This window comes from Paraglaciecola sp. L1A13, assembly GCF_009796745.1.
Lineage (GTDB): Bacteria > Pseudomonadota > Gammaproteobacteria > Enterobacterales > Alteromonadaceae > Paraglaciecola.
Genome location: NZ_CP047024.1, coordinates 3,344,038 through 3,401,708, shown reverse-complemented (window position 1 = coordinate 3,401,708; position 57,671 = coordinate 3,344,038). Strand labels below are relative to the sequence as shown.

Here is a 57,671-nt window from a genome sequence, read left to right as displayed (position 1 = left end):
ACATATTAATGAAAAAAAAGTGAATGAGTAAGTCATGAGCATAAATCAGCCGTTCGATTGAGCTTCATATTAGGAATACCCTAGTGCTTGGTAACGTAACCACATCAAAATTATCAGTAAATCACGGGCAAAAAAAAGCCCAGCTAAAGAGCTGGGCTAAAAGTCTTTTTGGAACACACATAAATTAAAACACACGCTAGATATGACCGGGTCATATGCCATTAAGTTCACACATAAATTAAAAAAAGTGAATTAGTTAATTATGGCTATGAAATAAGTAGTTGAGTGATCCGCATGACATGCAGACCACACTGATTGGTGATGAAAATACCTCGTTGTTCTTAGCCAATTACGGGCAAAAAAAAGCCCAGCTAAAGAGCTGGGCTAAACTAAACGTTTATTCGGAAACACACAAAAATTAAAACACACATTAAATATGACTCAGCACTTAATTATTAGTTCCGTTTAATAAACAGATTTGTAAAATTAGCCGTGAATGACGTTACTCGCCGATTAAATTCGGCAAATTTTTTTGGGTGAATTTATACACAAACTTACCATATTCCAGTCGAACAGGTTAGTATTGCTCATCCAGATCGCGAGGTAAGACATCGCGAAACCATTTATTCGAACCATAGACGAGAGTGACGTATGTCTCGCAATTTATCTACATATCCATTCGTTGGTCGTATTTCACTGATACTTTTATTGGTAACGTGGCTTGGTGGGTGCACGACAACGCCCCCTAAAAATATCAGTAATATTTGTGAAATCTTTCTCGAGAAGCGCCATTGGTTTGATACGGCCGATGAAATGAGCGACAAGTGGGGCGTACCTATGCATGTGCCTATGGCAATGATGTATCAAGAAAGCTCATTTAGAGCTGATGCGCTACCGCCAAAAGATTATGTGTTTTTTGGTTTGATACCCTGGGGGCGCGTAAGCAGTGCTTACGGTTATTCGCAAGCAAAAACGCCAACTTGGGCGGATTACAAGCGAGAAACGGGAAATAGTTGGGCTGATCGAGAAGACTTTGACGACGCTATGGATTTTATGGGGTGGTTTATTAGTAAGACTCATAAAATTAACCGTGTATCGAAATGGGATGCAGAAGCGCAATATCTAAATTACCACGAAGGCTGGGGCGGTTATAAACGTAAGAGCCACCACAAGAAACGTTGGCTGCAAAGAGTCGCTAAAACGGTAAAAGCCCGTTCTTTACGTTACGCGACACAGCTTAAAGGTTGCAGAGATGAATTAGAAAAAGGCTGGTTTATGCGCCTGTTTACGTAGACAGCATCATCTTGATGCGGCGCGTGATTTTGCTTTCAGGGGCAACAACTAAAATGCCCTCTGCTTTGGGGTTTCAACGATCTAGCTATAAATCAACAGAGCTGTATGCAATTAATCTAGCCTATTCAAAATCGTTCCCTCCATTTTACAGCTAAAACCCAAGAGTATATGGCACCTCCTCTTTATGTGTAGCTCTCTCTTTAGCTTTAATCGGTAATATGCGTCAGTTTTTACTTTGTAAACTACCTATATGTCCTAGGAATGGTGAAGCACTTATTGAAGCATAAAATTCGCAAGTTCTGAGTTAAATACATCGAAAAGGCAGGCTCGCACTTACTGCACTAACATGGTTTGCTATTCGTATAGAAATCTTCCAGGGCGGGTAGGGTATGGCAGGTTACTGGTATCCACAGTGATATATTTTCTAAATCAGATCCATGTCTTATTCAAAACACTTTAGTCATTCCTGTCTTCCTATAGTCGCTACTCAGGTAACGTCTAAGGCATTATTCATAATAGAAATAACAGTGCATATATAATTCTGATGCATGACTGACTCTTGCTTGAGTTATTCTCAAACGCAAAGTGGTGTTTTATCGAGCATGTTCAATCGAACATACTTCACTAAAAAACGAAGCTAAGGAGTAGGTACATGTCAGGACATTTCTATTTGAGCGGCGCACAAACTAAGCGTGACGATATGATGGATAGAGCGAAGAAATTAGCTCATATATTTCGAAGCAAAGGCGTAGCTACCGGGGATGTGGTTGCCATACTCCTTAGAAATGACACCACATTGTACGAGGTTGTTGAAGCATGCCGTTACGTAGGGGCATATTACGTTACTCTAAACTGGCACAACACACAGGCGGAGTTGATGCCTATCATTGTCGACAGTGGGGCGAAGATGCTGATAGGACACAGTGATTTACTCGCACGATTTGTTGAACCATTGCCCGAAAGCCTAGCAACCATCGTTATCAACACACCTGACATCATTAAAGAACGATATTCTGTGCAGGATAACGCAGACACTCCAATGTCATCAAGTTGGGAGGACCTGCAGCAACTACTAGCAGATAAAGATGCTATCGATACGCCACCTCAGCGATTTAGAGGCATGTTCTTATATACATCCGGTAGTACCGGAAAACCAAAGGGAATTAAACGAGAATATAATGAACAGAGGCCCGATCCGTACACTGTGTTTGCGGGGCTGGCAAAAGCGTTAATGCAGCTCGACAATGGCGATCGCTTCTATATTTCGGCGCCGCTTTATCACAGCGCACCCCATGCTTTGACGTTAAGTTGCTTAGCGGCAGAAAATATAGAAGTGTTTATTGAACCAAAATTTGATCCTGAGCGTTTCTTAGCTGATGTGCAAAAGCATCAAATTACCCATACTTATATAGTACCGACTATGATGATCCGCTTATTGAAGTTACCTCAGAGTGTGCGTGATAAATACGACATATCAAGTTTACGGTACGCTTTGTCAACGGGCTCATCTTGGCCCGTAGACGTTAAACAAGGAATGATCGAATGGTTTGGGCCTATCTTCTATGAATCCTATGGAGCGAGTGAATTAGGTTTTATGACCTTAATATCCTCTACGGAGGCAGCACAGAAGCCTGGTTCTGTGGGTAAAGCGATATCAGGCGGTACTATTATTATACTCGACGATGATATGCAGCCTCTGCCTACTGGCGAATCAGGCTCTATATATGTGCATCTTCCTATGTTTGGCCCATTCGAATATACCAATACCGAAGGGACGATTGAGGGTCTGCATTATCAAAACCACACTACCTTAGGTGATGTGGGGTATTTAGATGATGACGGATACCTATTTATTAATGATCGCAAGAAAGACATGATCATTTCGGGGGGAGCAAATATTTTCCCTGCAGAAATCGAAGCTGTGCTTATCGAAATGCCACAAATAGTTGATTGTGCCATTTTCGGTGTACCCCATCCCGAGTTTGGCGAAAAGATTGTTGCTGCCGTTCAATGCGCTGAAGGTGAAACCGTGTCTATCGAAGACGTGGCAATCTTTTTAGAGGGAAAACTAGCCCGCTTTAAGTGGCCTAAAAAGCTAGACATACACCCGGCATTGCCTAGAGAAGACAGCGGAAAAATATTTAAGCAGCGTTTGAAAGCGGCTTATGTTTGATGGAGGTCAGTAGCCCGACGGAGTTTACTCTCTGGTAAAAAGGTTTACGGCGCAAGCGCACATTTCATCAATATGATTGCGGTCTGCATATATTCCGTCAATTAATAAACGGGCAATGCCGTGCATGGTGCCCCAAGTGACCTGAGCAAGACGAAGGGTGTCCTCTTCGGCGGGCATTAAGCCTTGTTCCTGCCATTTCTTGGTCATCTCCACTTGACGTTGAAAACTCGGATAGGCGATATCACGTAAATCGTTGGTGGCACTGTTTTGTTTCCATATAGTGCGACCAAACATTAGGTCGTACATCTCAGGGTTCTCTGCTGCATAACCAATGTAGCCTTGAAAAAACTGATGGTATTTTTGTTTTGTTGTCAGGCCCGCTTGAGAAAAAATGCGCTCTGCGTTGTTATGCCAATGTTCAAAACCTTCTTCGGCAATGGCGCAAAGCAATTCATTTTTATCTTTGAAATGATGATAGGGGGCCGTGCGAGATACCCCAACACGATCCGCTAGCTTACGCAGTGATAAGCCCTCGATTCCGCCGTCGCTAAGCATGGCCTTGGCTGCTTCTAATAAGCTTGAACGCAGATCACCATGATGATAGCTGCTCTTCGTAGTGGCTGATTTTTTAATGATTTTTTTAGATGATTTTTTTTGCATGTGCTGGAATTTAGCACATATCTTGACAGCGTCAAAATAAGACTTTATCTTGACGTTGTCTAGTTTGAGTGCTGATGGGCGTGTAGTCGGTTTGTATTAGTAGGAGACACGTTAATTAGCGTCCTGAAATCCGTAATAAATGGAGAATAAAATGTCTGATTTAGATTTTTCAAAATTGGAAACCTTGAGTGTCAGTATTGACCAACATATCGCTCATATTCAATTGTCTCGTCCTGAAGCATTGAACAGCATGATCCCAATTTTTTGGCATGAGCTGCCTGCTACAGTTCGTAAAATTGATGAGCAGTCTGCTGCTCGTGTCATTGTTATTTCCTCACAAGGAAAGCACTTCAGTGCAGGCATGGATTTGTCAGTTTTTACTCAAATGGGTAAGGACTTTACGGGGGAACCTGCTCGTCGGGGTGAGCGCATGCGTCGCATGGTCCTCGAGCTTCAAGACAGTTTTAATGCTTTAGAATCAGTACGTATGCCAGTGCTTGTCGCTATGCAAGGTGGCGTGATTGGTGGTGCTGTAGACATGGTGTGTGCAGCAGACAGTCGTTACTGTACTGAGGATACGTTTTTTACGATTAAAGAAACTGAAATCGGTATGACGGCAGATGTTGGTACATTACAACGTTTACCTCATCTTATACCACAAGGCTTGGTCCGCGAGTTGGCTTATACCGGTCGTAATATGGGGGCGGTAGAAGCAAAAGAATGTGGATTGGTTAATCAAGTGTTCGCTGATCAGGCAAGTTTGCTCGAAGGCGTAATGCAAATAGCCGCTCAAATCGCTGGCCATTCGCCTCTTGCCGTCGCAGGTTGTAAAGAAATGATTAACTATACTCGAGACCACACGGTCGCTGACGCGCTGAACTATATGGCTACTTGGCAAACCGGCATGTTTCAAATGCCTGATATTCAAGAAGCGATGACGGCAGCCAAAGAGCGTCGTAAACCCGTCTATGAAGAATTACTTAAAAAAATAAGTGGTATGCAGCGTAAATAAGCGCACATAAAAGAACAATACAGGACCTGTAATATGACAACAGCAACAGCAACAGCAACAACAAACGCGGCAGGCGCTAGCGTTTATCCGAATTTACTGAAACCTCTAGACTTAGGCTTTACTACTTTAAAAAACCGTGTGTTGATGGGCTCGATGCACACAGGCCTTGAAGAGGCAGCCAATGGCCATGAGCGTATGGCAGCATATTTTGCAGAGCGTGCCCGAGGTGGTGTAGGCCTTATCGTAACGGGCGGTATAGGACCCAATGATGAAGGCGCGACACATCAGAATACTAAGCGTTTAAGTAACGATGCTGAAGTGGCTAATCATAAGATGATCACGGATGCCGTGCATAAAGAAGGCGCTAAAATATGTATGCAAATCCTGCATACTGGCCGCTATGCCTACAACCCTAATTTAGTTGCACCTTCTGCTGTCCAAGCACCAATTAATCCATTTAAGCCTAAAGCCTTGGATAATGATGGTATTGAAAAACAAATAGAAGATTTTATATTTACCTCAACTCAGGCGCAAAAGGCAGGGTATGACGGCGTCGAAATCATGGGCTCTGAAGGTTACTTCTTGAATCAGTTTATTGCCGCGCGTACCAATCAACGTGATGACCAATGGGGTGGCAGTTACGAAAATCGCATCAAATTGCCATTAGAAGTTGTGCGTAGAGTACGCGAGGCTGTGGGTGAAAAGTTCATTATCATCTATCGTTTATCAATGCTAGATTTGGTTGAAGGCGGCTCAACTTACGATGAAGTCGTAGAGTTAGGTCAAGCCATTGAAAAAGCGGGTGCAACGATTATAAACACAGGTATTGGTTGGCATGAAGCACGCATTCCAACTATTGCTACTAAGGTACCTCGGGCAGCATTTACTTGGGTAACGGCGAAATTCCGTCAGTCTTTGTCGATTCCGGTGATCACCTCTAATCGTATCAATACTCCTGAAGTGGCTGAGCAAGTTTTGGCCCGTGGCGATGCCGATATGATATCAATGGCAAGACCTTTCTTGGCTGATCCTGATTTTGTGATTAAAGCTATTGAAAACCGCTCTGACGAAATTAATACCTGTATCGGTTGTAACCAAGCCTGCCTTGATCACGTATTTGAAGGAAAGATGACCAGTTGTTTAGTTAATCCTCGTGCTTGCCATGAAACTGAGTTGAGCATTTTACCAACACAGGATCCTAAGCGAATTGCTGTTATTGGTGCGGGTCCTGCTGGTCTTTCTGCGGCTAAAACAGCAGCTGAGCGTGGCCATATAGTGACTTTATTTGATTCAACTGATGAGCTTGGCGGACAATTTAATATTGCTAAGCAAGTACCCGGTAAAGAAGAATTTTTCGAAACCATCCGTTACTTTAAACGTCAGTTAGAGTTACACAATGTCACGGTTAAATTAAATACGCGCGTTAGCGCCAGTGATTTAAATGATAGTGATTTTGATGAAGTGATTGTGGCCACAGGCATTGAACCTCGTACTCCGCCTATTGAAGGTATTGATCATCCTAAAGTGATGAACTATATCGATGTTATTAAATCTCATAAACCTGTTGGCAAGAAGGTGGCTGTTATTGGCGCGGGAGGTATCGGATTTGATGTTTCTGAGTTCTTATCGCATTCAGGCGAATCAACAAGCCTGAATATTCCCGCCTTTATGAAAGAGTGGGGCATAGATATGACCTTCTCATCTCGAGGTGGTATTGAAGGCATGAAAGCTCAACCAACTAAATCACCAAGAGAAATTTTCTTGTTGCAACGTAAAACCACTAAGGTCGGAGCTGGCCTAGGTAAAACGACAGGCTGGGCACATCGCGTTGGCTTGTTAAGCAAAGGCGTGAGCATGATTGCGGGCTGTGAATACCTTAAAATTGATGATCAGGGCATTCATATTAAAGTTAATGACGAGGTTCAGGTACTGGACGTTGACAACGTCATCATTTGTGCGGGACAAGAGCCCTTACGCGAATTAATAGAAGGGCTTACCAAGCCTTATCATTTAATTGGTGGCGCGGATGTCGCAGCTGAACTTGATGCTAAACGTGCCATTGACCAAGGTATGCGCTTAGCTGCACAGTTGTAGTACAAAAATAGAGTACATAATGAAAGCACCCCATTGCTGTTTACAGTAGTGGGGGGCTTTGTTAAGGGCGAAAAAAATTATCGAGACTCGGTATCTTCTAATGCGTTATTTTTAAAATACTGTTGAGTAAATCCGATAAAGGCCTTTAATCGAGCTGATTGGTGAATTAACTGAGGGTGAATTAAATAAATGGTGAAATCAGGCTGTATTTCGCCGGCAAAGAGGGAGGTTAGCTGACCTGCTGCTATTTCTTTATCGACTAAATACTCAGGTACCAAAATTATCCCTTTTCCATGTAGCGCATGATTTTTCAACATCAGGTTATCGTTAACTGCTATCGGGCCATTCACTTCGACCTTCTGTTCTGACATTGTCCATACGGCCGTTAACGTGCGGCTTAAACAGCTATATTTAGAAAGCTCCGAAAACTGCTTTGGAGTGCCTTTTTCAGTAAGATACTCTGGGCTTGCACAGCACACGTGTCGGTAGTCAAACAACTTTTTGGCGACCATATTTTGTGGGGGTGACTGGGTTGCTCTAAAGGCTAAATCAAAATCATTTTTTGCTAAGTCATAGGGGGTATAGCTGCAATCTACGCTAAACGTGATACTCGGATACACTTTTTGGAAATCACTGCACAAATCTAGCACGTACCGTTGTGCAAATTGACTCGGTGCGGTTAACCGTAAAATGCCTTCGAGTATATCATTATCATGACGGACCTCTCGTTCGAGCTCTAACAACGCGCTTTTTATTTGATTCATGCCAACGAGTAGCTGGGTGCCTTCTTCGGTCAAAGATACGCTGCGGGTGGAGCGAATAAACAAGTGCTTGCCCAAATCTTGCTCGAGTTTGCGGATCTGTTCAGACAAATAACCTCTAGAGATGGCCAACACTTGCGCCGCCCGGGTAAAACTTAATTGTTTGGCGACTTCGCTAAATAAAATTAGACGTTCAAACTTTTTATGCTCACGACTCATGGTTGCAACCTTGAGTGACGAATTAGCGCAATAGTGTAGCGCCGTATTGTTCGTTATATCAAACAATGTTTTCAGTAACTCGCACTATTGCTTTGCATTTAACCCGCTACACTAGGTGCAAATGAACGGAGTATTTTTTTAAGGACGACACATGTCGCAGTTACCTTTAGCTAACTACTTACCCAGTGTGAGCGCACTCGCTTATGGATGCATGGGGTTAGGGGGCGGTTGGGATGATAAACCCATTTCCGGTGCACAAATTGACCAAGCCAATGAATGTGTGAACACTGCTTTGGAAGCAGGTATTAATTTTTTCGATCACGCTGATATCTATACCTTAGGTAAAGCCGAACAAGTATTCGGTGAAGTGCTTGCACAGTGCCCAGAATTGCGTAAGCGCATCTATATTCAAACAAAATGTGGCATTCGGTTCGCCGATTCTCATGGGCCAAAACGATACGACTTATCAGCCGATTGGATCCGCCGCTCTGTAGAAGGAAGCTTGCGCCGTTTAAAGACGGATTATCTTGACGTTCTGATGCTGCATCGCCCGGATCCGCTTATGCAACCAGAGGAAATTGCCGAGGTATTTGAAGAATTACGCAGTGCAGGCATGGTGCATTACTTCGGTGTATCTAACATGCATCATCATCAAATTGCCTTATTGCAACAAGCCCTCGATATGCCGCTGGTGGCTAACCAAATTGAAGCGAGTTTACTTAAGCAAGACTGGGTTGATGAAGGGGTCTACGCTGGTAATTGTGACGGGCGTGATATTAACTTCAATGCTGGAACCTTAGCCTATTGCCGCCGTGAACGTATGCAGCTGCAAAGCTGGGGCAGTCTAGCCCAAGGTCTTTTTTCTGGACGGGACGTAATGGATAAAACTGATGCAGTAAAACGTACAAGTGTGTTGGTCGCTAAGCTTGCTAATGAGTACGATGTAAGTGCTGAAGCTATCGTACTCGCCTGGTTAAGGCGCCATCCTGACAATATTCAACCTGTAATTGGTACCACGGATTGTAGCCGCATCGCGGGGGCATGTCAGGCTATGGGCATCACGTTAAATCGTGAGCATTGGTACGCATTGTATGAAAGTGCAAAAGGCTACGAACTGCCATAACCTTATCTTATACCTCTAATCACATCCTGATAAACTGTATGATGGCCTAGGAAAGCGCACTGCAAATAAGGTCGATTACTCAGCGATAGATGCGATGTATTCGTTTGTCAGCTTATCGGCCTGATAGTCATATAACTACCCGATAACGTTCAGTGTTTAACGGGGGTTTGCTTTGCATTCCAAATCAGATTGAGTATGGTCACAGCGGCTAAGATAAAACAGTAGAAAGAGTAGGGGATAACTTCTACTGGCGACAATGAAAACGTCGCGCCTATAATCAATAACTGACCGCCATAAGGTATCAAGCCTTGTATTACACAGGCAAAAATATCTAATAAACTTGCGCTACGCTTAGGCTCTATTCCGCCTTGTTCCGCAAGGGCTTTGGCGGTGCTTCCGGCCACTATGATAGATACAGTGTTATTGGCGATACAAATGTTTAACGCACTGATAAGTACGGCGATACCTAATGAATTACCTATTTTGAGGGGCAATGCTAGCGCCCGAATGACCTTACTGATAGTCGATAGCAAAAAGTCGATCCCGCCTTGTTGGCGCATTAGCTCGGATAAGCCTCCGAGCATTAGAGATAAAATCATAATTTCCTGCATTTGACCAAAGCCGGTATAGATGTCCTGTCCCACAGTAATGACTTGATAGTCAGACACACTGATACCTATGATGGCACTGGATAATATGCCTATGACCAACACTGCAAATACATTTAAACCAGCCACAGCCAATACTAAAATCAGCAGGTAAGGAAGAGCCAGTAGCCAATTCGTACCCTGAGGCGCTGTGACTTCACCGGATTCTCCTAACACAACGAGTAACACTATGACGATAAACGCGGCTGGTAAAGCTAAGTGTAAGTTGGCTTTAAATTTATCGCGCATTTCACATCCCTGAGTTCGGGTTGCGGCAATCGTGGTATCAGAGATAATAGACAGATTATCACCAAATATAGCACCGCTGACTAATACTCCAGCCACTAATGCCGGCTCAATACCAGTAGCCTGAGCCACACCTAACCCTACAGGACCAAGCGCAGCAAGTGTGCCCATTGATGTACCCATTGCCGTAGCAATAAAACCTGCTATTAAGAATAACCCCGGCAATATAAACTGTGCGGGAATAATGCTCAGACCTAGGTTAACCGTTGCATCCACACCGCCTGTGGCTTTTGCTACGGCAGAAAAGGCGCCAGCAAGTAGGTAAATAAAACACATAGTAATGATATTGCTATGCCCAGCGCCTTCTATATAACGGGCAATGGTTGCGGTCAGCGACTCTCGAGACAGTAAAACCGCTAAAATAACAGCTGGTAGCAAGGCCGAAGGGGAGGGCAACTGATAAAACGCGTATTCAATTCCTTGTGCTTGATAATAAAAGCCGACACCTAAAAACAGAATCAAAAAGGTCAATAATGGCAGAAGTGCCAGTTTTGCTGATGTCGAAGATGAGCTCGACGAAGGTATCGGTGCTTGCATAAATTTACCATGGACGTTTAGACGTCCAAAATACTAAACGTCTGAACAGAAATAGCAAGTTAAGTTGGTATAAACCCAGTATTTTCTCCCATTATTAAATAGTTGCCCAAGTCTTTGTTGTCGAAAATGGCGTTAGATGAAAGTGAAATATGATGTGAAGTGCTTCGGCTCTATATAGGAATGCTAATCTAATTCCCCTAAGCAACGTTTATGCAATAGCATCTTTAAACTCATTTGATAGCAATTTTAATGGTTTGCTTGTGAAGATGAGCATTGTATTTGAATCAACACAGAGCTAACTTTTTAACGTCTACACAAAATCAACACGCTCTTATCATCGATGGCATCACTCAAAATTAGTGCGAACTCATTGAATTGACTGGTAGGTTAACTTACCCTATAAGGGCAGTTTTTTATTTCTAAAGCTGTATTGGAAAACAAAAGGCACTGAATTCTGTAGTAACCACTTACTTAAATGTAGAGGGATTTAAAATGACGTTTAATCAAATGATATGTATTAGTTTATTGTTTTCCACATTTCTTTTCGGTTGCGCCTCTAAACCGAGAGGACAGGCATTTAACGCCAATGAAGCTGTTACCGAGGCTGACAAAGCGCGTATAATTATTTATAAGGATGATACTTTTTATGGTAGTGGTTATTCTTGGTTAATTACTGAGGACATGAATGCATTAGCAATTTTATCAACTAATACATATCTAGTTTACGATTCAGAACCCAAAACTGTTACGTTAAAGTCTGATCTAAGAATATCTCCTCATTACTTACCTATATCCACTTTTTCAGCGTTTATGGATACTATCCAAGCTGTTAAAGCGCAAAAAATAAATTCTACTATCAAATTGGAAGAACTCCACTCTTTTCAAGTATCCCCAGGAAACATCTATTATTTTAGATTGGAGGTAGATATTGATGTGGTGAATCCACCCAAACCCTTTCTAGTCGCCGTTAAAGAAAAAGAAGCGTTGCAAGAAATGGAAGGATCTCATCTGGCTCTCTTAGCTAAATAGTGAAGAGGAAGAAGTCATATCACATACGTATCTAAACAAGGTCATTACTTCGCTTTTAATATTAGGCTATTTAAACTTCAATGTTATTTAAGGAGTAAATCAGGCTTTTTTAACATTTTTAAAGTCAGGGGCTGTCTTCTTTCCCAAGAACAATGATTTCTTAAAGCTCAAAGCAACAGGTAGTTTGTCGACTCACCGTTAAAATTGCATCGGTCAAAATAAATAGGCCGCATACCAGTTGCTCTGAGATACGGCGTTAGGTCAGTTAGGGCCTAGATTATCTTCTTGCTTTTATCGTCTATATTAAAATGATAATCATAAAACTGCTACCAATTAACCCGTCAGACTTTTTCTTGTGGCACCATTAACAAATGATGATGAGAGTTACATTCGATAACACTTTATGCAGAGGAATTAACAGGCGAATTTACGATCATTTATAGACTTTAGGTTAAGATAGCCGCCATCGAGTTTTGACACTCAACACCACTCTCACACTAGCAAAATTCACTAATAGGAACGTCCATGGATGCTTGGTATCTTATTTGTTTCTTAGGGGCATTAGCTGTCCTTATCGCATTTACTAATCAATTCGTACTTAAATTGCAGACTACTATTGCCATCACTACAGGCTCAGTAGTGATTTCCTTGTTGTTGATCTTAGCTGTAAAATTACTGGGGGATGAATCTGCATTAACACTGATTAAGGTCGTTGGTGGTTTAGATTTTAATCAGCTTTTACTGAATGGCATGTTGGGTTTCTTACTCTTTGCTGGCGCAATGGAAATAGACCTCCGTGCATTACGCCGTCAACGCTGGGAAATTACCATTCTAGTCCTGTTTTCCACGGTGGTTTCGACGATTATTGTGGGTTACCTGAGCCAGTGGATTCTAGCCGAGTTCGGCTGGGAAGTCCCTATCGTTTATTGCCTATTATTTGGCGCTCTGATTAGTCCAACGGATCCCATCGCGGTTCTCGCTATCATCAAGCAGATGAATGCACCTAAGAATATTTCTATTCAAGTTGAAGGCGAGTCTTTATTTAATGATGGTGTGGGCTTAGTCATCTTTTCAACATTATTTGCCGTGGCATTTAGTAATGTTGATCCAACATTTGGTAGCGTTGCTGAATTATTTTTAGTGGAGGCTATTGGGGGGATCTTATTTGGCTTGGTGTTGGCTGTGGTGGCGCATTTTCTCATTATTTATAGTACGGATGCCAATATTCGTTTACTCGTCACCTTAACTATCCCCTCAGCGGGATACGCATTAGCCAACCTTATGCATATCTCTGGTCCACTGGCCATGGTGATGTGTGGTATTTTCATTGGTAATGTTACTCGCTCAAAGTCGGCGTCTATGTCGCGTATATCCAGCATTCGTTACGTGAAAAATTTTTGGCATGCAACCGACAGTTTTCTCAATGCGTTACTGTTTCTGTTGATTGGTATGCTAATTGTTAGTATGACATTAACTTTCGAAGAAATAGCCATCGGTTTGTGCATGATACCTGCGGTACTCATTGCTCGCTTTATCAGTGTTGGTGCGCCATATTTGGTTTTTCGTCGATTTAGACGCTACGATTTGAACTCGGTCCGTATTCTTACGTGGGGTGGCTTGCGAGGGGGCTTAGCGCTTGCTATGGCGGCCTCTATTCCTACTGATACGGTACTCGCTAACGGACACAACCTGCACAATTTGATGGTTATCGTGACTTATATTGTGGTCATTTTTTCGATTGTCGTTCAGGGTCTAACGATTTCTCCTTTGATTAAGAAAAGTATCGCAGCGGCTGAAGCTGACGAGTAATATTATCAACGTGATTGTGATTTGGCTGTTCTTGCAACGTTCCATTAGACTATCGTATAGCATACTAATTTGCAGGTTTGCTTTAGTTTAATTGATTCACATCCGTGATGTAGTCGAGGATAAAAACAAGATATGTACCAGTTGATTTATGTTAGTGATTTTGCAAAAACATTGGATGAGCAAGATATGCAAAATATTCTTTCTAACGCTCGCCAATGCAATGAAGCGAGTGGAATTAGCGGTAAGTTGGTGGCAGTGACTGGACATTTCTATCAAATTATCGAAGGTGAGAAAGAGCATGTGTGTGCCGTATTTGAAAAAATTCAGCGAGACTGGCGTCACACTAATGTTCGTATCGTTACGACTAAAGATACGAGCGTCCGTGAATTTGGTGATTGGTCGATGGGTTTTTCGCTTTTATTAGAAGCCCAGCAGAAAGGGGATGCCGCAACTATCTTAACCAATTTTGCACAGCGAGATATTTTCGCACGAGAGCATCAGCAGGGGATACATATGTTACTGAAGCAAGTTTGTTGAGCATACTCCTTAGAAATAAAAACGCCTCAACAGAAAATAATTCAGAGGCGTTTTGTATAATTCATTAGCTGAGTTCTGGAATTATTCTTCTGTAACTTGGTAAATGGTCACCGTACCACTGACCTCATTACCGACTATCAACAGTGCATTGCCGTTGGGGCTATCGTCCGCAGCAACGAACTTGATGCTCTCGGGACCTAAATCACCAGACTGAGCGACTTCGCTACAATCCATCCCTTCGGCCTCATCACAAGGGTTGTCTAAGTCATCGTCTAACTCAAAGCTGGTGGAGAAATCACGATTGTTATAGTGATCCACAAACGCCACATTAAACGGGTCCGTTACATCGTAGGTAAATAAGTCACCAGAGCGCTCTTGACCGATAAAGGCATACATTCTGCCTTCGATTTCACCCACCGCGATGGCTTCTGGTTCGCCACCTTTATCATCAGAGCGATTATCACCTTTGTTTTCGGTGTGGGCACTGTTGAAATTATTGCCTAAAACAGCAGCTGAAATTTTGCCAAAATCATCGCCTGAGTCATAAACCAGGTTAATGTTCTGGTCCCAGATTGAAAACGAACGCGCTCCGTAGGCATACAGGGCTTCAAATTCACCATTATTATCTGCATCGCCTAATGCAGTCGTGACTTTCAAGCGCCCTAAGCCATCCTTGCCACCACTTAAGTTATAAGCAGCTTGAAGAGTAGGAGATAGGGTCATGTTTAATTCGTCTTCATCAATAATATCGGCGACCCGGATTTCTTCTGAATAAGCGTCGTAATCACGAGAGTCGCCCTCATTAGCGGATAATATAAAAGTGGCGTCATTCCACTGATATGAAGCGATGGTATCTGGTTGATACATGCCATAGAGGCCATCGACACTGCTAAATTTCGGAATTTCGTCTTTGTTGGTGAAATCTAACTGGTATTTGCTCCAGTCTTTGAAGCCAAGCGCTTTGACCTCAATGGTCAAGTCTTCCAAGTTTAAAATACCAATTGCGTTACTTTCTTGCAGCGACACATAAGCAGTTTTGCCATCAGCAACGTAAGTAATATATTCAGGTTCTAACGCTTGTGCCACCGTCATACCCGCAGGGCCAGCGAATTTAACACCCGCAGCTTTAAGCAATGCCATGCGCTTCTCGTCACTATCGAAATCCTCTTCATTAAGCGCGTCGCTAGAAAATGTCATATCAGAGGTAAAATTGATGATTTGCGCGATATCATTCGGTACGCCAACTGTAAGCGTAATCATAGATACGCTGCCTTCGGGGTCGACGACATACTCGGTATCTGGCTCACCTTCATTGGCCACCAGCACATTAGAACCATCTGGGCTAAAAGCGACCATGTCGGGCAATGCGCCTACACCGACAGCTTTAATGAAACTGCCTTGGCCGGTTGCATCTAGGCGATAGAATAATACTGCTCCGTGGCTTGTTTTTACACTGGCTTCAACCGCTATTGCCAGCAGATCATTATGGATAGCAATGGAATTCGCTGCGCCTAAAGTCATAATTTGTTCTGATCCGTCAACACTTTTTACCGTCACGGTATCAGCAAAGTTAAAAGTACTGGACTGTAGGCTAGCATCAGAGAATGGATTAGCAACAGGCGCTTTTGTAAGGCCTGTTAGATCAATTACTTCTATTTGATTCAGCGCCGAATTAATGGCAAATGCACTGTCTGACGTTTTATGAAATTGCACAATCTCGGCGGCACTTTTACCGAAAATTTCTATACCACCTGCAGCAAAACGACCCACTACTTCAATATTTAATGCTCGAGGAAAGCTTTGGCCATTGGTGCCATCAATGCCCGCATTACCCGTAGCGCCAGCCTCGCCATCGTCTCCGTCTAGAGCACAGCCAGATAAGCTACAAACGACCGCCATGCTAATTAAGCTAAGTTGTAAGGTGTGTTTAAGTGGTTTCACAAATGTTCCTTTTTAATTTTTAAAAGCAGCTGAGCAACATAAAGTTGCTGTGTGACTTTTTAACGACAGAAAAATGAACAAATCATGACAGTGGACATAATAGGTAGGTAATCAAAGCACAAAACAGTAAAATGTGTGGGGCAAAGCAATGACTAAGCAAAAAAGAAGTGTAGGGGCTTAACTGTGTTTAAAGTCTAGGTTAAGCGCTTCCGATAAAATTGGACCAAGATAACAACACACTTTTGAAATCTTCCAGACCACAGCCGCTAATAGACTCTTGGTCGTACAATTCGGTGTCTTGAGGAATATCTATCTCTCCCTCTTCGCGAGTAATAGTTGCATAAACCTCGACCTCATCGCGGTTTAACTCCATATTGAATTCTCGTCCGCATAATTCATAATGCTCAATATCTTTGTTTTCTAGTTGTTTGATCACATTTAAAAGGTGTGCGATTTTATGATGATCACGACCTAATTCTTCACTAAACCATAAGCCAAGTGTTTCCGCACCCATATCAAATATCGCCATGGGTTCGGCCCGGTCGTTTCTAATAAATTGATAGTCCATAGGGTAGGGTATCCAAAGTAAAAGGTTAAAAAATGTCGCCTCGTTCTTCGATTTGCGTGAGGTAAACCCGCAAATCAAACTCTAACTGATGATAATTAGGCAGCATGTGCAAACACAGTTGATAGAAGGCCTTATTGTGGTCTTTCTCTTTTAAATGCGCTAACTCATGTACCACGATCATATTTAGAAAAGGTTCTGGTACACGCTTAAACAGTGTACTGACACGAAGCTCGTTCTTACTTTTCAGTCTCCCGCCTTGCACTCTAGAAACATAGGTGTGCATACCTAAGGCATGATTTACCACATGAATTTTGGGATCAAATGCAACTTTGCTCAGAGGTGACGACTTGCGCATGAATCGATTTTTTAACGCCATTACGTACTCCCGCAAGGCATTATCGTTACTTACTTCATGCACACTTGGATAGTTCGCATAAATATACTCTTTGAGTTTGTTTTCCACTAATAGTCGTTCAATTTTTTCCTGTAAGTGTTCAGGATATGCTGCTAAGTACTTCATCCTCATGGAATTATTTGTCGCTCGGTTTTTTGGGCTCAGGCCAAACAAAATCTGTCGAGGGTGAGGCAGTTGGTGTGTTTTGTGGTTCTGGCGATCTAGTCTGACTTGTCGACTGAGATTTAGGTACCGAACGGCGCATCGTATATAGGTAAAGCTCTTCAACTTTGCTGCGTGCCCACGGGGTTTTACGTAAAAACTTTAGACTTGATTTAACACTTGGATCACTGCCGAAACAATTGATTTTAACTTGCTCGTGCATTTGCGCCCAACCCAGTTTTTCAACTAATGTTTCGACGATTTGTTGCAAAGTTAGCCCATGCAAAGGGTTATTTTTCTGAACTGTCATACTGATCACATCTGAAATAAATTGATATTGCGTAAAGTATTTTACGCCTGAAAGCACATTAGATAACAATGCCTTGTGGGGTTGCGACTGAACCCGATGGTTGTTCAGGATAGGTTGCAAGCAAACGTCGTGAGCCCTGTTCATCCACTTGTTCTAATTTAACAGAAAATCCCCACAAATGATGTAAATGCTGAAGGACTTTATGATAGCTGTCAGCCAAAGGAATACCGTGTTGAGGTAGATAGGAAAGAGTGATAGAGCGATCGCCACTGGCATCAATCTCGTACACCTGAATATTTGGCTCTAAGTTACTCAAGTTATACTGAGCTGACAGCTTTTCTCTGATGGTATGGTAGCCCACTTCGTCATGAATGGCAGATACATCTATAAACGTTTTTTGTTCATCATCTTCGATGGCAAAAAACTTAAAATCACGCATCAACTTTGGTGATAAAAACTGGCTGATAAAGCTCTCATCTTTGAAGTTTTGCATGGCGAAATGTACGGTTTCGACCCAATCTTTACCAGCAATATCTGGGAACCAAGACTTATCTTCATCAGTTGGCGATTGGCATATGCGTTTGATATCCATAAACATATTAAAACCTAATGCATAAGGGTTTATACCTGAATAATTGGGGTGATTATAGGCTGGTTGAACTACAACATTGGTGTGACTATGTAAGAACTCCAGCATAAATTTGTCGCTGACTTTCCCTTCATCATAAAGATGATTAAGAATATGATAATGCCAAAAGCATGCCCAACCCTCGTTCATCACCTGTGTTTGTTTTTGCGGGTAAAAGTATTGTGAAATCTTGCGTACAATACGGACTAACTCACGTTGCCAAGGTTCAAGCAGGGGCGCATTTTTCTCAATGAAATATAGCAAATTCTCTTGCGGTTCAGAGGGAAAACGTTGTGCTTGCTGGGTATCTTTTGCCTCTGATTTAGGTAGTGTTCGCCATAAATCATTAACCTGAGACTGGATATGTTGTTCTCGATTTTGCTGACGTTCTCGTTCAATTTGCAAAGAAATTTTTTGCGGACGTTTATAGCGGTCAACGCCAAAACTCATCAGCGCATGGCAGGAGTCCAATACATTTTCGACCTCGCTTACACCGTATTTTTGTTCGCACTGAGTGACGTAGTTTTTAGCGAACAATAGATAATTAATAATAGAGCTGGCATCCGTCCACGCCTTAAACAGGTAATTACCTTTGAAGAAAGAATTGTGCCCGTAGCACGCATGGGCGATCACTAGCGCCTGCATGGTAATAGTATTCTCCTCCATTAAGTAAGCGATGCAGGGATTTGAATTAATAACGATTTCATATGCTAGGCCCATTTGTCCGCGACGATAATTTTGTTCTGACTGAATGAATTTTTTTCCATAAGACCAGTGGGCATAATTAACGGGCATGCCAATACTCGCATAGGCATCCATCATATGTTCAGCGGTAATGATTTCAATTTGATTAGGATAAATGTCCAGACCATAATGTTTCGCGACTCGGTCTATTTCTTGTTCGTATTGGGTCAATAATTCGAATGTCCAATCTGGTCCATCATTTAATGTATTTTCTTTGGGCTTTCTTCTCACCTTATGACACTCCTTTTGGTTTCTCGACACTTTGGTCGAATAACTCTCGGAATACTGGATAGATATCAGCGACATTTGTGATGTGTTTAATCGCAAAATTAAGGTGTGTTTCGCAGAGTTTTTGGTATTCGTGCCATAGTTTCTGATGTTGACGATCGGTTATTTCGATATAGGCGAAATACCTCAGCATGGGTAACAAGCTTTGTTCTAATAGACGTGTACAAATTTGACAGTCTTCTGTCCAATTGTCACCATCAGATGCTTGGGCTGCATATATATTCCACTCATGGCTGTCGAAACGCTCGGCGATAATATCTTGCATAAGTTTTAATGCACTGGATACAATCGTGCCGCCTGTTTCTGTGGAATAAAAGAATTCTTGTTCATCTACCTCTTTGGCTTGAGTATGGTGGTGAATGTACACCACCTCTACGTTCTTATAAGTTCGGGTTAAAAAAAGGTACAGTAATATATAAAAGCGTTTAGCCATGTCTTTGGTGGCTTGATCCATTGAGCCGGAAACGTCCATCAAGCAAAACATAACCGCTTTACTCGACGGGATGGGACGTTTTTGGTAGTTACGAAATCGTAAATCAAAGGTATCGATAAAGGGCACCCGTGCAATGGACTTTTTTAATGCCTCAATATCTTTTTCGAGCTGCATAATTCGAAGTTGGTCAGGTACTTTCTCAGCGCTTAGCTCAGTTAATTGAAGCTCAAGCACACGCAATTCTCTTTTTTTACCTGCGGTTAACGCTATGCGTCTGGCAACCGATCCTTTTAGTGAGCGCACCACATCTAAATTACTTGGTACACCGTCTGATACGAAACCCGCTCGATGACTTTCGTATTGAACAAAATGCGCTTGTTGATTTTTCTGCAAGTTGGGTAAAACAAGATCTTCAAACAGCAAATCTAAATATTCATCTTTGGATATTTGGAAAATAAAGTCATCTTGGCCTTCCCCTGAATTACTAGCATCGCTGCCATTTCCTTGTCCATTTTCGCCTTGAGGGCGCTTAATCTGGTCGCCCGCATTAAATTGATCATTACCAGGGTGCACTATACCGCGAGTACCCCCTTTACCTGTATGAAATATGGGCTCTGAAATATCGCGACTCGAAATACCAATTTTCTCACCACTATTAATGTCAGTCACACTGCGCTTATTGATAGAGTCAGCCACGGCCTTTTTGATCTGCTCCTTGTAGCGGCGCAGGAATCGTTGTCGGTTAACTGTGCTCTTCCCTTTGCCGTTGAGTCGTCGATCAATAAAATGGGCCATACTGCTTTACCTCAATGGATGCCATTGGATGTGTTGTAATATGGATTAAGAGGATTTCCTAACCCGCAAGTACCATTCACATAGTAGTCTTACCTGTTTCTGGGTATAACCTTTCTCTGCCATCCGCTGTACAAAGTCATCGTGTTTTTTCTCGTCTTCTGTTGAGCCTTTTTTGTTGAACGAGATCACCGGTAGTAAATCCTCGGTGTTCGAGAACATTTTTTTCTCAATAACGGTACGGAGTTTTTCATAACTGGTCCAACTCGGATTTTTGCCTTCATTGTTAGCTCTGGCACGCAAGACGAAATTAACAATTTCATTGCGAAAATCTTTGGGATTACTGATACCAGCAGTCTTCTCTATTTTCTCAAGTTCAGTATTCAATGCTTCTCTGTCGAATAATTGCCCTGTTTCTGGGTCGCGATACTCTTGATCTTGGATCCAAAAATCAGCATATACGACGTAGCGATCAAATAAGTTTTGGCCGTACTCTGAATATGATTCTAGATACGAGGTTTGAATTTCCTTACCAATGAATTCTACGTATTTAGGGATCAGGTAGCCTTTCAAATGCTCTTTATATTTCTCTGCCAGCTCGGTGGGGAATTGCTCCCGTTCAATCTGACGTTCAAGCACGTAAAATAAATGCACTGGGTTGGCCGCTAATTCTTGTTGATCAAAGTTAAATACCCTAGACAAAATCTTAAATGCAAAACGAGTAGACAGACCTTGCATGCCCTCATCAACTCCTGCGTAATCTCGGTATTCCTGATACGATTTCGCTTTTGGGTCGGTGTCTTTCAGACTTTCCCCATCATAGACCCGCATTTTTGAATAAATGCTCGAGTTTTCTGGCTCTTTGAGTCGAGACAATACGCTAAACTGAGCCAACGATTCCAACGTGTCAGGTGCACAAGTAGCACCAACCAATTCACTGTTATCGATCAATTTTTGGTAAATTTGAATTTCTTCTGATACCCGCAAACAATAAGGAACATTAACAATAAATACCCGGTCTAAAAACGCTTCGTTATTCTTATTGTTGCGGAAGGTTTGCCACTCTGATTCGTTAGAATGGGCCAATATAACCCCCTCAAAAGGTAACGCGGATAAACCTTCAGTCGAGTTGTAGTTGCCTTCCTGAGTTGCTGTTAACAAAGGGTGTAGCACCTTAATTGGGGCTTTGAACATTTCTACAAATTCCATTAATCCCTGATTTGCTCGACAAAGCGAACCAGAGTAACTATAAGCATCGGGATCATTTTGTGCGTAATGTTCAAGGCGTCTAATATCGACTTTTCCTACTAAAGCTGAGATATCTTGGTTATTTTCGTCTCCAGGCTCTGTTTTAGCGATTGCAATTTGATCCAAAATCGACGGATGTAACTTGATGACTTTGAATTGACGAATATCACCATTGTATTCATGTAGGCGTTTGCGTGCCCATGGGGACATAACAGTTTTAAGATAACGAGGGGCAATACCATATTCATCAAGAAGTAAGCGGCCGTCTTCATTTACATCAAATAAACTTAAAGGATGGTCGTTTACAGGAGAATTTTTTAGCACGTATATGGGCTGTTGCTGCATTAATTCTTTAAGTTTTTCAGCTAATGATGACTTTCCGCCTCCCACAGGACCAAGCAAATAAAGTACTTGTTTTTTCTCTTCAAGTCCTTGGGACGCATGACGCAGGTAAGAAACAATTTGTTCGATTGATTCCTCCATGCCATAGAAACCGTCAAAAGCTGGGTAGCGGGGGATAATACGGTTGGAAAATATTCTGCTCAACGCCGTATCTTTTGACGTATCTAACATTTCTGGCTCACCTATTGCCTTAAGTAAGCGTTCAGCAGCATTAGCATAAGCAGCGTTGTCTGATTTACAGATTTCTAAAAACTCGTCAATGCTAAGTTCCTCTTCCTTGCGGGCCTCATACCTTGACTGATATTGCTCTAAAATTCCCATAACTAAACCTCTCATATAGAAAAATTCCAGCTTGCACCCTTAAGATTAGACCCTTATTTGCATTTGTATGTTTCAGATTTAGAACAATATTTACTAGCAGAAGGAAAATAATGAGATTTAAGCACTAATGAAATAAGTGTCATTCTAAGGAAAGAAGATAGCAGTGGGGTGAAAGGACGAATATTTGTAATGAAAAATGCAGTGCGGTAATTTTAACACCCGATATAAAATACATATTTATTAGCAAGGCGAATAATACTTACTCAACAAATGTGAGGTCTCATTGCTGAAAAATTATATTTCGACCATAAAAAAGCCCCGATATTATCGAGGCTCCTTTGGTATTCTGTTCGCCTTGTCTTTAATGATCAGGCCAATCAGAATTGGAATTGCTTATGCAAAGTTGCTTGCAGCGAAATCCCAGTTTGCTAATGCCCAAAAACCTTCAAGGTATTTAGGACGAGCATTTCGGTAATCAATGTAATACGCGTGTTCCCACAAATCTACAGTTAGTAGAGGAGTTAGGCTCGCATCAGTTAGCGGCGTCGCTGCATTACTGGTATTTACTATGTCTAGGCTGCCGTCAGCCGTTTTTACTAGCCACGTCCAGCTTGAACCAAAGTTGTTAACAGCTTTATCGTTTAACGCTGCTTTGAAGTCAGCAAAAGAACCCCATTTTGCATTAATTGCATCAGCTAGTGCACCCGTTGGTTCACCGCCACCATTTGGGCTTAGGCTGTTCCAGTAAAATGTATGATTCCAGATTTGCGCGGCGTTATTGAAAACTCCACCTTCAGACGATTTAACGATCGCTTCAAGATCTTTGTTCGCCATATCAGTACCTTCAACTAGGCCATTTAGCTTAGCGACGTAAGTAGCGTGATGCTTACCATAGTGATACTCCAGCGTTTCAGCTGAGATATGTGGTTCTAATGCATTTTTTTCATACGGAAGAGCTGGTAATTCGAAAGCCATGATATTTCTCCATTTAAAGTTAACAATAATCGTGTGTCTGACCTTGTAAAAATGCTAGCTTTCTATACACGAATATAAAAAGACTTGCCCAAGGTTATTCTGAAACCCAGTCACCGATCTTTGGGCGCTTAGGTTACATTACAAGGGTATAAGTAGATAATAATTTGAAAGCAATAAAGATCACAAGTCGGCATTGGTATAATGCCGTTGAAAACGGTAAACTTGGCCGCATTGTTAGTGTTATTCAAATATTTAGTGAGAGTGTTCATGGAAACGGTTGAAAAAATTCAGCAGCAAATCAGCGAAAACCCAATTCTTTTATATATGAAAGGGTCACCTAAATTACCGAACTGTGGTTTTTCGGCACAAGCTTCACAAGCTTTGATGACATGTGGAGAAGAATTCGCTTATGTAGATATTCTTCAAAACCCTGACATTAGAGCTGAATTACCAAAGTATGCTGATTGGCCGACCTTCCCACAATTGTGGATCGACGGTGAATTAGTGGGTGGTTGTGACATCATTATGGAAATGGTCCAGCAAGGTGAGTTGCAGACACTTGTTAAAGAAAGTGCAGCAAAACGCGCAAAGTAGTCTACAGCCTATGCGGAGTCGTGTTTTCCGTAGTTGATGTGTTATTTACAGATATAAAAAAAGAGTCGATTAAGACTCTTTTTTTGTTTTCGCTTCTCTTTATTCGAGAATGATGACCGGAAAGCTAAAGTTTGGTCTCTGTGTCCCTAATAAATCGATATGTTTGTGTAGGTTGGGTTAACACACTTCTTTAAACAGGGATTCATCAATAATAGTATTGTCAACGATGCTTTGCGCCATTCGTACACATTTGCCGCACTGATCACCAACGCCCAGCGCTTCACGCAGCTGACGCATATTGCCCACACCGTCTTCGCGAACGGCCTGTTTAATTGCTTTATCGGTGATACCATGACACAAACAAACGTACATAATTAACCTTACTGAATCTTGATGTAAATGATAATAATTGTTGTTTGCACTAATTTCAAGCCTTTATTGCAAATTTTGCATAATTAATAGCCTATCTATTGCTACTAGTAGGGTGAGAAATAATAGCTGTTTAAATTATCTATCGACCCCTTGGTTTTTACTATTCAATGCTTACTATATCTTGATGCTAAAAGAGTGTGATAACCGATTAATTGTCGTTACACTATGTGCCAGTTATTTTTAAACCCAAAAAGAATGGAGATCAAAATGAGTGTTTTAGTTAGTCGCCCAGCCCCAGATTTTACCGCCGCAGCTGTATTAGGAAATGGCGATATAGTCGAAAACTTTACCTTGAGTGAAGCGATCAAAGGCAAAAAAGCAGTATTGTTTTTTTATCCTCTTGATTTCACTTTCGTTTGCCCTTCTGAATTGATCGCATTTGACAAACGTTATGAAGAGTTCAAAAAACGTGGTGTTGAAGTAATTGCTGTATCTATTGATTCTCAATTTACCCATAACGCATGGCGTAACACTGCTATCAATGATGGCGGTATCGGCAAAGTAAAATACGCAATGGTTGCCGATGTTAAGCACGAAATTTGTCAAGCATATGATGTTGAGCATCCAGATGCTGGTGTTGCTTTTCGTGGTTCGTTCTTGATTGATGCAGAAGGTGTTGTTCGTCACCAAGTCGTTAACGATCTTCCTTTAGGTCGTAACATTGATGATATGTTGCGTATGGTTGATGCACTTAACTTCCATGAAGAGCATGGTGAAGTTTGTCCTGCAGGTTGGCAAGTTGGCCAAAAAGGTATGGTAGACAGCCCTGAAGGTGTTGCTAGTTATCTTTCACAGAACGCTGATTCACTTTAATATTAGTAAAGTGAACAACGAATAAATAAACCGCTGATTTCAGCGGTTTTTTTTGTCTCTAATACCGTCATTTCCGATGCGCTAATCTTTTTCAGGCGTTGGCCATCCGCAGGCGCTTTGCCATTTATTCACAATGTAACAGTATAGTTCAGCTGTTTTTTGGGTGTCGTATAAAGCAGAATGGGCTTCGTTTTGGTCAAAGCTAATATTCGCTGCTTGGCAGGCTTTTACTAAAACCGTTTGACCAAGGGCCAGACCCGACAGGGTTGTGGTATCAAAAGATACAAATGGGTGAAACGGCGTGCGTTTAATTTTACTGCGTTCAATCGCAGCGTTAATAAACCCTAGGTCGAATGCTGCATTATGGGCGACCATGACTGAGCGCTGACAATCTGCTTCTTTTTGCTCCTTTCTGATCTGCTTACATAAATCTTTAATGACTTCAGTCTCATCTAATGCCCCGCGCAGCGCGCACCAAGGATCTATACCATTAAAGTCTAGTGCGGCTTTTTCCAAATTTGCGCCTTCAAATGGTACAACATGGTAGTGAAAGGTCTTATCGGGTGTTAAAAAACCTTTGTTATCCATTTTTGTAGTGATCGCTGCCACTTCAAGTAACGCATCCGTTTTGGCATTAAAGCCAGCCGTTTCGACATCAACAATAACTGGGAAGTAGCCTCTGAATCTGTCTTTAAGAAGAAATTGGGGATCTGACATAGCGGCCTAGTAGGAGAAAAATATGGCGTGATTATGTCAATTATCCTTAGTCCCTGCCACCCTTGAAAGGCAATTATCTGCGGAAGTTTATTCTTAAGCAGGCTGGGCAATAGGTGTATTTAGGGTTAAGATTTTACTTGGTGAGTCGATAAACAATCTAGACGCATGGGGATATTCCCTGTCCTGAACTTACTATTACGAAAAAAGACTTATGAAAATAATTTTATTTGTAGTGTCACTGACGTTTGCGGGGTCTCTATCCGCAGGTTTACGTCAATATGCAGCTAAGATAGAGACCTCTGATTGGCAATTAAGCCAACATAATCGGTTGCAATGTACGCTGGCTCATCAAATACCTGGTTACGGGCAGGCATTATTTACCAGCATGGCATCTAAGCAATTGAATATGGAGTTTGAGCTGGATATGCTGCGACTGCCGAAAAGTTTTGGTATGGCCGCCGTATACTCAGTGCCACCTAAATGGATGCCTGGCCAAATGCAGCACGCAATTGCTGATATGACCATTCGTAAACAATATAACGGAGATCTACCTGAGCAGGCCGCTTGGACCATGTTGTCTGAACTCGAGAAAGGCTTCTGGCCGACTATCTATTATCAGGATTGGTATAACCAGAACGACAAGATAGCTGTTGGGCTAAATGCCAGTAATTTCGCCATACCCTATGAAAGCTTCGCCCAATGCGTTGCCGATCTATTGCCTTATAGTTTTGATGATATTGCCTATACGATCTTGGATTACAAAAAAAACAGCACGGAACTAACCAAATATTCTCAACGTCGATTGGATATGATCGGTCAGTATTTGAAAGAAGACAACGAAATGGATTTAGTATTACTTGATGGTTATAGCGATAGTTATGGTGGTCGAGATATGAACCACACGTTATCCGTCAGCCGAGCTGTGGAAATTAAAAATTACTTCAGTGAGATGGGAGTTGAGCCTCAACGCATCGATGTTACCGGACATGGTGAGCGTAGGCATGTCGCCCCAAATAGTAATGAAATGTCTCGAGCAAAGAACCGTCGTGTGGTCATTCGGATGGCCAAGCCGTAACGTAGTTACATTTCCAATGCTATAAACTCTATATCAACAAAGCCGATTAACATTCAATGCTAATCGGCTTTTTAATGCCGCGTAATTTTGCTCAAATCTGTTTAATCATGCAAATAGTCCACTACGGTATCGGTAAAATCTGTAAACAACCCATCCACTTTTAGGTCTTTGAATAGCAGATCTAATACTTGTTGCTTCGTTACACCTTCTGGTAATGCATCTTGTCGAAAGGTGTAAGGGTGAATATCAAGCCCTACTGCATGGGCATTTTTGACCAGGCCAGTGGGTTGCATCGTTTGCATATCTACCAATTGTGGTATCCAGGGACCAATTCCTTGCACGACGGTAGCTAACTCCTTAAGTTTTGCGGGGGTACGTAATACGTCGTAATCCGTTGCAGACTCACCCCAATCATTTTCACCGAGCAATTGAATCAGTTTTACTTTTGCGCCCAAATCATTGCGTACACGCTTTAATTCGGCGTAATCAAAACACTGTACATAGATCGCTTTGTTGGCGTCATCTAAATCATGCTTGCGTAAAGTAGCCAAAACAATTTTACTAATATCTACACCTTGCTCAAGATGCCAAGCAGGGGATTTTATTTCAGAATAAAAACCGATATTTTTATCAAATTGACGATTGAGTTGCGTGATTAATTCAATTTGTTCTTCAAAAGTCGCAATGGTGAACTGAGCAGTACCTTGATAGCGTTGCTGAAAAATTTGTTTACCATCAAGATCACTACGCTCATGTACGGTCAAAGACTTTAACTCAGCTAGCGTGAAATCAAGTGCGTAGTAACGTCCATCTTCTCGTTTTCGCAGTGGAAATTTGTCGGCGACATTGGTGACGGTATCTAAATGAATATCGTGCAATACCACAGGGACGCCGTCCTTGCTTATCACTACATCTTGTTCGATGAAGTCAGCACCCATAGCAAACGCTAAGGTAGTTGATTCCATTGTGTGTTCAGGTAAGTACCCTGATGCGCCACGATGAGCGATAACGAGAGGTATTGCCCAGCTGACTTGGCTCAGCAGCAACGTGCCAAGGGATAACGACAAAATAGATTTTTTCATGCTGACTCCAATGTCATAGTTTCCATTAGTGAGGGAGTTAATGGTTTTGAATAAGCTCTATAGCGTAACCATCTGGATCGCGGACAAAGGCTATAATAGTACTGCCACCTTTCACTGGGCCTGCGTCACGGTATACATCGGCGCCTTGTTTTTTTAACTGCTCACAGACTTTATAAATATCGTCCACGCCGATAGCTATATGCCCATATGCGGTGCCCATTTCGTAACTGGCTTGGTCCCAGTTGTGCGTGAGTTCTAACACAGTTTGGCTATCTTCTTCGCCGTAGCCAACAAAAGCTAAGGTATAGCGATACTCTTCGTTTTCACTTCGACGCAACAACTTCATGCCGAGGACTTCAGTATAAAAAGCAAGAGAACGATTTAAATCTCCAACCCGTAACATGGTGTGTAATAGGCGCATAAAGATCCTTATTAATTAACAAAAAAAGTAGCCAAGCCACTGATTATAGCGGGTTAAACATCACAACTATATGACAAAGAGTAACAAAGCATTGAGCATTAGCGATGTAATAAATAGGTAGGGATGTGCTGCTACCGAACAACGAGGTAACAGCAGTTATTGAATGGACGCAACTAACTACTTAATTTTAAGCCAATCACACCTAACGTAATGGTCAATAGGCTTAATATCCGTAGTACCGTTACTGGCTCATTGAACAAAATCATACCTAGGATAGCCGTGCCGATGAGCCCAACTACAACCCAGACAGCATAAGCAGTACCAGCGGGAAGTGTTTTCATGGCGACACTCAACAGACCAAAACTAATAGCCATGGCAATTAAGGTAAATAAAGACGGCCAAAACCTACTGAAACCATCGCTGTATTTAAGACCAATCGCCCACACAACTTCAAATAAGCCCGCGATTAAAAGAATAACCCAGTTCATTTTACACCTACCAATTTTAAGTTGGGTCGTCCCAGATAAAAGGCGAGGGATGAGGTCGTCCTCATTTCATTGAATTAGTTGAAAATTGATTGTCGAAATGACCTCAGCATTTTAGCATATTGAGCATGCACATAGTCAAACGTCTAATACAAGTGCATCAAACCACCATCAATACTGCAGCGACTCCTGTTACCGCTAATACCAACCAGCGGTATTGCTTGTCAGGAATTCGTTTGACGATTTTCACACCAGCGTAAGCACCGAGAGCAATAAAAGGCAGACTTATCAGGTTTAACATAAACGAATTGAGTGAGATGGTATGCCAACTAAAAATATGAAATGGCACTTTAAATAGATTAATCGCTAGAAAAAACCACGCGCCTGTGCCGATATATTCATTTTTTGGAAGTCGCATACTGAGTAAGTAAAGTGCCATTACCGCTCCTGCAAGGTTACCTATCATGGTGGTAAAACCACCGAGTAACCCCATCAATATGGCGAACCACAAGTAATCTGGAACATTTTCTTTATTGGCCGTTTCCATCCACAACATGATCCCCAAACTGATAAAAATGATGATCCCCATGATCAATCTAAACAGTTGATCGTCGATATAATTTCCGACCACAGTTGCGATAACCACTCCGACTGCTGCCGATGGAAATAGTTTTAATAAATATGACCAATTTGCATGGCGATGGTAATACTTTACGGCGAATAAATCCGCCATGATCAGCAAAGGCAACATCAGCCCTGAAGATTCTTTCCCACCAAAAATAATCGCCATCACTGGAACCGTAAACATGGATACGCCACTGACCCCAGTTTTAGCCATACCAATCAAAAATGCCGTTAAAAAAAGTAGACTGAGAGTGGTGTAATTGAGTGAATACGAGAACAACTCCAACATATTTTTAGCTAGTCCTTGTAAAGATCAGTCTGGTCCTTGGCATTTGTGCCGACAGCATTCACGTTTGATATAATTTATTGAAATGAGGTTTAAGGATGAATTACTTTTACGCGGCCTACTTGACCATCTTCGAGCCGTACTTTGATGCCATGGGGATGATTTGGCGAATTGGTCAGAAGTTTTTCAACCACCCCTTGAGTTAAGGTGTTGGTGCGTTGATGCTCCTTTAATACAACAGAAACTTCTGCTCCAATTTTCACGTTTGCACGTTTAGTCCCGTCCATTTTTTTGCTCCTAAGCTATGTCTGATTAACTGTTTATTCGTCTACTTTATCTTTGAATTCGCATAAGTCTTCTACTATGCATGAGCCACAACGAGGTTTGCGGGCAATACAGGTATAGCGTCCATGTAAAATAAGCCAGTGGTGTACGTCTACTTTAAACTCGGCAGGGACCACCTTAAGCAGTTTTTTCTCGACCAAATCAACATTTTTACCTACCGCAAATTTGGTCCGGTTACTCACCCGATCAATGTGGGTGTCGACGGCAATCGTCGGCCAGCCAAATGCAGTGTTAAGCACAACGTTAGCTGTTTTTCGCCCCACGCCCGGCAAGGCTTCTAGGGCCGCGCGGTTCTCTGGTATTTCTGAATTATGTTGATCTATCAGTATTTTACATGTTTTTATAACATTGACGGCTTTGGTATTGAACAAACCAATGGTTTTGATAAATTCTTTCACACCATCGACGCCTAGGGCGTAAACACTTTCAGGTGTATTAGCAACGGGAAACATTTTTGCCATGGCCTTATTCACACTTACATCGGTGGCTTGGGCAGATAACAACACGGCAATCAATAATTCAAATGGACTGGTAAAGTTTAACTCTGTGGTCGGGTGTGGGTTAGCATCACGCCAACGCGTTAACATCTCAATGCGTTTTTGTTGATTCATCGAAGTGTCTTCCTATTAGATATGAACGCTATGTTTCAGCTGTGACGCGAGCGCGTTGTACGACTTTTGCCTCTTGTTTGGCCGCAAACATGTTTGCAAAACGTTTATCCAGCACGTTTTTTACCGCAATAATTAAGCCCATTCCTAAAAATGCCCCTGGTGGTAAAATAGCTAGCAAGAAGGGAGAGTCGGTTGTGAATACGGTGATTTTCAGACTACTGGCCCAGTCGCCTAATAATAAGTTAGCACCAGCAAACAAAGTGCCGTAGCCGAGAAGTTCGCGCATTGCGCCGAGTAAAACCAGTACTGCTGTAAAGCCTAAGCCCATCATTAATCCGTCGAAGGCAGCATATACTACCGGGTTTTTCGATGCATAGGCCTCCGCTCGACCGATTATCGCGCAATTCGTTACGATCAATGGAATAAATATCCCTAGTGCCTGATACAACTCGAAGGTATAGGCATTCATTAGTAATTGTACGACCGTTACGAACGCCGCAATTATCATAACAAAAATAGGAATACGGATTTCATTGGGTACAACATTGCGAATAATTGATACCGTCGCATTGGAGCCAATTAATACCAATGTCGTTGCTAACCCTAAGCCGAGCCCATTAGTGATGGTGGCGGTAACGGCTAATAGTGGACATAACCCGAGCAATTGCACCAAAGCAGGATTATTTTTCCATAGACCTTGCCAGCTTAGTTGTTTAAATTCATTCATACGGGATCACCCTTGTATCGCTGATTGACTGCGACATTCGTTACTCGCAGAAAAAATTGCGTCATAATTCAATTGATAATACTCGACGGCTCGCTTTACAGCACCAACAACTGCTCTTGGTGTGATTGTCGCCCCAGTAAATTGATCAAATTGACCACCGTCTTTTTTTACCGACCAATTTTTTGCATTTTCAGTGGTCAGTGTCTGATCGGTAAAACCCAGAACCCAATCACTTATCCGCAGATCAATTTTATCACCTAGGCCGGGTGTTTCTTTATGATTTAGCACGCGTACACCTGTCACGGTCGACTGGTCTTTTATACCCACAACTAACTCAATGCGCCCACTGTATCCATTGGGCGCAGTGGTTTCGATAACAGCTGCTACCGGCAGATCGTCTTTAGTGGCGCGGTAAATATGATGCGCAGTTTTCGAGCCCAAATAATCAACTGACGTTACCAACACACAATCTCGCTGCATTTCATTGGTATAACTATTTCTAGGAACAAGTTCATCTAGGATCTTAAGTAAGGTTAGTTGATGCTGGTGTTCAATTTTTTCTTGTGTACCGAAATAGGTAAGCGCGATAAGGCCACTGGTGATTACCGCGAATAAACTTAATATCAGACCATTTTTAGCGATAACGAATTTCATCTGCGCTCTCCTTTAGCATCTTTTTGATGTCCGTAAGTACGCGGTCGGGTGTAATAATCGATTAGGGGTACCGCCATGTTCATAATTAAAACAGCGAACGCTATGGCGTCAGGGTAGCCGCCCCACGTGCGAATAACGTATACCCAAAAACCAATAGCAGCACCGAAAATAATACGGCCTTTATTGGTTGTTGATGCAGATACTGGGTCGGTTGCAATGAAAAATGCGCCAAGTATTAGACTACCGTTGAATAGATGAAATAGGGGAGACGCATAGCGATCACCATCGACTAAAAACATCACACCTGCACAGATAACCATCGCAGCCAGCATGCCTCCTGGAATGTGCCAGTTAATAATTCGCGCGCGTATAAGATACAAGCCGCCAACCAAGTAACCCATGCTAACCCAAGACCAGCCTATACCTAAACTGCCGTCGAAAATACTCGACTGCAAACCCTCTTCATAGGTTAATCCTTGGGCAAGACCTGTTTTGATGGCATCTAATGGCGTGGCCATAGTATGACCGTCAACGGCATTTTGTAATTGGGCGAGGCTAAATCCATCAGCAGTAAAACCTGTCACTACGGCGTAAATAGCATCGACGATACTAGATTGATGCATGGTTAAACTCTGCACCGGTAACCATTGAGTCATTTGTACTGGAAAAGACACCAGTAACATAACGTAAGCGGCCATAGCAGGATTAAATACGTTAAAGCCCAAACCACCGTATAGTTGTTTGACCATGGCAATGGCGAAGAAGGTACCGATTACAACTACCCACCATGGGGCAAAGGGGGGGATACTAATTGCCAATAAAATGGCTGTTAATATAGCGCTGTAATCCTTAATAGCACGTTCGAAGTCTCGTTTACGCAATTCTAAAATACTGGCTTCTGTGATCAAAGCGGTGACAACAGCCAAGGCTATTTGCACGAGCACACCAAAGCCGAAAAACCAGGTTTGTAATAATATTCCTGGGATCAAGGCATAGATAACCATACGCATGACTTGACCAGTGTTACGTTTAACATGCTGATGGGGAGAGCTCGCGAGTTTATAATTCATATACAGGTTTTAATCTTCTGATGATTTCAATTGAGCCGCTTTCTTGGCTTTTGCTTTGGCAACCGCAACGGCGATACGACGCTTCTTCTCGTCTAAAGCTTCTTCAGCTTCCGATAGTTGCGTCTCTTGATTGATAGTTGACGTTACAGACTGATTAGGTAATGGCGCGGGTACTTCATTGGTATTTTGCACTTCACCCTTGTTAGGTAATACGTCGCTGGCTGCCTCTTTGGTTAATTTTTTAGCTTTTGCCTTTGCTACAGCAGCAGCGATACGGGCTTTTTTCTGATCCGCAGGATCAAGTTGTTCGGTTAACGTTTCATCATCGGGTACTGGGGTTTTAGATACGCTTTTTGCAGGCTCTTCAATTTTGCTTTCTGTTAACGTCAATGTGTCAGGGAAATCGTATGAAGACACCTCAGCTTGGACTTTATTTTGCTCTACTTGTTGTGCTTTTTTGGCTTTTGCTTTAGCCACAATAGCAGCAATGCGCTGATTTTTCGCTGAGGCCTCACTTTGCAAACTGTCATTAGCTTGGCTTTGAGAAGTCGAATTCATTTCAGGGTTGAGTTGGGACGCTACCAAGATTTGTTGTTCCGCAACGGGTTTTTCGTCCATTGTAATCTGTGGTTCCACAGGATTTTCCGTGACTAATTTTTCGGCCTTTTTTGCCTTTGCTCGAGCGATAGCAGCAGCAACGCGTTCATCTTTAGATTTACCCGGGGCAGATGATTCTTTGGGAGGATCAGAGGGCGTAATTTGGTCCTGATCGAGTTTCGGCTCAAGGGGAACCAATTCTGCCTGCGCTAATCTTTGTGCTTTTTTCTCTTTGGCTCTCGCTATGGCTGCAGCAACACGGGAATCTTTTGAGTTACCGGCTGTTTCAGAGGGTTCAGCTTGTGTTTCGACTAGCGCTTCGTTTGCCGAAGCTGAAATCGGGGTATCAGTAATGGCAACTGAATCTGTGTTGGCCTCAATATTATTTATTTTCTGGGCTTTCTTTGCTTTTGCGCGCGCAATGGCCGCAGCTACTCGATCATCTTTGGATGTACCTGAAGATTGGATTGGCGTGTCTTGATTTGTTTGAACTGACGGCGCTATAGATGTTGGCTCGTTGGCATTATACTCGGCTTGCTGAGCTTTTTTGGCTTTCGCTCTGGCTAATGCAGCAGCGATTTTATCTCCAGCGTCATTGCCTTTGTTTTGCATCGCTGATTGACGCGCTTCTGCCGCTTTACGGTGTTTTTCGTCTCTTGCTTCTTGTTCTCTTACTAAGCGAGCGGCGCGACTTTCAAAACGTTCTCTGGCTTTATCTGATTTTTGTTTTTCTTCTTGTTCAAGCCTGATTTCAGCTTTGGTCACACGGTAATAGTGCACAAGTGGTATATCGCTTGGACATACGTACGCACAGGCACCGCATTCAATACAATCAAATAAATTATAATCTTGGGCTTTATCTAACTCTTTTGCCTTACTATGCCAAAAAAGTTGCTGGGGCAATAAAGATACTGGACACGCATCAGCGCAAGCACTGCATCGAATGCATGGTTGCTCCGCTTCTGGCTCTGCTATTTCATCTTTGGTAGGTAATAACAGACAATTGGTTATTTTAACTACGGGTACTTGATCACTTGCTAAGGTAAAGCCCATCATAGGACCGCCCATGATTATCTGCTTTTGTGATTGCTTATCTACTAAATAACCGGCTGACGCCAATAAATGTGCAACGGGCGCGCCTATCAATGCCCATACATTTTTTGGTGTACTTACCGCTTTGCCAGTGACAGTAACCACGCGCTGTATCAAAGGTTTGCCTGAAAATACTGCGTCTGCAATGGCGTAACACGTTCCGACGTTGTGCATTATCACGCCCACATCAATTGGCAAACCTTGCTTGGGCACTTCTCGATTAGTTAATACTTGAATAAGCTGTTTTTCACCGCCAGCGGGATATTTAGTGGCAATGGGCACTACCTTATACTGCTCACTCTGTTGACAAGCCACTCGCATGGCTTCTATCGCCTCTGGCTTGTTGTCTTCTATGGCAATATATACTTGTTTAGGAGACAGCAGATGACATAACACGTCTATGCCTTGGCGAATTTGCCATGCATGCTCTCGCATCAAACGATCATCGGCTGTGATATAAGGCTCGCACTCAACACCGTTTATAATAATAAATTCGACGTCTTTTTTCGGTGATGCTTTTATATGCGTAGGAAACCCTGCGCCGCCCATACCAGACACGCCAGCATTGCAAATCGCTTCAAGCACTGCAACCTTCGGCAATGATTGATAGTCTTTTAATGGGGTAAGAGCTATCCATTTATCGAGAGTATCGGGTTCGATAACTAACGTTTGCTCAGGCAACGCAGAAGGATGTGCAGATACATGAGGCCCAACACTTATCACCGTGCCTGATGTTGACGCATGAACCGGAACCGCAAACGGGTTTGCGCTGCGAGTAAGTGGTTGACCTTTTAAAACGTATTCTCCTGGGCCGACGAGCAATTGGCCTTCAACACCAATATGCTGCTTCAGCGGAATATACAAACGCTCGGGAAGCGTCATGCTTTCTATTGGTTGATGATTCGATAGTTCTTTTTGTTGGGCTGGGAATATGCCACCGGGGAAGTCCCACAGTTTATTACGCTCAACGTGCTTTACAATTTCATCGAAAGAAGGAATTAACACTCGATTCATTAGCTCACCTGCTTAACGGGGATACTGTCAATGTTCCAGCGCCACGAAGAAGCCGTGGTTTGTGTAGGGATCATATCAATACAGTCAACAGGGCAGGGGTCGACACACAAATCACAACCGGTACACTCATCGCTCAATACCGTGTGCATTTGTTTAGCTGCGCCTAAAATCGCATCTACTGGGCAGGCTTGAATGCACTTAGTACAGCCAATACATTCATCTTCGCGTATAAAGGCAACTTTCTTTATGTCTTCAGTACCGTGAGCGGCATCTAAAGAGGTTGCTTCAACTCCCATTAAATCCGCAAGGCGTTTTATAGTTGCGTCACCACCCGGTGGACACTTATTGATATCGTCGCCATCGGCTATCGCTTGTGCGTATGGCTTGCAACCCGGATAGCCACATTGACCGCATTGTGTTTGCGGGAGCAACTCATCGATCTGGTCGACCAGAGGATCGCTTTCTACTTTGAAACGAACCGACGCGAACCCCAATATTGAGCCAAAGACTAGGGCAAGCAGGCCAATAGCTATAAGTGCAGTAAGAATAGTCCAAAACAACGTCATTAAAACTTCACCAAGCCAGTAAAGCCTAAAAACGCCAAGGACATCAAGCCAGCAGTAATCATACTAATTGATGCACCTTTGAATGGGGCAGGCACATCGGCAACGGCTAAACGCTCGCGCATAGCGGCAAACAAAATTAACACGAGTGAAAAACCAACTGCTGCACCGAATCCATAGATAACTGACTCAATAAAGTTATGGTCATGATTTATGTTTAATAAGGCGACACCGAGTACGGCACAGTTTGTCGTGATTAGAGGTAAGAAAATACCCAGTAATCGATACAGTGTTGGACTCGTTTTATGAACGACCATTTCGGTAAACTGAACCACTACAGCTATTACCAGAATAAAACTTAATGTGCGAAGGTATTCAATTCCCAATGGCAATAATATGTAGTGTTCAACGAGATAACTGGAAAGAGAAGCTAATGTGAGAACAAAGGTCGTGGCCATCGACATACCGATAGCTGTTTCAAGCTTCCCTGATACACCCATAAATGGACAAAGGCCGAGGAACTGAACCAATACAAAGTTATTGACAAGCACCGTGCCGACTAATAGCAGTAAAAACTCAGTCATATTGTTTGCAACCTAGTACAAAAATCAAAATCTTAAAACCTGTTCGTTGTTATGCAAAGTGAATGCGAGAGCTGATGATTACCGAAAATGCCTTAAGCCTTACATATATAAGGCAAAATACACCCTAACCACCCCGTAAACAAATTACTCCCGTTGATGAATATGGATAAAATAACGGCAATCATTTCGCCAAAATTGAGTATGAACGAAGTGTGACAGATACATCTTCGATAAACTGCGCGGTATTATCTAAGTAATCGAACTGATTAACAACTTGATATGCAAAAGTTTTGAGGATTTTATAACGAAGAGAAATATGAGAATTGAGCCTGATTGGCTCCCCCTCCCCGATTCGAACGGGGGACCTGCGGATTAACAGTCCGTCGCTCTAACCAACTGAGCTAAGGGGGAATCAAATATCAAACTTTATGCCTTAAGACATAAATAACGCTTCGAATCGAAAACTACCGAGCCTTGTTAACAATGCATATGCCTTGTAAACGTTGGCTCCCCCTCCCCGATTCGAACGGGGGACCTGCGGATTAACAGTCCGTCGCTCTAACCAACTGAGCTAAGGGGGAATCGTTTAACGCTAGTTGAAAGAACTTTAGCAAAACATTGCCTTATTAAGTCAGTGCCTGTGAGGCCCTTTCAACGGGGGCGAATATTAATGAGCATACCGTCTGGTGTCAACACCGATTACAACTATTTTTAGCTTTTTTCGGGATTATTTCACAATTGATTTTTATTCGTACAATCACTCGGCAAAATCGCTCAAGAGTTGTTCGTTTTGTTAAACGTAATTAGCATTAGCCGTAAGAAGGTAGTGGTTCGGCTAATAGATTAAACGAAATGGGTGGCGATCATCAGCTTATTACTGTCACCTGCCAATATGGATAATCAATGTAAGAAAATTTACTAATAGGAAAAAGAGCAATAATTGGTTCCTATATAACTAATGGTTATTTAAATGTTGTTGATTACTGTATGTATAATCAGTAATTAATAAAAGTGTAACCTAGCGTATGACTGCAAGAGGTTAGTGATGACTTACCAAGTGATCTGGCATTATTCATTCAAGTTCACGGATTTGTTGAGGCGGGGATAGTTATCCACTATATCTGTGGATAACTATGTGCATGAATTCGCAATGCTTCTCGCAAGCCTAGTAGATTCGATGTCAATACGATTTAAGAAAAACTTTTGTTTTTCTATTTTTATCTATATAAATCATGATGTTATACTATATATGGCGCTTTTGTAGGTTAGCTTGGGTGATTTTCACCCAGCTTGTTTTTATCTTGTGTGTTGTTTTCATTAGCAAATTTAATTTTATAAAAATAGTGCTTGAAATTACTAAATTTATGTCTACCGTTTTTGTCCGAAAAGTAACAGGAAAGTGATCAATCTCTCCGCAAAAGAATAATGAGTATGGAGGGGGTGCTTATTTTTCGTCACTAATTGCATACATATTGATCTACCCATGTCCTATTACTGTTTACTTGAATCGCCAAAGCGAATATTTTTTATGAAAATCAATCTAAGCCAAGCACGTATTTTGAAACAGCTTTCCGTTAGTCTTATGTAATTTGTTGGCTTACTATGGTCGGCTAGTTATTTAGGGAACCCCAATGTGAGTCAAAAATCTGCATCAACAGAGCGCCGCGACCTGTTAAACAGCCCCATCGGTAAAACAATAAAAAGCATGACGATTCCTATGTTGATAGGCATGGTCATGATGATGTCCTTTGGATTAGTAGATACCTTTTTTATCGGCTTGTTGGGCACACAAGAGTTAGCAGCTATTAGTTTTACCTTTCCTGTTACTTTTACTTTAATTAGTCTGCATATTGGTTTAGGGATAGGTACGTCAGCGGTAATCGCACGTTTTCTTGGCAGCAATAGCCATGATCAAGCTAAAGAATCTGGTACAGGTGCATTAATGTTGGCATTTGTATTGGCTGTTATACTAGCCTTGGTTGGCTTGTTAACTATCGATCCTATTTTCATCTTACTCGGGGCAACTGATGGGCTATTAGTGCATATTCGTGAGTATATGGTGGTCTGGTACGCCGCTGGTGTATTTTTGGCGATGCCGATGGTAGGTAACAGTATTTTACGTGCGTCAGGCGATACAAAAACCCCTAGCTACATTATGGCAAGTGGGGGTCTCATAAATGTAATCCTAGATCCTATCCTTATATTCGGCTGGGGGCCTATTCCAGCAATGGGGATGCAAGGGGCGGCTCTAGCCACACTTATTGCGTGGGCATTAGGGCTAATATACATCTTGTATTTACTAGCCTACAAACGTCAACTTATCTTGCCTCGTCTATTAAAGTTGAAAGAACTACGGCGTACCATTGGCGGTATACTAAAGATTGGCTTACCCGCCGCAGGTGCAAATATGCTGACGCCTATAGCGGGTGGAATTTTAACGGCAGTTGTTGCCGGGTATGGCCCTGGTGCAGTCGCGGCATGGGGGGTGGGTGGCCGTTTAGAGTCGATAGCCAGCATCGTTATTTTAGCCTTGTCTATGTCGTTGCCGCCTTTTATTAGTCAAAATTATGGGGCTAATAACTTATTGCGAGTGTCAAAAGCATATCAAATATGCGTACGTTTTGTGGTGGTTTGGCAATTGCTGGTATTTGTTGTGATTTATATGTTGTCTGGTGTGCTGGCGCGTTTATTCTCCACAGAGCCAGAGGTTATCAATCTTATTCAAGCCTATTTGATGATCGTTCCTCTAGGCTATGGCGTACAAGGGATCGTGATTTTGACTAACTCATCATTTAATGCGATGCATTTGCCAATGTCTGCGCTACTGATGAGTGTTTTACGGTTGTTTGTATTTTTTGTGCCCATATCCTATCTAGGTAGCTACCTATTTGACCTCAAAGGTATGTTTTTTGCGGGTATTGTGGCTAATGTGCTCACCGCTGCGGTAGCATATATCTGGTTTAGCCGGACAATTGCTAAACGCATCTCTGGGTAATTTCGTTTCTATTTTCAATAAAAGGGTAATCAATGGCTCGTCCGTTTCAACTTACGTCTTCCTATTCACCGGCAGGGGATCAACCTAAAGCCATTAAGGCGCTAGTCGAGGGACTTGAGAGTGGTCTTGCCGCTCAAACCTTACTTGGGGTAACCGGGTCAGGGAAAACCTTTACTATGGCCAATATTATTAGTGAAGTGCAAAGACCCACTTTAATATTAGCCCATAATAAGACGTTGGCAGCTCAGTTATACGGAGAGATGAAGGAGTTCTTTCCTAATAATGCGGTAGAATATTTCGTGTCATATTATGACTACTACCAACCTGAGGCCTATGTGCCATCTAGTGATACCTTTATCGAAAAAGATGCCTCGATTAATGCGCATATAGAACAAATGCGTTTGTCGGCGACTAAATCGTTAATGGAGCGTCGGGATGTCATAATTGTTTCTAGCGTATCAGCGATATACGGTTTAGGTGATCCGGATTCGTATATGAAAATGTTACTGCATTTTCGCCAAGGCGACATCATGAACCAGCGTGATATCCTGCGTCGTTTAGCCGAAATCCAATATAGCCGTAATGATATTGCCTTTGAGAGAGGTACCTTTAGGGTACGGGGCGATGTGATTGATATTTTTCCGGCAGATTCTGAACGTGAAGCAATACGTGTAGAGTTATTCGATGAAGAAGTTGAGCGTATCAGTATATTCGATCCATTAACTGGGGCCGTGGAAAAAACGGTGACTCGAGCGACTATCTTTCCAAAAACCCACTACGTGACGCCACGGGAAAAGATTGTCGATGCTATTGAACATATAAAAGTCGAACTGAAAGAACGAAAAGCGCAATTGTTGTCTGTTAATAAATTGGTTGAAGAGCAGCGACTCAGTCAGCGTTGTCAATTTGATATGGAAATGATGCAAGAATTAGGATATTGCTCGGGTATCGAAAACTATTCCCGTTATTTATCGGGTAGAACACCTGGTGATCCGCCTCCGACGCTAATTGATTACTTTCCCTCAGATGGCTTACTGTTTATCGATGAGTCTCATGTAACGGTTTCACAAATTGGCGCTATGTATAAAGGGGACCGTTCGCGTAAAGAGACATTGGTTGAGTATGGTTTTAGACTTCCTTCCGCTCTTGACAATCGACCATTGAAGTTTGAAGAGTTTGAACAGATTGCCCCGCAAACTATTTATGTATCAGCTACACCGGGCAAGTATGAGTTGGCAAAAACACCGGACGATATCGTTGAACAAGTTGTTCGCCCAACCGGCTTGATTGATCCAGAAATCGAGATCCGTCCGGTTGGAACGCAGGTTGATGACTTATTGTCGGAAATTGAGAAATGTGTCGCACTCAATGAGCGCGTATTGGTTACGACGTTAACCAAGCGTATGTCCGAAGATTTAAGCGAATATTTAGATGAACATAATGTCAAAGCGCGCTATCTACATTCGGATATCGATACCGTTGAACGTATTGAAATTATTCGGGATCTGCGCTTAGGTAAATTCGATGTCTTGGTTGGTATTAACTTACTTAGAGAGGGCTTGGACATGCCAGAGGTCTCTCTTGTAGCGATTCTTGATGCTGATAAAGAAGGATTCTTGCGCTCTGACCGTTCTTTAATTCAAACCATGGGGCGTGCAGCTCGACACATAAATGGTCGCGCGATCCTATATGCCGATCGTATTACTGGATCAATGCAACGGGCCATTGATGAAACCGATAGACGACGTGAAAAACAGCGAGAGCATAATAAAAAGCATAATATTGTGCCTACTCAACTGAATAAGCCGATCACCGACATTATGGATGTAGGCGAGGGTGGTGGACAAGGTAAGGTTCTGCTGCGCAAGGTCGCGGAATCAGGTAAGAAGTACAACGGCTTAACTGTGCCGGAGTTGATGAAAAATATCGCCGAGCTTGAAAAGAAAATGTTCCAACTAGCTAAAGACTTAGAGTTTGAACAAGCTGCATCGATGCGAGATGAAGTCGAAATGCTGCGCCAAAAGTTGGTAGATATATCCTGATACATGCTTTTACCGTCATAATAATGTGAAACAGCACCAATTTATGCGGGGAAATAAATGTTATTTTGGCGACGTTAATCAATCTTCAATGATTTTTCGTGATGGTTAGCAGCCATTTTAGCGATATTTACATTGTAATCACATTTGGCCTTGCCTATTATACGCTTAAGTATCAATAACTATACCTAAAAGCGGTGCTAACCATGATTAATCGTCTGCAAGAATCAGATATCAAACTTCTTCGCGTGTTTTACGCCGTTGCATCTTGCAACGGTTTCACTGCTGCTGAATCTGTGTTGCGTATGCAACGTCCTAATATCAGTGCCGCCATTAAAAAGTTAGAAGACCGATTAGACTTGGTGTTATGTCACCGAGGACGAGGAGGATTCCAAATGAGTAAGGAAGGCGAGGTAGTGTTTCAAGAAACCAAGCGTATCTTTAACTCATTTGACAACTTTGTATTCAACTTAAAAAGCTTACACGACGACTATTCAGGGAATATTACCCTTGTAATGATGGCTGGTTTGCCACTTAATTATCACCTTGCAGTGAGCAAGGCGGTTAAAAGTACGATGAATAAATTCAATGATATTCACGTTAATATTCAAACCCGTTTATATAACGAAGTGGAACACGTCGCTTTATCAGGTGAGTGCCATTTGGTGTTGTCCACCTATGATATGGTGAAACCAGAATCGGTGACATTTCACCCAATCAATGTCAAATGCCGAGGCCGTCTGTATTGTTCACCAACCCATGCTTTGGCCAAATATACGGATGGCATTCCGGATAATATACGTATCGATGATTATCCGGCTATCGGTATATCCGGTTTGTCTTCTAGTAACTATATAGACGGTGAGCGTAGGTTGTCGATCCAAACTTTTTCAGATTCTTATGACGGGTGTTTGTCGGCGATTATGACCGGTGAATATTTGGGGTTATTACCTGATTATATGCTTGAACACCAAGGTAAAGATTTGGGCTTAGTCAGCATCAAGAATCGCCAATTTGAGTTTAGCCATGAGCTATTTGTGATGAACGGTAAGAATACTCGGTTAAATCCTGTGTTACGTCATCTTATTAAGGAAATCGCCTACTTTATTCAACAAACTGAAAAGTAGTCTTTGATTAATTATTGCAATCGATTTTATTGGATTAGCTGGATACTAGTTTAAGCAAAAGCGTGAATAGGAAAATAGGGTGTGTCGCCCACACTCTTAGTTAAGCCAAGTGAGGGCGTAATAAAATAACTGAAACGTTATTCGTAGCTGAGCGGATCTTGCGTGTTATTTTGCTCAAATGCCTCTAATCTCTCTTGGCAAGCTCCGCACTTTCCACATGCTTTTTCACGGCCGTTGTAGCAGGTCCAAGTTAAATTGTAATCGAGTCCCATATTCAGTCCAGCGGTTAAAATATCGATTTTACTTTGGTATAAAAACGGTGAGATTATTTCAACCTTTTCGTAATTGGCGATCGCGCATACATCATTCATACGTTCAACGAATTCTGGGCGACAGTCAGGGTAAATAGCATGGTCGCCCGAGTGTGCACCGTAAAACACCTTAGTGGCGTCTAAAGACACGGCATAACCCACTGCCATCGACAGCAAAATCATATTGCGGTTGGGAACCACAGTTTGCTTCATACTTTCTTCTGCGTAATGCCCTTCAGGAATGTCGATATCTGACGTTAATGATGACCCACCTATTAACTCATTTATCGCCGATATATCGATAATCTTATGAGATACTCCCAAGTTCTGACAGGCACGACTTGCGTAATCCAGTTCTTTGCTGTGGCGTTGACCGTAATCAAAGGACAAGGCATATACTTCGTATCCATCATTAACTGCCATGTTTAGAACGGTGAAGGAGTCCATGCCACCAGAAAAAATTACTACCACCTTTTGTACCATTTGTTCAGCTTCTCTATAATCGACAGTTTCTAGATGCTAATGTTAAGCCATTCGGTCTGAAAATCCCAGATAACCCTTAGTTAAACCACAGGAAAGCTGTTGAATACATACAAGATTAACGAGGTTTTTGAATCTCTTCAGGGGGAGGGCGCCCATACAGGTGTACCGTCTATCTTTATTCGCTTGCAAGGTTGCCCTGTTGGCTGCCCTTGGTGTGATACTAAACACACATGGACAGTCAATGAAGATCTCAAAGTTGAAGTAACCGAAGTCATGGCGCAAAACGAAGATACCGAGCAGTGGTTTGCGCATACGCCTGAACAATTATTAGCGTTATTTAAATCCCATGGGTATACCGCTAACAATATTATTTTGACTGGAGGAGAGCCCTGTATGTATGACTTGACGGCACTTTCAACGGTCTTATTAGAGAATGGTTACAGTGTTCAGGTCGAAACCAGCGGTACCTATGAAATTTTGACCCATAAAGATACTTGGATAACCGTCTCACCGAAAGTTAATATGCCGGGTAAGCGCGATGTGTTAAAAAGTGCATTGCTAAGGGCAAATGAAATCAAGCATCCAGTGGCCATGCAGAAGCATATTGAGGAATTGGACGAGGTGCTTTTGTTACTGGAGGGAGCTGATACTCCTAAACCGTTGATCTATCTTCAACCTATCAGTATGCAAAAACGAGCAACTGAATTGTGCATTAAAACCTGTATAGCCAGAAATTGGCGTTTATCTTTACAAACACACAAATTTATTGGAATCGAATAATTGGGTTTTTTATGCAACGAGACGCGATGAAATTTTTAATGGATTATGCCCATGCGCTTGATCGGCATGATGTTGAGCGTTTAATCAACTTCTGTCTATTGCCGACGGTTGTGATAAATGATCACGATAAATATGTCTTTATGCAGGGAGATGACTTAGCAAAATCATGTCAAGTCATGCTTAAGCGTTTGCGCGCAGCTAATATAGTCAGGCATTTGCCTAATTTAACGCAGGCAATACGCTTGTCTGACACACTGCATTTTCTTAAAATGCGTTGGCAATTATTAGATGCTGATGATCAAGTCGTTTCAGTCTGCGCGACTTCTTATACTTTGCAAGAGGTTGCTGATGGTAGCTTAAAAATCATTGTGGCCGTAGTGGATGACGATCAAGAATCGATATTTCAATTTTTCTCTAGTAATAATGAGCGAGATAGCATTGGTTAAATTAATATTTGGGCTTGCCTTGTTGGTCACGTTTACCGGACAGGCAGCCACATGGCGACTTACCTATCCTAGGGCAATGTCTGAATCGGATCAGCGGTCAATTTATCCGGTGAAATTATTGGCGCTAGCGCTTGAAAAAACGGGTGTACGGTACTCACTTAAACCATCTGAGCGCATTATGTTGCAAAATAAAGCACTCAAACGTTTGATGGACAGTCGCGATGTAAATGTGGTGTGGAGCGTGACGGATAAACAGCGGGAGCAACAGTTGCTGCCCATACGTATTCCTATATATAAAGGCTTGATTGGTTGGCGTTTACTGTTGATCAGAGATGATATGCCTGCGCGATTTAAATACGTACAAAAGCTCGAGCATTTAATAAAACTTATTCCCATTCAAGGGCGTGATTGGCCCGATACCAAAATCCTTCAAGCTAATGGATTCAATGTTACGGTAGATAATGCATATGGTAATCTCTTTAATTTATTACGCCGTGCGCAGGGAGATTTTTTCCCCCGCTCGGTAGTTGAAGTATGGGATGAGATTGATAACCCAGCTTACAATGCTGATTTAATGGTCGAGCAGGAGATAGCCATTCGTTACCCTGAGGCTATGTATTTCTTTGTGAATAAGAAAAGTCGCCCATTGGCGAGTTTAATTGAGAAAGGGTTAGAAATAGCCATCGCAGATGGATCGTTCGAGCAACTTTTTGTGCAAACATTTCAGGGCAAGTTAGACCGAGCAAATATGCCTAATCGTCACATATTCGAGCTGGAAAATAGTTTTTTACCGACTGCTACACCGCTTAAACGTAAAGAATTATGGTATGACCCTGACGTGTTAAAACTGAATCAGTAATAATAGCCTAAATAGAAACTACAAAATCAGTTAACTATATATAAATGTACCTAAAAAAGGGCCTTCCCACGTTCAAGTGAGAGAGCCATTTTTACTATTTTCCTAACGATATATTCCGATAGATGTTACATTTTTATGCATCTTGCACATTGACTACGTAGCGACCAACAACTTGACCTTTAAAGAAGCGATCTAGGTAAGCGGGGGTTTCTGGGAGTGAAATCTCTTGTTGGTAGCTATCCAAATTAGGTAGTTTCATGTCTGTTGCTACGCGCTGCCAAATATGCTTTTTATCTTCAAGTGGAATATAGACTGAATCAACGCCAAGCAACGACACGCCGCGGGTGATAAAAGGTATCACATTCATTGCTATTTCAGGTGACGAAGCAAGGCCTACTGAAGCAACACCTCCTCCGGCTTTTAGCTGTTTCAGCAAACCGGTTAAATAATCGCCTCCTAAAGTATCAATACCGTGCGCCCATTTTGTTTTACCTATGGGTAAGTCTTTCACTTCTAAAATCACATCTCTGTGTAATACTTCGCTAGCACCTAGTTCTTTTAACTTATCTGATTGTTCAGGTTTGCCAGAAAATGCCACAACCTCATAACCTAATTGCTTGAGTAGTGCGATACTGATACTGCCTACACCGCCTGTTGCACCAGTTACCGCTACTGGACCGTCGCTGGGTTTAGCGCCCATTTTCTCAAGCTTTTGAATACACAATGCTGCGGTTAATCCCCCTGTGCCATAAGTCATGGCTTCTTTTAACGTCAGGGTTTCAGGGCAAGCTACCGCCCATGTGGCTGGTATCGAAATCATTTGTCCTAAGCCACCAGGTGTATTCATGCCTAAGTCGTAACCAAATACCAATACATGTTGGCCAGCTGAGAATGTGCCTGACTTATCGCTTATCACAATGCCAGCGGCATCGATTCCTGGCGTGTGCGGAAAGTGCTGACTAATGCGCTTATTACCGCTGGCTGACATCGCATCTTTGTAGTTTAGCGACGAATAGTGGACTTGGATCAGTAGGTCATTATCTGGTAAATCACTGACACTGCGCTGAACAATACTCTTGGTAAAGGTCTTATCATCTTGCTCTTCGACGAGTAGGGCTTTAAAAGTGTTGGCTTGAGACATGAATAAAATACTCCTGTTATAGGAAATTGATGTAATGAATAAACCGCGATCTTGTTACAAACACATCGCAAAGTTCAACTTATAATGTAAAGGCGAGTTCGCCATTGGGAGAGCATGCGCTACCCATTAAGGTTGGGGGCTGTATCGAATATTCAAGAGGTTAACGGACAAAACCTGACGAAGTGAAAAGGCCATTATTTCTATTCACCACATTAAGTCAGATGAATTAAGCAAATAAAGTATGTAAAACACACAACCACATCTACTCTGAGTTTAAAGGAAATCACGCAGGCTGGTTTTCACACTTAACAAACACAAATATGGTTGGTTAAGTCTTGCAGAATAAGGGGTAACAATGTCAAACGAATTTATGGGTAAAACGGCGATAATCTCAGGTGCGGCAGGTGGTATTGGTTTAGCACTGGCAGAAGCTCTCGGTAAGCAAGGTATGAATATCGTGATGGGCGACATCGATATTCAAGCGTTGGCCGTTTCAAGACAATCGTTGTTAGATAAAGGCGTGAACGTATTAGCCTGCGAATTAGACGTAACTGATTACAAACAATGGCAAGACGTTGTCGCCCGAGCAAAAGATACCTACGGTAAAATCCATATGGTGATTAATAACGCCGGTGTGGGCGGGATCCCAGGTAAAATTGAAGATACCGAGCATGAAACGTGGCGTTGGGTGATGGATGTTAACGTTATGGGTGTGCTATATGGCGCACAAGCCTGCGTTCCGGCTATAAAAGAGCATGGTGAGGGCGGTTGGATTGTTAATGTTGCATCGATGGCAGGAATGTTAGGTATGCCATACGCAGGCGCTTATTGCGCATCGAAAGCTGCAGTTGTATCTATGACTGAAAGTTGGGCGGTGGAGCTTAAATCACACAATATACATGTGTCAGCGTTATGTCCGGCGTTTGTTAAAACCCGTATTCACGAATCTCATCGTAATCGCCAGACGAAATACGCTGTGGCGCAAGAGAACCGACAAGATAAAAAGAAACTGCAAGCTGGTGCTAATGCTGCGACGATAGCGGTGGAGTCAGGCATTCCAGCTGGCGTTTTAGCCCAGCGTGTATTGGAGGCTCTTAAGTCTAAACAGACTTATATTTATACTCATCCAAATTATCGTAAAGTGACCAGCGGTCGTTCTCAAGCAATTGATAACGCATTTGTCGACGCGCAAGACAGCCCCGTCGTTGGTCATCTTATCAATGAAGAGATTGTCACGTTTTAACGCGCTCATGTACTTCGGTGATGCAACCTAATATAACTGCAGCGGGAGCGAAAACTCCCTTTTTGGCACGATTTATTACGCAATAAAGCGCATTTTATAGACATAAAAAAACCGCTTGCGCGGTTTTTTTCATAATGACTTAATTTCTATTAAAAATTAGCTAGCTTGGTTGTGCACATCACGCATCGCGCGACCTGATGGGTCAGCATTGCCTTTAAAGCTAGCGTCCCATTCTAATGCTTCAACCGTGCTACAAGCGATAGATTTACCGCCAGGTACACAATGAGCAGCACTTTCTTGCGGGAAGAAAGACTCAAAAACAGTACGGAAGTAGTAGCCTTCTTTTGTGTCAGGGGTGTTGATTGGGAAGCGGAATGCTGCGCTTGCCAATTGTTGATCTGTCACATCTTGCTCTACTTGCTCTTTAATAGAATCAATCCACGAGTAGCCTACGCCATCACTGAATTGTTCTTTTTGACGCCATAACACTTCAGCAGGTAAGTACTCGCCGTTATCAAAGGCTTTACGTAGGATCCATTTTTCCATTTTGCCATCAAGACACATTTTGTCTTGTGGGTTTAGGCGCATCGCTACATCTAAGAATTCTTTATCTAGGAAAGGGACGCGCGCTTCTACACCCCAAGCTGATGTAGATTTATTAGCACGGGCACAATCAAACATGTGTAAGCGTTCAAGTTTACGTAACGTTTCTTCGTGAAATTCTTTCGCATTAGGTGCTTTATGGAAATATAGATAACCACCAAATATTTCATCAGCACCTTCACCAGACAATACCATTTTAATACCCATGGCCTTTATTTTACGGCTCATTAGGTACATAGGCGTTGCCGCACGAATTGTTGTTACATCGTAGGTTTCAAGATGATAAATTACGTCACGAATAGCATCTAATCCTTCTTGCACGGTAAAATGTACTTCGTGGTGTACGGTACCAATCATCTCAGCTACTTTTTTTGCCGCGATTAAATCAGGTGCGCCTTCAAGACCTACTGCGAAAGAATGCAGTCGAGGCCACCATGCATCAGACTCATCGTTATCTTCTACGCGTTTAGCCACATATTTGGCTGCAATAGCGGAGACTAATGACGAGTCTAAACCACCGGATAATAATACACCGTAAGGCACGTCAGACATTAAATGCGATTTTACTGATTTTTCGAATGCAACTTTAAGATCATTTAAATCAGTCGGATTATTTTTAACGTTTTCATAGTCCATCCAGTCTCGCTGATAGTATTTTTTCAGCTCACCTGTTTTGCTCCATAAATAATGCCCTGGAGGAAATTCTTGTACCGTTTTACATACAGGAACCAAAGCTTTCATTTCAGATGCGACGTAAAAATTACCGTGTTCGTCATAACCGGTATACAAAGGAATAATTCCCATGTGGTCACGAGCAATTAAGTAAGCGTCTTGCGCTTGATCGTAAAGTACAAAAGCGAACATACCTTGCAGTTGGTCAATAAACTCAACGCCTTGCTGTTCATACAGAGGAAGAATAACTTCACAATCAGATTTAGTTCTAAAATCGTACGCTTGAGCTAAGTTCTGCTCAAGAGCCTTGTGGTTGTAGATCTCACCATTGACGGCAAGAACGCTATTATTATTTCGGCTGATAAGTGGTTGCGCGCCTTTGTCAACGTCAACGATTGCTAAGCGCTCGTGACACAAAATGGCATTATCGTTATTCCATACGCCCGACCAGTCAGGACCGCGATGACGCAGTAGTTTGGAAAGTTCTAATGCTTGCGTTCTAAGTTCTGATACATCAGTTTTGATGTCCAGAATGCCGAAAATACCACACATAAAAAGGCTTCTCTCTTTTGGTTATTTGTTACTAACTCATATAGCTGAATGGCTTGGTTTTAATGAAACCAAACATGCGTGCTGGGGAAAGTGGTGGTTATTATATTTATTATTACTTTCTTGCGCCCTTGAATTTGCCAGCATGAGAAAAAAAAGCAAGCGGAAACTGTAATTTTTTTACACTTGTTGGCTATTAGTTAGATTAAGTGCCGTTTTTTGGCATTAATTCAACCTATTTGTGCGGGAAGGACGAGAAATGGCCAGCTGATTAATAAAATTATCAGCTGGCCGTAATGGTAAATTTTAATTAAAAAACTCAGTGACGCTGAAACTCACTCGCAGCGTTCCACTTAGGCCAGTCAGATGATTGGGCAAGATCGTAACCCACTTCAAACAATAGTTGGCTGTCTTCCCGCACACCTGAAAAATCCCAGTTTTCACGGAATTGATCACAAACTTGATGATAACACCCTGTAATTAATAGTTTGGTGCGCTTTTTATAATCTGCCGTTTTCTCATCGATTGGAGTGTTTCCACCTTTTGCATAAAGAGCCGGTACCCCTTGTTTCGCGAAACTAAAATGATCAGAGCGGTAATATGAACCCGCTTCAGGACGAGACTCTTGCGTTAGCACGCGGTCTTGTCGTTTAGCGGCTTTGGCTAAATAAGTCTCTAGTTCTGACTTACCCATTCCCACAACTGATACATCTTTTGTGCGTCCAAGTACGTTCATGGCATCCATATTAATATTCGCAACTGTTTTATCAAGGGCAATAATAGGATGTTCGGCATAATACAAAGAGCCTAGTAAGCCTTGTTCTTCTGCGGTAACAATTAAAAACGTCACCGAGCGTTTTGGTGCAATGGTTAGTTCTTTATATGCTTTGGCAATCGCAAGTGCTGTGGCGGTACCTGTGGCGTTATCGTGGGCGCCATTATATATCTGGTCACCTTTTTTATTTTCATCTTTACCTAAGTGATCCCAGTGAGCACTGTAAATTATATGTTCTTCAGGCGTCTGTGAACCTGGTAAAGTGGCGATAACGTTATGGCTAACAGATTTCTTCATGGTGCTATTTACGGTTATAGATGCCTTTTGTTTTAAGTTGCTGTGATATGGACTCACAAGCGCTTTAGCTTTTTCTTGGGCGAAGTCTAACCCTGCGTCAGCGAATACTTTTTTAGCTGCATCATTTGATAACCATCCTTCAACGGCAACGCGATCCGCATTACCATTTTCACTGACCAAGCTATATTGTGGGCCACTCCAACTATTGGCAACCACAGACCAACCGTATGATGCGGGCGCAGTTTCGTGAACAATGATTGCTGCAGCTGCACCTTGGCGACTGGCTTCCTCGTATTTGTATGTCCAGCGGCCATAATACGTCATGGTCTTGCCTTGAAATTTACCACTGTCAGGATTTTCAAAGCCGGGATCATTAACCAAAATTACGACTGTTTTGCCTTTAACGTCGAGCCCAGCGTAGTCATTCCAGTCGTACTCTGGAGCATTGACGCCAAAACCAACGAATATCACATCGGAATCGTTTACGTTTACCTGCGTTTTTTCACGCTTAGTGGATGCGATCATGCCTTTTTTGTATTCGAAGGTGTTATTACCTATGGTCATGGTCATAGCAGGTGAAGCGGTCATCTCAAGTAAATTGACTGCTTGCAAATAGCTGTCGCCATTACCGGGTTCATAACCCATCTGTTTAAAATTGCTAATTAAATAATCCAGGGTGATTTTTTCGCCTTTTGATGTTGGCGAACGCCCTTCAAATTCATCGGATGAAAGTGTTTTTGTATGTGCTTTTAGCGTCGCATCAGTAATGCTTTGATACGCACGCGTAAAGTCACTTTGTGCATTGTATGTATTATCTTTGTCGTTATTCACGCCACAGGCAAACAACGTTGCGCTTAGTAGTGGAATAGCCGCCAGTTGAATTCTTTTCATTTTTATATTCACCTAGTTTGGTTTTACTCAAAATTAATTTCCACTCACTCGATAAAAGTAGGCCTCGCAGGAATGGAGTTGTTATAATGCCACCCATCATCCTACTAGCAACGAATTTTGTTTGTCTTTTTATGTCTTTACCTTGGAATAAACCCTTTACACTGCAACTGTCGTGCGAACCCATAGCGCATCTAGATACTCAATTTTCAATATCAAATATGCCAACCTGGCCCAATGCACAGGGCTTAAACCTATTGAAGACACAACAGTCGATAGCGCAAATAAGTACCCCTGGATTCGTGTGCCAAGATATGCTTGCCCCCAGTGATAATTATTATGAACAAATTATCAATAAGCATGCACAAATACCCACCAGGGCTAACAGCTGGCATGATTTGTTCAATGGTTTAGTGTGGTTGCAATACCCAAAAACGAAAAAACTGCTAAATAAGCTGCACGTGCATGATATTGAACGGTTTGGCCTCAGCCCACGCACGCCCCAGCGCAATCACATTACGCACTTCGATGAGTGTGGTGTGTTGTTATTGATTGAGGGTGATAAAGGTAAATCCGTTACTGGCTTACTGACAGAGCATAAATGGTATGAAGCGCTGCATAATGCACGAAGCGCATGGGGGATATCCATTCACGCGCGTATGTTTGGTCATGCTAACTATGAAATGTTGCTTGACCCCTTTATAGGGTTAACAGGGAAGTGGTTAGCCATCGAAGTAGAAAAGGGCTTTTCATTGTTAAGTATCGCACAGCAAAACGCTGAGGTTGATGAGCGCTTGAGCGCGGCAATCACAAACACTGAATTGTTTAAACAGCCAAAGCCTTTATTTCCATTACCATTGTTGGGCCTGCCTGGTTGGAGTGAGCTAAATCAAGAGCCGCAGTTTTATCTTAATCGGGAATACTTTCGCCCCAAGCGCCCGAGCAAGTAAATTTACGGTTATAGAGTCTTGTTATTTTTAGCGACCATTAATCGTGTTAAAACAACAGTAACAATGCCCAACTTAGCCAAATAACCAAGCAAGGCGTAAACGCAATGATTATCGCACGTTGCCGTGATAGCTCAACCCACTGTGATAGACCAATAAAGATCAGGTACATAGTCCAAAACGTTTCAAGTTTAATACTGCTTGCCAGCCCAAACCAAGAAGAGGTAGGCGGTATGGCAAATATAAAAGATAATGCGCTTGGCGATATTGCATCAAAGCTTATTTGCCCGTCTGTCGCAAAAAATAAAATCCCTAGACTAAGTAATGCGCCCACACAGGACGGCATTAGTACCCACCAAGAAAAACCGAACCAGTCACCGTAGCTATTAATATTTTGTGGATCAATTTTTGTGGTGATATTCAGATAACCGGCGATGATCGATACCAGTGTTAACATCATAATAAAAGGGGTGATTACGGTGCCAATGATACCCCGAGTTGCTTCCAACAAGCCTCGTGCACTTTGCTGTTCACTGGGGCTCACATTAGAAAATTGGCTGGCAATGATACTCTCTTTGTACCATTGAAAATCCACCACGTGAAAGTAGTAATACATAGGCAATATGGCAGCCACCATGACCAGTAAAAATGCCAACCACGACCAATTATGCTGTTTTTTCAATACGAAAAAGGTCGCGCTAGGTTGGGTAAGTACGCCAATACAGGCTGATAACGGGTTGAGTTGAGTGCCCATGTAACGTGTCCTTGTCTGAAATTTAGTTTGAATTTTTAATTGACTAATATTCTGATTTTAAACGTTATTGTTATACTTTACAGCTATTAGATAATTGACGCTTACTGTAAAGTGCCAACGCATTAATAGCCTTTAGGCATATAAAGGGAAGGGAATGATCGAAATAGTTGGCTTAGCTAAAAAGTTTTCCGTGGAAAACCCGAAGAAACTCAGTGAGCAAGAACGACAAGATCCGCGTTTAAAAGGGCGCTTTTTTCACTCTGTCGTTGAGGTATCTTTTACCTGTCAGCAAGGTGAAGTCCTTGGGCTACTGGGTCCTAACGGAGCGGGTAAAACGACCACATTACGAATGTTATCCACCGCGCTTAAACCTGACAGTGGTCATATCAACATTAATGGCTCAGATGTATTAGAAAACCCTGTTATGGCGCGCAAAAAAATCGGGTTTTTGTCCGGCTCAACAGGTTTATATGGGCGGTTATCGGGACGTGAAAATATTGAATATTTTGCCAAGCTGCACGGCATGAAAAAAATCCAGATTGCAACACGGATCGAGGAGCTCGCCGATTTACTCGATATGCATACTTTTTTAGACCGCCGAAGTGAAAACTTTTCTACTGGAATGAAGCAAAAGGTGGCAATAGCTCGGGCAGTTGTTCACAAGCCTGAAGTGGTTATTTTAGATGAGCCAACAACGGGTCTTGATATAATGGCAACACAGACGGTATTGAATTTTATTCGTAGTTTGAAAGAACAAGGTACGCCCGTTATATTTTCCACCCACCATTTAGATGAAGTGCGCGAGTTGTGCGACCGCGTGACCGTTATTGATCAAGGGGTCAGTAAATTTGATGGCCCATTGAGTCAATTTACTCAATTAGCCGATGGCTCATTGCACGATGCCTTTTTAGCCAGCATCAAATAGGGAATTTAATATGTGGTTAGTCTTTTCAAAAGAAATAAGAGAATTACTTCGGGACCGAAAAACGTTATTTTTCATGATTGCGTTACCGATATTGATTTTCCCGCTAATTTTCGGGGCAATGGCCTATTTTACCACCCAAGCGTTTGAGAAAGCGGAAAGCAAAGTCCTTAAATATGCGGTGGTTAACCCTCAAAATGCTGCTGAGATTAGCGATGAATTAGCGGCCTCCCCGCAATTTGAACAAATCATTATTGGCGATAACGATGATTACGCACAGCTCATTAAAAATGCCCGTGTCGATTTTGTTGTTGTGATGCCAGATAACTATTCATCAAACGTACTGTCGAGCGGCCAATTAGAGATAACGTTATACCTAAACGATGCAGGGTTAAATTTGGTTTATAACCGAGTAAACAGTATTGTGCAAAAATATGCTACTCAATACCAAACCGCGGCGTTTACGACGCTTGGAGTTTCATCTAAGCAACAACAGGCATTAATAAAACCGATTGTGTTGAGTCAAATTAGCACTGCGGATCAGCGAGAAAGTTGGGGCGAAAAAATTGGCGGTATGCTGCCTTATTTATTATTTATTTTATGTTTTCAAGGGGCTATGTTTCCAGCTACAGACATCGCTGCGGGTGAGAAGGAGCGAGGTACCCTCGAAACGCTGCTTATTTCACCCATAGATCGTACTAAAATTGTGCTAGGAAAATTTCTGACCATTGCATGCGCAGGGGTCACCACGGCCCTTATCACAGTTGTGAGTATGGCGGTCTGGGGAATTGTGCTAAGTCGCGGTTTCGCCATGCAATTCGTGGCTGATTTTATGAGTCAAATTGGTATCTTGGATTTTGTCTTGATGTTCTTAATGCTGATCCCGCTGGTGGCTATTTTTGCCTCTATATTATTGAGTATTTCTATTTATGCGCGCAGTTTTAAAGAAGCACAGAGCTATATGGGGCCGTTAGTCATATTTGTGGTTATCCCTGTGATGGTGGCGTTGCTGCCAGGTGTGGAACTAAAAGGCGGATGGGCTTGGGTGCCACTGACCAATGTAGCATTAGCCATGAAAGAGCTGGTTAAAGGCACCATGGACTATTTCCAACTCATTGCGATTTTCGGCTCTACCGCCTTAATAGCAGTGTTACTGCTTAGCTTTTGTGTGTATTGGTTCAAGCAAGAAAAAGTATTGTTTAGGTAATAGGTTGATTAATATTGTTTTTTCATGTGCCAGCGAACCATATGAGGCTACGTTTTTGTATTTAAAATATCGACAATTGTTGACTCGTCGGTTGGGTCGCCAGATCTTCGTGTCGGGGTAGGGTTAACGTAGGTAAACATTGATCAGGATAGGTAAGATTATAGTCGTTAATAAACGCTGCTGCTAACCAAGGGGCGTCTTTATTATCAGGCATATGGAAGAAAATCGATGGCGTTTTTCCAGCGTCTAACCAAGCCTTAATTTTTGTTATCCAGGGCTGGTAGTACTGGGCATTTTGATTAATATTTTGATGCCCAACAAAGCGCACTATAGGGGCGTTGCCTGTGGCTATAACGTGTGTGGGTACTCTGGGCTTTTTAGCTTGAACTTCGGTTATGAGGGTTCGCTCACCAGCAGAATATTGACTAGGGTCACAAGCAAATAACGCACGCGTATCCATAACGACTCTATCTGCTTGATGAGTGACTAATAATTGATTGAGGGCTTTTTCCTCAGCACTTTTATTGAAAAATGCCATATGACGTACTTCAACACTGACATTAACCTTGCTCGGGACGTCCTCAAGAAACACACTGAGTTGGTCAAGATGCATAGGCGAGAACTGTTTCGGCAGTTGCAGCATTATTCCGCCCAGCGTTATGCCTAAATGTGCGATGTTTTCCAGCACTTCTTTTAGTTGACTATGACACGTACCAAGCTGCCCTGCATGGCTGATTGTCCGTGGTAATTTAATAATAAAACGAAAATCGGCTCCAACATTTTCGCGCCATTTCGAAATGGTTTCTAGGCTAGGCAGGTGATAAAAACTACTATTGCATTCAACACTATTAAACAACCCCGCATAGGCTTGTAACGGCGCGATTTTACTTTTTTTAGGCGGGTACAGGTTGCCGAACCACGCATCATGGGTCCATATGGGGCAACCAATGTTCACTCTGGACATAAAGGCTCTCACTAACGTAATCAGTAATGGTAGCAATTAACCCATTTTGTGTTAACGGTATTTTGCAGGTATTCGTACCCGAAAAACGTAATGTGCAGCATATTTGTACAAGTCACACGCTAAGTTAAACGATCGCTCATCTGTTAGGCTCCGCTGCTTGGGGATCGCCAGTTTTGGGTATATACTACGCGGCCTTATTTTTCATATATTTAGTAGCTTGGTTTAGAGGCTTATTTCATCATGCGCACAGATTATTGCGGCAACATCAATGCATCACACATCGGACAAACAGTCACACTTTGCGGTTGGGTTAACCGTCGCCGAGATTTAGGCGGAGTTATTTTCATCGATTTACGCGATCGCGAAGGAATTGTACAAGTCGTTTATGATCCAGACTTAGCTGATTTGTTTGATACTGCCACCAGTTTACGCAGTGAATTTTGTGTACAAATTAAAGGATTAGTTCGTGCCCGGCCT

The 57,671-nt window shown here is 42.3% G+C and carries 53 protein-coding genes and 2 tRNA genes (1 of these 55 running past the window's edge); 22 read left to right on the top strand and 33 right to left on the bottom strand.

The features are described 5' to 3' along the window. The first annotated feature begins 651 nt into the window (after positions 1-651). Both GQR89_RS14320 and GQR89_RS14315 read left to right on the top strand, forming a co-directional pair. On the top strand, positions 652-1,293 hold the full coding sequence (locus tag GQR89_RS14320; RefSeq protein WP_199271329.1) for a hypothetical protein: 642 nt from the start codon (positions 652-654) through the stop codon (positions 1,291-1,293). Between the two features lie 652 nt (positions 1,294-1,945). Next, the gene (locus tag GQR89_RS14315) at positions 1,946-3,466 is read left to right on the top strand and encodes an AMP-binding protein (protein WP_158770662.1); all 1,521 of its coding nucleotides are present in this window, start codon (positions 1,946-1,948) and stop codon (positions 3,464-3,466) included. A gap of 24 nt (positions 3,467-3,490) precedes the next feature. Here GQR89_RS14315 and GQR89_RS14310 read toward each other — a convergent pair whose 3' ends face one another. Then, the gene (locus GQR89_RS14310) at positions 3,491-4,126 is read right to left on the bottom strand and encodes a TetR/AcrR family transcriptional regulator (protein WP_158770661.1); all 636 of its coding nucleotides are present in this window, start codon (positions 4,124-4,126) and stop codon (positions 3,491-3,493) included. Between the two features lie 151 nt (positions 4,127-4,277). On the opposite strand from GQR89_RS14310, the gene GQR89_RS14305 reads away from it, so the two are divergent. Then, entirely contained in the window at positions 4,278-5,138 is an 861-nt protein-coding gene (locus tag GQR89_RS14305) for a crotonase/enoyl-CoA hydratase family protein (RefSeq protein ID WP_158770660.1), read from the top strand. A 33-nt stretch (positions 5,139-5,171) separates the two neighbouring features. Beyond that, the gene (locus tag GQR89_RS14300; RefSeq protein ID WP_158770659.1) at positions 5,172-7,232 is read left to right on the top strand and encodes an NADPH-dependent 2,4-dienoyl-CoA reductase; all 2,061 of its coding nucleotides are present in this window, start codon (positions 5,172-5,174) and stop codon (positions 7,230-7,232) included. A gap of 77 nt (positions 7,233-7,309) precedes the next feature. Here the strand turns inward: GQR89_RS14300 and GQR89_RS14295 are convergent, their stop codons facing one another. Further along, positions 7,310-8,212: a LysR family transcriptional regulator gene (locus tag GQR89_RS14295; RefSeq protein ID WP_158770658.1), complete on the bottom strand. Its 903-nt coding sequence runs from the start codon at positions 8,210-8,212 to the stop codon at positions 7,310-7,312. Between the two features lie 151 nt (positions 8,213-8,363). Here GQR89_RS14295 and GQR89_RS14290 point away from each other — a divergent pair, with 151 nt between their 5' ends. Beyond that, positions 8,364-9,335, top strand: coding sequence for an aldo/keto reductase family oxidoreductase (locus GQR89_RS14290; protein WP_158770657.1), 972 nt, complete (start codon positions 8,364-8,366; stop codon positions 9,333-9,335). A 149-nt stretch (positions 9,336-9,484) separates the two neighbouring features. On the opposite strand, the gene GQR89_RS14285 is transcribed toward GQR89_RS14290, so the two are convergent. Next, a complete protein-coding gene (locus tag GQR89_RS14285) occupies positions 9,485-10,825 on the bottom strand; it encodes a Na+/H+ antiporter NhaC family protein (protein WP_158770656.1) in 1,341 nt (446 codons plus the stop codon). Positions 10,826-11,317: 492 nt separating this feature from the next. Here GQR89_RS14285 and GQR89_RS14280 point away from each other — a divergent pair, with 492 nt between their 5' ends. From GQR89_RS14280 to GQR89_RS14270, 3 genes are all read left to right on the top strand, one after another. Beyond that, the gene (locus tag GQR89_RS14280) at positions 11,318-11,854 is read left to right on the top strand and encodes a hypothetical protein (RefSeq protein ID WP_158770655.1); all 537 of its coding nucleotides are present in this window, start codon (positions 11,318-11,320) and stop codon (positions 11,852-11,854) included. 525 nt (positions 11,855-12,379) lie between these two features. Next, positions 12,380-13,663 carry a sodium:proton antiporter gene (locus GQR89_RS14275; RefSeq protein WP_158770654.1) on the top strand — a complete coding sequence of 428 codons (1,284 nt, stop codon included), beginning with the start codon at positions 12,380-12,382 and terminating at the stop codon, positions 13,661-13,663. Between the two features lie 132 nt (positions 13,664-13,795). Further along, positions 13,796-14,200, top strand: a complete 405-nt coding sequence (locus tag GQR89_RS14270) for a BLUF domain-containing protein (protein WP_158770653.1) — start codon at positions 13,796-13,798, stop codon at positions 14,198-14,200. An 81-nt stretch (positions 14,201-14,281) separates the two neighbouring features. Here the strand turns inward: GQR89_RS14270 and GQR89_RS14265 are convergent, their stop codons facing one another. The 8 genes from GQR89_RS14265 to GQR89_RS14230 form a co-directional block, all read right to left on the bottom strand. Further along, positions 14,282-16,141, bottom strand: a complete 1,860-nt coding sequence (locus GQR89_RS14265; protein WP_158770652.1) for a choice-of-anchor I family protein — start codon at positions 16,139-16,141, stop codon at positions 14,282-14,284. A gap of 199 nt (positions 16,142-16,340) precedes the next feature. Beyond that, positions 16,341-16,709 carry a YacL family protein gene (locus GQR89_RS14260; RefSeq protein WP_158770651.1) on the bottom strand — a complete coding sequence of 123 codons (369 nt, stop codon included), beginning with the start codon at positions 16,707-16,709 and terminating at the stop codon, positions 16,341-16,343. 25 nt (positions 16,710-16,734) lie between these two features. Further along, positions 16,735-17,229 (bottom strand): M48 family metallopeptidase, encoded by a 495-nt coding sequence (locus GQR89_RS14255; protein WP_158770650.1) that lies wholly within the window; start codon positions 17,227-17,229, stop codon positions 16,735-16,737. A 10-nt stretch (positions 17,230-17,239) separates the two neighbouring features. Next, positions 17,240-17,575, bottom strand: coding sequence for a VF530 family DNA-binding protein (locus GQR89_RS14250; RefSeq protein WP_158770649.1), 336 nt, complete (start codon positions 17,573-17,575; stop codon positions 17,240-17,242). A 58-nt stretch (positions 17,576-17,633) separates the two neighbouring features. Beyond that, positions 17,634-19,178, bottom strand: coding sequence for a SpoVR family protein (locus GQR89_RS14245; protein WP_158770648.1), 1,545 nt, complete (start codon positions 19,176-19,178; stop codon positions 17,634-17,636). A gap of 1 nt (position 19,179) precedes the next feature. Beyond that, positions 19,180-20,463 (bottom strand): YeaH/YhbH family protein, encoded by a 1,284-nt coding sequence (locus tag GQR89_RS14240; RefSeq protein ID WP_158770647.1) that lies wholly within the window; start codon positions 20,461-20,463, stop codon positions 19,180-19,182. Between the two features lie 45 nt (positions 20,464-20,508). After that, entirely contained in the window at positions 20,509-22,431 is a 1,923-nt protein-coding gene (locus GQR89_RS14235) for a PrkA family serine protein kinase (RefSeq protein WP_158772276.1), read from the bottom strand. A gap of 393 nt (positions 22,432-22,824) precedes the next feature. Further along, a complete protein-coding gene (locus tag GQR89_RS14230; RefSeq protein WP_158770646.1) occupies positions 22,825-23,406 on the bottom strand; it encodes a Fe-Mn family superoxide dismutase in 582 nt (193 codons plus the stop codon). Positions 23,407-23,673: 267 nt separating this feature from the next. Here GQR89_RS14230 and GQR89_RS14225 point away from each other — a divergent pair, with 267 nt between their 5' ends. Further along, positions 23,674-24,000: a Grx4 family monothiol glutaredoxin gene (locus tag GQR89_RS14225; RefSeq protein WP_158770645.1), complete on the top strand. Its 327-nt coding sequence runs from the start codon at positions 23,674-23,676 to the stop codon at positions 23,998-24,000. A 177-nt stretch (positions 24,001-24,177) separates the two neighbouring features. On the opposite strand, the gene GQR89_RS14220 is transcribed toward GQR89_RS14225, so the two are convergent. Continuing rightward, complete coding sequence (locus GQR89_RS14220) at positions 24,178-24,372, bottom strand: bacterioferritin-associated ferredoxin (RefSeq protein WP_006993419.1); 195 nt, start codon at positions 24,370-24,372, stop codon at positions 24,178-24,180. A 267-nt stretch (positions 24,373-24,639) separates the two neighbouring features. On the opposite strand from GQR89_RS14220, the gene GQR89_RS14215 reads away from it, so the two are divergent. Next, positions 24,640-25,245 (top strand): peroxiredoxin C, encoded by a 606-nt coding sequence (locus GQR89_RS14215; RefSeq protein WP_158770644.1) that lies wholly within the window; start codon positions 24,640-24,642, stop codon positions 25,243-25,245. A gap of 81 nt (positions 25,246-25,326) precedes the next feature. Here the strand turns inward: GQR89_RS14215 and rnt are convergent, their stop codons facing one another. Continuing rightward, on the bottom strand, positions 25,327-25,962 hold the full coding sequence (rnt, locus tag GQR89_RS14210) for a ribonuclease T (RefSeq protein ID WP_158770643.1): 636 nt from the start codon (positions 25,960-25,962) through the stop codon (positions 25,327-25,329). A gap of 211 nt (positions 25,963-26,173) precedes the next feature. On the opposite strand from rnt, the gene GQR89_RS14205 reads away from it, so the two are divergent. Continuing rightward, the gene (locus GQR89_RS14205) at positions 26,174-27,037 is read left to right on the top strand and encodes an OmpA family protein (RefSeq protein ID WP_158770642.1); all 864 of its coding nucleotides are present in this window, start codon (positions 26,174-26,176) and stop codon (positions 27,035-27,037) included. 101 nt (positions 27,038-27,138) lie between these two features. Here the strand turns inward: GQR89_RS14205 and glpQ are convergent, their stop codons facing one another. From glpQ to GQR89_RS14135, 14 genes are all read right to left on the bottom strand, one after another. After that, positions 27,139-28,119 carry a glycerophosphodiester phosphodiesterase gene (gene glpQ / locus GQR89_RS14200; protein ID WP_158770641.1) on the bottom strand — a complete coding sequence of 327 codons (981 nt, stop codon included), beginning with the start codon at positions 28,117-28,119 and terminating at the stop codon, positions 27,139-27,141. A 37-nt stretch (positions 28,120-28,156) separates the two neighbouring features. Then, the gene (gene gloA / locus GQR89_RS14195) at positions 28,157-28,540 is read right to left on the bottom strand and encodes a lactoylglutathione lyase (protein WP_158770640.1); all 384 of its coding nucleotides are present in this window, start codon (positions 28,538-28,540) and stop codon (positions 28,157-28,159) included. A 173-nt stretch (positions 28,541-28,713) separates the two neighbouring features. After that, a complete protein-coding gene (gene sugE, locus GQR89_RS14190) occupies positions 28,714-29,028 on the bottom strand; it encodes a quaternary ammonium compound efflux SMR transporter SugE (protein WP_158770639.1) in 315 nt (104 codons plus the stop codon). Between the two features lie 157 nt (positions 29,029-29,185). Further along, positions 29,186-29,938, bottom strand: a complete 753-nt coding sequence (locus GQR89_RS14185; protein ID WP_158770638.1) for a sulfite exporter TauE/SafE family protein — start codon at positions 29,936-29,938, stop codon at positions 29,186-29,188. 89 nt (positions 29,939-30,027) lie between these two features. Beyond that, entirely contained in the window at positions 30,028-30,222 is a 195-nt protein-coding gene (locus GQR89_RS14180; protein ID WP_158770637.1) for a YwbE family protein, read from the bottom strand. Between the two features lie 33 nt (positions 30,223-30,255). Continuing rightward, positions 30,256-30,891 (bottom strand): endonuclease III, encoded by a 636-nt coding sequence (gene nth, locus GQR89_RS14175; protein WP_158770636.1) that lies wholly within the window; start codon positions 30,889-30,891, stop codon positions 30,256-30,258. A 28-nt stretch (positions 30,892-30,919) separates the two neighbouring features. After that, on the bottom strand, positions 30,920-31,618 hold the full coding sequence (locus GQR89_RS14170; RefSeq protein WP_158770635.1) for an electron transport complex subunit E: 699 nt from the start codon (positions 31,616-31,618) through the stop codon (positions 30,920-30,922). A 6-nt stretch (positions 31,619-31,624) separates the two neighbouring features. Continuing rightward, the gene (gene rsxG, locus GQR89_RS14165; RefSeq protein ID WP_158770634.1) at positions 31,625-32,272 is read right to left on the bottom strand and encodes an electron transport complex subunit RsxG; all 648 of its coding nucleotides are present in this window, start codon (positions 32,270-32,272) and stop codon (positions 31,625-31,627) included. Beyond that, positions 32,269-33,342: an electron transport complex subunit RsxD gene (rsxD, locus tag GQR89_RS14160; RefSeq protein WP_158770633.1), complete on the bottom strand. Its 1,074-nt coding sequence runs from the start codon at positions 33,340-33,342 to the stop codon at positions 32,269-32,271. The genes rsxG and rsxD overlap by 4 nt, the downstream gene beginning before the upstream one ends. A gap of 9 nt (positions 33,343-33,351) precedes the next feature. Further along, positions 33,352-36,045, bottom strand: a complete 2,694-nt coding sequence (gene rsxC, locus GQR89_RS14155) for an electron transport complex subunit RsxC (RefSeq protein ID WP_158770632.1) — start codon at positions 36,043-36,045, stop codon at positions 33,352-33,354. Continuing rightward, a complete protein-coding gene (gene rsxB / locus GQR89_RS14150) occupies positions 36,045-36,611 on the bottom strand; it encodes an electron transport complex subunit RsxB (RefSeq protein WP_158770631.1) in 567 nt (188 codons plus the stop codon). The genes rsxC and rsxB overlap by 1 nt, the downstream gene beginning before the upstream one ends. After that, a complete protein-coding gene (gene rsxA, locus GQR89_RS14145; RefSeq protein WP_158770630.1) occupies positions 36,611-37,192 on the bottom strand; it encodes an electron transport complex subunit RsxA in 582 nt (193 codons plus the stop codon). Before rsxA ends, rsxB begins: the two co-directional genes overlap by 1 nt. Before the next feature lie 334 nt (positions 37,193-37,526). Then, positions 37,527-37,603: transfer RNA gene (locus GQR89_RS14140), tRNA-Asn, on the bottom strand. A gap of 93 nt (positions 37,604-37,696) precedes the next feature. Continuing rightward, positions 37,697-37,773: transfer RNA gene (locus tag GQR89_RS14135), tRNA-Asn, on the bottom strand. A gap of 1,052 nt (positions 37,774-38,825) precedes the next feature. On the opposite strand from GQR89_RS14135, the gene GQR89_RS14130 reads away from it, so the two are divergent. From GQR89_RS14130 to GQR89_RS14120, 3 genes are all read left to right on the top strand, one after another. Further along, the gene (locus GQR89_RS14130) at positions 38,826-40,187 is read left to right on the top strand and encodes an MATE family efflux transporter (protein WP_158770629.1); all 1,362 of its coding nucleotides are present in this window, start codon (positions 38,826-38,828) and stop codon (positions 40,185-40,187) included. Positions 40,188-40,219: 32 nt separating this feature from the next. Further along, a complete protein-coding gene (gene uvrB, locus GQR89_RS14125) occupies positions 40,220-42,229 on the top strand; it encodes an excinuclease ABC subunit UvrB (protein WP_158770628.1) in 2,010 nt (669 codons plus the stop codon). A 203-nt stretch (positions 42,230-42,432) separates the two neighbouring features. Beyond that, complete coding sequence (locus GQR89_RS14120; RefSeq protein WP_158770627.1) at positions 42,433-43,353, top strand: LysR family transcriptional regulator; 921 nt, start codon at positions 42,433-42,435, stop codon at positions 43,351-43,353. Positions 43,354-43,490: 137 nt separating this feature from the next. On the opposite strand, the gene queC is transcribed toward GQR89_RS14120, so the two are convergent. Then, the gene (gene queC / locus GQR89_RS14115) at positions 43,491-44,147 is read right to left on the bottom strand and encodes a 7-cyano-7-deazaguanine synthase QueC (protein ID WP_158770626.1); all 657 of its coding nucleotides are present in this window, start codon (positions 44,145-44,147) and stop codon (positions 43,491-43,493) included. Positions 44,148-44,246: 99 nt separating this feature from the next. Between queC and queE the strand changes: the two genes are divergently transcribed. The 3 genes from queE (at position 44,247) to GQR89_RS14100 (ending at position 46,232) form a co-directional block, all read left to right on the top strand. Next, positions 44,247-44,927 carry a 7-carboxy-7-deazaguanine synthase QueE gene (queE, locus tag GQR89_RS14110; RefSeq protein WP_158770625.1) on the top strand — a complete coding sequence of 227 codons (681 nt, stop codon included), beginning with the start codon at positions 44,247-44,249 and terminating at the stop codon, positions 44,925-44,927. A gap of 26 nt (positions 44,928-44,953) precedes the next feature. Beyond that, the gene (locus tag GQR89_RS14105; protein WP_233268977.1) at positions 44,954-45,373 is read left to right on the top strand and encodes a hypothetical protein; all 420 of its coding nucleotides are present in this window, start codon (positions 44,954-44,956) and stop codon (positions 45,371-45,373) included. A gap of 76 nt (positions 45,374-45,449) precedes the next feature. Next, positions 45,450-46,232, top strand: coding sequence for an amino acid ABC transporter substrate-binding protein (locus GQR89_RS14100; protein WP_158772275.1), 783 nt, complete (start codon positions 45,450-45,452; stop codon positions 46,230-46,232). A 133-nt stretch (positions 46,233-46,365) separates the two neighbouring features. On the opposite strand, the gene GQR89_RS14095 is transcribed toward GQR89_RS14100, so the two are convergent. After that, a complete protein-coding gene (locus GQR89_RS14095) occupies positions 46,366-47,373 on the bottom strand; it encodes a YhdH/YhfP family quinone oxidoreductase (protein ID WP_158770623.1) in 1,008 nt (335 codons plus the stop codon). Positions 47,374-47,728: 355 nt separating this feature from the next. On the opposite strand from GQR89_RS14095, the gene GQR89_RS14090 reads away from it, so the two are divergent. Then, the gene (locus GQR89_RS14090; protein ID WP_158770622.1) at positions 47,729-48,616 is read left to right on the top strand and encodes an SDR family NAD(P)-dependent oxidoreductase; all 888 of its coding nucleotides are present in this window, start codon (positions 47,729-47,731) and stop codon (positions 48,614-48,616) included. Between the two features lie 156 nt (positions 48,617-48,772). Here GQR89_RS14090 and asnB read toward each other — a convergent pair whose 3' ends face one another. Both asnB and GQR89_RS14080 read right to left on the bottom strand, forming a co-directional pair. Then, on the bottom strand, positions 48,773-50,443 hold the full coding sequence (asnB, locus tag GQR89_RS14085; protein WP_158770621.1) for an asparagine synthase B: 1,671 nt from the start codon (positions 50,441-50,443) through the stop codon (positions 48,773-48,775). A 316-nt stretch (positions 50,444-50,759) separates the two neighbouring features. Further along, positions 50,760-52,403, bottom strand: a complete 1,644-nt coding sequence (locus tag GQR89_RS14080) for a M28 family metallopeptidase (RefSeq protein ID WP_158770620.1) — start codon at positions 52,401-52,403, stop codon at positions 50,760-50,762. Between the two features lie 86 nt (positions 52,404-52,489). On the opposite strand from GQR89_RS14080, the gene GQR89_RS14075 reads away from it, so the two are divergent. Continuing rightward, positions 52,490-53,350: a DUF3025 domain-containing protein gene (locus GQR89_RS14075; protein WP_158770619.1), complete on the top strand. Its 861-nt coding sequence runs from the start codon at positions 52,490-52,492 to the stop codon at positions 53,348-53,350. A gap of 46 nt (positions 53,351-53,396) precedes the next feature. Here GQR89_RS14075 and GQR89_RS14070 read toward each other — a convergent pair whose 3' ends face one another. Then, entirely contained in the window at positions 53,397-54,101 is a 705-nt protein-coding gene (locus GQR89_RS14070; RefSeq protein WP_158770618.1) for a YIP1 family protein, read from the bottom strand. Positions 54,102-54,255: 154 nt separating this feature from the next. On the opposite strand from GQR89_RS14070, the gene GQR89_RS14065 reads away from it, so the two are divergent. Together GQR89_RS14065 and GQR89_RS14060 are read left to right on the top strand one after the other, a co-directional pair. Continuing rightward, on the top strand, positions 54,256-55,026 hold the full coding sequence (locus tag GQR89_RS14065) for an ATP-binding cassette domain-containing protein (protein ID WP_158770617.1): 771 nt from the start codon (positions 54,256-54,258) through the stop codon (positions 55,024-55,026). Between the two features lie 10 nt (positions 55,027-55,036). Further along, positions 55,037-56,230, top strand: coding sequence for an ABC transporter permease (locus tag GQR89_RS14060; protein WP_158770616.1), 1,194 nt, complete (start codon positions 55,037-55,039; stop codon positions 56,228-56,230). Between the two features lie 61 nt (positions 56,231-56,291). Here GQR89_RS14060 and GQR89_RS14055 read toward each other — a convergent pair whose 3' ends face one another. Next, positions 56,292-57,194 (bottom strand): DUF72 domain-containing protein, encoded by a 903-nt coding sequence (locus GQR89_RS14055; protein ID WP_158770615.1) that lies wholly within the window; start codon positions 57,192-57,194, stop codon positions 56,292-56,294. Positions 57,195-57,434: 240 nt separating this feature from the next. Between GQR89_RS14055 and aspS the strand changes: the two genes are divergently transcribed. After that, on the top strand, positions 57,435-57,671 hold the 5' end (the start) of the coding sequence (gene aspS / locus GQR89_RS14050) for an aspartate--tRNA ligase (protein ID WP_158770614.1). Its footprint extends 1,542 nt past the window's final position; the window shows 237 of its 1,779 coding nt (coding positions 1-237); the start codon lies at positions 57,435-57,437; its stop codon lies beyond the right edge, outside the window.

Bases quoted from the DNA above. Each gene is read 5' to 3' on its own strand.
- GQR89_RS14320 (WP_199271329.1), top strand. From the start codon at position 652: ATGTCTCGCAATTTATCTACATATCCATTCGTTGGTCGTATTTCACTG.
- GQR89_RS14315 (WP_158770662.1), top strand. From the start codon at position 1,946: ATGTCAGGACATTTCTATTTGAGCGGCGCACAAACTAAGCGTGACGAT.
- GQR89_RS14310 (WP_158770661.1), bottom strand. From the start codon at position 4,126: ATGCAAAAAAAATCATCTAAAAAAATCATTAAAAAATCAGCCACTACG.
- GQR89_RS14305 (WP_158770660.1), top strand. From the start codon at position 4,278: ATGTCTGATTTAGATTTTTCAAAATTGGAAACCTTGAGTGTCAGTATT.
- GQR89_RS14300 (WP_158770659.1), top strand. From the start codon at position 5,172: ATGACAACAGCAACAGCAACAGCAACAACAAACGCGGCAGGCGCTAGC.
- GQR89_RS14295 (WP_158770658.1), bottom strand. From the start codon at position 8,212: ATGAGTCGTGAGCATAAAAAGTTTGAACGTCTAATTTTATTTAGCGAA.
- GQR89_RS14290 (WP_158770657.1), top strand. From the start codon at position 8,364: ATGTCGCAGTTACCTTTAGCTAACTACTTACCCAGTGTGAGCGCACTC.
- GQR89_RS14285 (WP_158770656.1), bottom strand. From the start codon at position 10,825: ATGCAAGCACCGATACCTTCGTCGAGCTCATCTTCGACATCAGCAAAA.
- GQR89_RS14280 (WP_158770655.1), top strand. From the start codon at position 11,318: ATGACGTTTAATCAAATGATATGTATTAGTTTATTGTTTTCCACATTT.
- GQR89_RS14275 (WP_158770654.1), top strand. From the start codon at position 12,380: ATGGATGCTTGGTATCTTATTTGTTTCTTAGGGGCATTAGCTGTCCTT.
- GQR89_RS14270 (WP_158770653.1), top strand. From the start codon at position 13,796: ATGTACCAGTTGATTTATGTTAGTGATTTTGCAAAAACATTGGATGAG.
- GQR89_RS14260 (WP_158770651.1), bottom strand. From the start codon at position 16,709: ATGGACTATCAATTTATTAGAAACGACCGGGCCGAACCCATGGCGATA.
- GQR89_RS14255 (WP_158770650.1), bottom strand. From the start codon at position 17,229: ATGAAGTACTTAGCAGCATATCCTGAACACTTACAGGAAAAAATTGAA.
- GQR89_RS14250 (WP_158770649.1), bottom strand. From the start codon at position 17,575: ATGACAGTTCAGAAAAATAACCCTTTGCATGGGCTAACTTTGCAACAA.
- GQR89_RS14240 (WP_158770647.1), bottom strand. From the start codon at position 20,463: ATGGCCCATTTTATTGATCGACGACTCAACGGCAAAGGGAAGAGCACA.
- GQR89_RS14235 (WP_158772276.1), bottom strand. From the start codon at position 22,431: ATGGGAATTTTAGAGCAATATCAGTCAAGGTATGAGGCCCGCAAGGAA.
- GQR89_RS14230 (WP_158770646.1), bottom strand. From the start codon at position 23,406: ATGGCTTTCGAATTACCAGCTCTTCCGTATGAAAAAAATGCATTAGAA.
- GQR89_RS14225 (WP_158770645.1), top strand. From the start codon at position 23,674: ATGGAAACGGTTGAAAAAATTCAGCAGCAAATCAGCGAAAACCCAATT.
- GQR89_RS14220 (WP_006993419.1), bottom strand. From the start codon at position 24,372: ATGTACGTTTGTTTGTGTCATGGTATCACCGATAAAGCAATTAAACAG.
- GQR89_RS14215 (WP_158770644.1), top strand. From the start codon at position 24,640: ATGAGTGTTTTAGTTAGTCGCCCAGCCCCAGATTTTACCGCCGCAGCT.
- rnt (WP_158770643.1), bottom strand. From the start codon at position 25,962: ATGTCAGATCCCCAATTTCTTCTTAAAGACAGATTCAGAGGCTACTTC.
- GQR89_RS14205 (WP_158770642.1), top strand. From the start codon at position 26,174: ATGAAAATAATTTTATTTGTAGTGTCACTGACGTTTGCGGGGTCTCTA.
- glpQ (WP_158770641.1), bottom strand. From the start codon at position 28,119: ATGAAAAAATCTATTTTGTCGTTATCCCTTGGCACGTTGCTGCTGAGC.
- gloA (WP_158770640.1), bottom strand. From the start codon at position 28,540: ATGCGCCTATTACACACCATGTTACGGGTTGGAGATTTAAATCGTTCT.
- sugE (WP_158770639.1), bottom strand. From the start codon at position 29,028: ATGAACTGGGTTATTCTTTTAATCGCGGGCTTATTTGAAGTTGTGTGG.
- GQR89_RS14185 (WP_158770638.1), bottom strand. From the start codon at position 29,938: ATGTTGGAGTTGTTCTCGTATTCACTCAATTACACCACTCTCAGTCTA.
- GQR89_RS14180 (WP_158770637.1), bottom strand. From the start codon at position 30,222: ATGGACGGGACTAAACGTGCAAACGTGAAAATTGGAGCAGAAGTTTCT.
- nth (WP_158770636.1), bottom strand. From the start codon at position 30,891: ATGAATCAACAAAAACGCATTGAGATGTTAACGCGTTGGCGTGATGCT.
- GQR89_RS14170 (WP_158770635.1), bottom strand. From the start codon at position 31,618: ATGAATGAATTTAAACAACTAAGCTGGCAAGGTCTATGGAAAAATAAT.
- rsxG (WP_158770634.1), bottom strand. From the start codon at position 32,272: ATGAAATTCGTTATCGCTAAAAATGGTCTGATATTAAGTTTATTCGCG.
- rsxD (WP_158770633.1), bottom strand. From the start codon at position 33,342: ATGAATTATAAACTCGCGAGCTCTCCCCATCAGCATGTTAAACGTAAC.
- rsxC (WP_158770632.1), bottom strand. From the start codon at position 36,045: ATGAATCGAGTGTTAATTCCTTCTTTCGATGAAATTGTAAAGCACGTT.
- rsxB (WP_158770631.1), bottom strand. From the start codon at position 36,611: ATGACGTTGTTTTGGACTATTCTTACTGCACTTATAGCTATTGGCCTG.
- rsxA (WP_158770630.1), bottom strand. From the start codon at position 37,192: ATGACTGAGTTTTTACTGCTATTAGTCGGCACGGTGCTTGTCAATAAC.
- uvrB (WP_158770628.1), top strand. From the start codon at position 40,220: ATGGCTCGTCCGTTTCAACTTACGTCTTCCTATTCACCGGCAGGGGAT.
- GQR89_RS14120 (WP_158770627.1), top strand. From the start codon at position 42,433: ATGATTAATCGTCTGCAAGAATCAGATATCAAACTTCTTCGCGTGTTT.
- queC (WP_158770626.1), bottom strand. From the start codon at position 44,147: ATGGTACAAAAGGTGGTAGTAATTTTTTCTGGTGGCATGGACTCCTTC.
- GQR89_RS14105 (WP_233268977.1), top strand. From the start codon at position 44,954: ATGAAATTTTTAATGGATTATGCCCATGCGCTTGATCGGCATGATGTT.
- GQR89_RS14100 (WP_158772275.1), top strand. From the start codon at position 45,450: ATGTCTGAATCGGATCAGCGGTCAATTTATCCGGTGAAATTATTGGCG.
- GQR89_RS14095 (WP_158770623.1), bottom strand. From the start codon at position 47,373: ATGTCTCAAGCCAACACTTTTAAAGCCCTACTCGTCGAAGAGCAAGAT.
- GQR89_RS14090 (WP_158770622.1), top strand. From the start codon at position 47,729: ATGTCAAACGAATTTATGGGTAAAACGGCGATAATCTCAGGTGCGGCA.
- asnB (WP_158770621.1), bottom strand. From the start codon at position 50,443: ATGTGTGGTATTTTCGGCATTCTGGACATCAAAACTGATGTATCAGAA.
- GQR89_RS14080 (WP_158770620.1), bottom strand. From the start codon at position 52,403: ATGAAAAGAATTCAACTGGCGGCTATTCCACTACTAAGCGCAACGTTG.
- GQR89_RS14075 (WP_158770619.1), top strand. From the start codon at position 52,490: ATGCCACCCATCATCCTACTAGCAACGAATTTTGTTTGTCTTTTTATG.
- GQR89_RS14070 (WP_158770618.1), bottom strand. From the start codon at position 54,101: ATGGGCACTCAACTCAACCCGTTATCAGCCTGTATTGGCGTACTTACC.
- GQR89_RS14065 (WP_158770617.1), top strand. From the start codon at position 54,256: ATGATCGAAATAGTTGGCTTAGCTAAAAAGTTTTCCGTGGAAAACCCG.
- GQR89_RS14060 (WP_158770616.1), top strand. From the start codon at position 55,037: ATGTGGTTAGTCTTTTCAAAAGAAATAAGAGAATTACTTCGGGACCGA.
- GQR89_RS14055 (WP_158770615.1), bottom strand. From the start codon at position 57,194: ATGTCCAGAGTGAACATTGGTTGCCCCATATGGACCCATGATGCGTGG.